Annotated in this window: 46 protein-coding genes (2 of these 46 cut by a window edge); 19 read left to right on the forward strand and 27 right to left on the reverse strand. The window is 34.3% G+C overall.

Annotated features, from left to right (window positions below; all coding sequences use genetic code 11):
- On the forward strand, positions 1-621 hold the end of the coding sequence (locus ROY99_07445) for a M64 family metallopeptidase (protein MDT3696213.1). The gene continues 843 nt to the left of window position 1, outside the view; the window shows 621 of its 1,464 coding nt (coding positions 844-1,464); its start codon lies off the left edge, out of view; its stop codon occupies positions 619-621.
- Positions 622-700: 79 nt separating this feature from the next.
- Here the strand turns inward: ROY99_07445 and ROY99_07450 are convergent, their stop codons facing one another.
- The 3 genes from ROY99_07450 to ROY99_07460 all read right to left on the reverse strand — a co-directional run bounded on the left by ROY99_07450 (position 701) and on the right by ROY99_07460 (position 6,591).
- Positions 701-2,431 carry a T9SS type A sorting domain-containing protein gene (locus ROY99_07450; GenBank protein MDT3696214.1) on the reverse strand — a complete coding sequence of 577 codons (1,731 nt, stop codon included), beginning with the start codon at positions 2,429-2,431 and terminating at the stop codon, positions 701-703.
- Positions 2,432-2,736: 305 nt separating this feature from the next.
- Positions 2,737-5,148 (reverse strand): YCF48-related protein, encoded by a 2,412-nt coding sequence (locus ROY99_07455; protein MDT3696215.1) that lies wholly within the window; start codon positions 5,146-5,148, stop codon positions 2,737-2,739.
- Positions 5,149-5,451: 303 nt separating this feature from the next.
- A complete protein-coding gene (locus tag ROY99_07460) occupies positions 5,452-6,591 on the reverse strand; it encodes a T9SS type A sorting domain-containing protein (protein MDT3696216.1) in 1,140 nt (379 codons plus the stop codon).
- A gap of 124 nt (positions 6,592-6,715) precedes the next feature.
- Here ROY99_07460 and ROY99_07465 point away from each other — a divergent pair, with 124 nt between their 5' ends.
- Positions 6,716-7,489: an AMP nucleosidase gene (locus ROY99_07465; GenBank protein ID MDT3696217.1), complete on the forward strand. Its 774-nt coding sequence runs from the start codon at positions 6,716-6,718 to the stop codon at positions 7,487-7,489.
- Here the strand turns inward: ROY99_07465 and ROY99_07470 are convergent.
- Both ROY99_07470 and ROY99_07475 read right to left on the reverse strand, forming a co-directional pair.
- Positions 7,486-8,181: a phosphatase PAP2 family protein gene (locus ROY99_07470; GenBank protein ID MDT3696218.1), complete on the reverse strand. Its 696-nt coding sequence runs from the start codon at positions 8,179-8,181 to the stop codon at positions 7,486-7,488. The two genes, ROY99_07465 and ROY99_07470, sit on opposite strands and share 4 nt — an antisense overlap.
- A 235-nt stretch (positions 8,182-8,416) precedes the next feature.
- Positions 8,417-9,343: a YitT family protein gene (locus ROY99_07475; GenBank protein MDT3696219.1), complete on the reverse strand. Its 927-nt coding sequence runs from the start codon at positions 9,341-9,343 to the stop codon at positions 8,417-8,419.
- Positions 9,344-9,513: 170 nt separating this feature from the next.
- Between ROY99_07475 and ROY99_07480 the strand changes: the two genes are divergently transcribed.
- The 9 genes from ROY99_07480 to fmt all read left to right on the forward strand — a co-directional run bounded on the left by ROY99_07480 (position 9,514) and on the right by fmt (position 20,786).
- Positions 9,514-10,287: a TIGR02757 family protein gene (locus ROY99_07480; protein MDT3696220.1), complete on the forward strand. Its 774-nt coding sequence runs from the start codon at positions 9,514-9,516 to the stop codon at positions 10,285-10,287.
- A gap of 34 nt (positions 10,288-10,321) precedes the next feature.
- On the forward strand, positions 10,322-12,400 hold the full coding sequence (locus ROY99_07485; protein MDT3696221.1) for a PAS domain-containing sensor histidine kinase: 2,079 nt from the start codon (positions 10,322-10,324) through the stop codon (positions 12,398-12,400).
- Between the two features lie 141 nt (positions 12,401-12,541).
- Positions 12,542-14,494 carry an oligopeptide transporter, OPT family gene (locus tag ROY99_07490; GenBank protein ID MDT3696222.1) on the forward strand — a complete coding sequence of 651 codons (1,953 nt, stop codon included), beginning with the start codon at positions 12,542-12,544 and terminating at the stop codon, positions 14,492-14,494.
- Positions 14,495-14,661: 167 nt separating this feature from the next.
- Complete coding sequence (locus ROY99_07495) at positions 14,662-15,033, forward strand: PqqD family protein (protein MDT3696223.1); 372 nt, start codon at positions 14,662-14,664, stop codon at positions 15,031-15,033.
- A 10-nt stretch (positions 15,034-15,043) separates the two neighbouring features.
- Entirely contained in the window at positions 15,044-16,504 is a 1,461-nt protein-coding gene (locus ROY99_07500; GenBank protein MDT3696224.1) for an aminoacyl-histidine dipeptidase, read from the forward strand.
- A 175-nt stretch (positions 16,505-16,679) separates the two neighbouring features.
- A complete protein-coding gene (locus tag ROY99_07505) occupies positions 16,680-18,041 on the forward strand; it encodes an MFS transporter (GenBank protein MDT3696225.1) in 1,362 nt (453 codons plus the stop codon).
- 158 nt (positions 18,042-18,199) lie between these two features.
- Positions 18,200-19,165, forward strand: coding sequence for an aminopeptidase (locus tag ROY99_07510; protein ID MDT3696226.1), 966 nt, complete (start codon positions 18,200-18,202; stop codon positions 19,163-19,165).
- Positions 19,166-19,309: 144 nt separating this feature from the next.
- A complete protein-coding gene (gene def, locus ROY99_07515) occupies positions 19,310-19,876 on the forward strand; it encodes a peptide deformylase (protein ID MDT3696227.1) in 567 nt (188 codons plus the stop codon).
- 7 nt (positions 19,877-19,883) lie between these two features.
- On the forward strand, positions 19,884-20,786 hold the full coding sequence (gene fmt, locus ROY99_07520) for a methionyl-tRNA formyltransferase (GenBank protein ID MDT3696228.1): 903 nt from the start codon (positions 19,884-19,886) through the stop codon (positions 20,784-20,786).
- Positions 20,787-20,821: 35 nt separating this feature from the next.
- Here the strand turns inward: fmt and ROY99_07525 are convergent, their stop codons facing one another.
- From ROY99_07525 to ROY99_07590, 14 genes are all read right to left on the reverse strand, one after another.
- Positions 20,822-21,601, reverse strand: a complete 780-nt coding sequence (locus tag ROY99_07525) for a class I SAM-dependent methyltransferase (protein ID MDT3696229.1) — start codon at positions 21,599-21,601, stop codon at positions 20,822-20,824.
- A 122-nt stretch (positions 21,602-21,723) separates the two neighbouring features.
- Positions 21,724-22,416, reverse strand: coding sequence for an HAD family hydrolase (locus tag ROY99_07530; GenBank protein MDT3696230.1), 693 nt, complete (start codon positions 22,414-22,416; stop codon positions 21,724-21,726).
- Between the two features lie 196 nt (positions 22,417-22,612).
- Entirely contained in the window at positions 22,613-23,767 is a 1,155-nt protein-coding gene (locus ROY99_07535) for a DNA-processing protein DprA (protein MDT3696231.1), read from the reverse strand.
- Between the two features lies 1 nt (position 23,768).
- On the reverse strand, positions 23,769-25,784 hold the full coding sequence (locus ROY99_07540; GenBank protein MDT3696232.1) for a RecQ family ATP-dependent DNA helicase: 2,016 nt from the start codon (positions 25,782-25,784) through the stop codon (positions 23,769-23,771).
- A 222-nt stretch (positions 25,785-26,006) separates the two neighbouring features.
- Positions 26,007-26,567: a YdeI/OmpD-associated family protein gene (locus tag ROY99_07545; GenBank protein MDT3696233.1), complete on the reverse strand. Its 561-nt coding sequence runs from the start codon at positions 26,565-26,567 to the stop codon at positions 26,007-26,009.
- Positions 26,568-26,594: 27 nt separating this feature from the next.
- Complete coding sequence (locus ROY99_07550) at positions 26,595-26,987, reverse strand: nuclear transport factor 2 family protein (GenBank protein MDT3696234.1); 393 nt, start codon at positions 26,985-26,987, stop codon at positions 26,595-26,597.
- 23 nt (positions 26,988-27,010) lie between these two features.
- Positions 27,011-27,898: a hypothetical protein gene (locus ROY99_07555; GenBank protein MDT3696235.1), complete on the reverse strand. Its 888-nt coding sequence runs from the start codon at positions 27,896-27,898 to the stop codon at positions 27,011-27,013.
- A gap of 7 nt (positions 27,899-27,905) precedes the next feature.
- Positions 27,906-29,039, reverse strand: coding sequence for a hypothetical protein (locus tag ROY99_07560; GenBank protein MDT3696236.1), 1,134 nt, complete (start codon positions 29,037-29,039; stop codon positions 27,906-27,908).
- A 268-nt stretch (positions 29,040-29,307) separates the two neighbouring features.
- A complete protein-coding gene (locus ROY99_07565) occupies positions 29,308-29,733 on the reverse strand; it encodes an ester cyclase (GenBank protein MDT3696237.1) in 426 nt (141 codons plus the stop codon).
- Positions 29,734-29,792: 59 nt separating this feature from the next.
- A complete protein-coding gene (locus ROY99_07570; protein MDT3696238.1) occupies positions 29,793-31,022 on the reverse strand; it encodes a serine hydrolase domain-containing protein in 1,230 nt (409 codons plus the stop codon).
- Between the two features lie 142 nt (positions 31,023-31,164).
- A complete protein-coding gene (locus tag ROY99_07575) occupies positions 31,165-31,641 on the reverse strand; it encodes a GNAT family N-acetyltransferase (protein ID MDT3696239.1) in 477 nt (158 codons plus the stop codon).
- A gap of 154 nt (positions 31,642-31,795) precedes the next feature.
- The gene (locus ROY99_07580) at positions 31,796-32,827 is read right to left on the reverse strand and encodes a hypothetical protein (GenBank protein MDT3696240.1); all 1,032 of its coding nucleotides are present in this window, start codon (positions 32,825-32,827) and stop codon (positions 31,796-31,798) included.
- 194 nt (positions 32,828-33,021) lie between these two features.
- Positions 33,022-34,767, reverse strand: coding sequence for an AIPR family protein (locus ROY99_07585; protein ID MDT3696241.1), 1,746 nt, complete (start codon positions 34,765-34,767; stop codon positions 33,022-33,024).
- Between the two features lie 187 nt (positions 34,768-34,954).
- A complete protein-coding gene (locus ROY99_07590) occupies positions 34,955-35,350 on the reverse strand; it encodes a hypothetical protein (GenBank protein ID MDT3696242.1) in 396 nt (131 codons plus the stop codon).
- Between the two features lie 118 nt (positions 35,351-35,468).
- On the opposite strand from ROY99_07590, the gene ROY99_07595 reads away from it, so the two are divergent.
- From ROY99_07595 to rpmA, 8 genes are all read left to right on the forward strand, one after another.
- Positions 35,469-36,314, forward strand: coding sequence for a hypothetical protein (locus ROY99_07595; GenBank protein ID MDT3696243.1), 846 nt, complete (start codon positions 35,469-35,471; stop codon positions 36,312-36,314).
- A gap of 81 nt (positions 36,315-36,395) precedes the next feature.
- Positions 36,396-37,229, forward strand: a complete 834-nt coding sequence (locus tag ROY99_07600; protein MDT3696244.1) for a hypothetical protein — start codon at positions 36,396-36,398, stop codon at positions 37,227-37,229.
- Positions 37,230-37,232: 3 nt separating this feature from the next.
- Positions 37,233-38,414: an exodeoxyribonuclease VII large subunit gene (xseA, locus tag ROY99_07605; protein MDT3696245.1), complete on the forward strand. Its 1,182-nt coding sequence runs from the start codon at positions 37,233-37,235 to the stop codon at positions 38,412-38,414.
- Positions 38,414-38,641, forward strand: a complete 228-nt coding sequence (gene xseB / locus ROY99_07610; GenBank protein ID MDT3696246.1) for an exodeoxyribonuclease VII small subunit — start codon at positions 38,414-38,416, stop codon at positions 38,639-38,641. Before xseA ends, xseB begins: the two co-directional genes overlap by 1 nt.
- Before the next feature lie 25 nt (positions 38,642-38,666).
- A complete protein-coding gene (dxs, locus tag ROY99_07615; GenBank protein ID MDT3696247.1) occupies positions 38,667-40,586 on the forward strand; it encodes a 1-deoxy-D-xylulose-5-phosphate synthase in 1,920 nt (639 codons plus the stop codon).
- Positions 40,586-41,587 carry a Gfo/Idh/MocA family oxidoreductase gene (locus tag ROY99_07620; GenBank protein MDT3696248.1) on the forward strand — a complete coding sequence of 334 codons (1,002 nt, stop codon included), beginning with the start codon at positions 40,586-40,588 and terminating at the stop codon, positions 41,585-41,587. The genes dxs and ROY99_07620 overlap by 1 nt, the downstream gene beginning before the upstream one ends.
- Before the next feature lie 227 nt (positions 41,588-41,814).
- Complete coding sequence (gene rplU, locus ROY99_07625) at positions 41,815-42,123, forward strand: 50S ribosomal protein L21 (GenBank protein ID MDT3696249.1); 309 nt, start codon at positions 41,815-41,817, stop codon at positions 42,121-42,123.
- A gap of 13 nt (positions 42,124-42,136) precedes the next feature.
- On the forward strand, positions 42,137-42,394 hold the full coding sequence (gene rpmA, locus ROY99_07630; GenBank protein ID MDT3696250.1) for a 50S ribosomal protein L27: 258 nt from the start codon (positions 42,137-42,139) through the stop codon (positions 42,392-42,394).
- Between the two features lie 121 nt (positions 42,395-42,515).
- On the opposite strand, the gene ROY99_07635 is transcribed toward rpmA, so the two are convergent.
- The 8 genes from ROY99_07635 to ROY99_07670 form a co-directional block, all read right to left on the reverse strand.
- On the reverse strand, positions 42,516-45,152 hold the full coding sequence (locus tag ROY99_07635) for a T9SS type A sorting domain-containing protein (GenBank protein MDT3696251.1): 2,637 nt from the start codon (positions 45,150-45,152) through the stop codon (positions 42,516-42,518).
- Between the two features lie 131 nt (positions 45,153-45,283).
- The gene (locus ROY99_07640) at positions 45,284-46,243 is read right to left on the reverse strand and encodes an IS3 family transposase (protein MDT3696252.1); all 960 of its coding nucleotides are present in this window, start codon (positions 46,241-46,243) and stop codon (positions 45,284-45,286) included.
- A complete protein-coding gene (locus ROY99_07645) occupies positions 46,240-46,566 on the reverse strand; it encodes a transposase (GenBank protein ID MDT3696253.1) in 327 nt (108 codons plus the stop codon). Before ROY99_07645 ends, ROY99_07640 begins: the two co-directional genes overlap by 4 nt.
- Positions 46,567-46,628: 62 nt before the next feature.
- The gene (locus ROY99_07650; GenBank protein MDT3696254.1) at positions 46,629-48,350 is read right to left on the reverse strand and encodes a S8 family serine peptidase; all 1,722 of its coding nucleotides are present in this window, start codon (positions 48,348-48,350) and stop codon (positions 46,629-46,631) included.
- A gap of 154 nt (positions 48,351-48,504) precedes the next feature.
- Positions 48,505-49,782, reverse strand: a complete 1,278-nt coding sequence (locus ROY99_07655) for a glucosyl transferase (GenBank protein MDT3696255.1) — start codon at positions 49,780-49,782, stop codon at positions 48,505-48,507.
- Between the two features lie 777 nt (positions 49,783-50,559).
- Positions 50,560-55,026 carry a chitobiase/beta-hexosaminidase C-terminal domain-containing protein gene (locus tag ROY99_07660; GenBank protein MDT3696256.1) on the reverse strand — a complete coding sequence of 1,489 codons (4,467 nt, stop codon included), beginning with the start codon at positions 55,024-55,026 and terminating at the stop codon, positions 50,560-50,562.
- A 176-nt stretch (positions 55,027-55,202) separates the two neighbouring features.
- Positions 55,203-56,477 (reverse strand): glucosyl transferase, encoded by a 1,275-nt coding sequence (locus tag ROY99_07665; GenBank protein ID MDT3696257.1) that lies wholly within the window; start codon positions 56,475-56,477, stop codon positions 55,203-55,205.
- Between the two features lie 617 nt (positions 56,478-57,094).
- Positions 57,095-57,671, reverse strand: partial view of a PQQ-dependent sugar dehydrogenase gene (locus tag ROY99_07670; protein MDT3696258.1) — the final stretch only. It continues 1,115 nt past the right edge of the window; only the last 577 of its 1,692 coding nucleotides appear in the window; the start codon falls outside the window, past its right edge; it ends in the stop codon at positions 57,095-57,097.

Here is a 57,671-nt window from a genome sequence, read left to right on the forward strand (position 1 = left end):
CAGGTTAATCATTCACGTTATGGCGGCGGCGGAATTTATAATCAATTCTGTACTTATACTACTGATAATCAGTTTGCAAAGTATTTATTTACTCACGAGTTCGGGCATTCGTTTAGCGGATTAGCTGATGAGTATTATACTTCCGATGTTGCTTATAATGATTTCTTTAAACCAACAATTGAACCGGTTGAACCAAATATTACTGCTTTGTTAGATCCAAAAAATGTAAAATGGAAAGAATATTTAACTGAAGGAATTGAAATTCCTACTCCCTGGGAGAAAAAAGAATTTGATGCTTTTAGTTATGAATGGCTGAAAGAAAGAAACAGGTTAAACAGTTATGTAGCTGAATTAAAAAAGAATCGTGCACCGGAAAGTCAAATAAATGCTGCCGAAGAAGAATATGCAATGAAAGATAAGAGACAATCGGAAAAAGTTGATAAATATTTGATGAGCAGTAAGTACTGGAACAAAGTAGGAGCGTTTGAAGGTGCAGGATATGTTGCAAACGGGATGTACAGACCAATGCTTGATTGTATAATGTTTTCCAAAGGTGATAAGCCATTCTGTAAAGTTTGTGAAGAAGCGATTAAAAAAGTTATTAAGAGTTATACGGATTAATTCTTTTCCCAAGTGATATTGTTTTACAAATAAACCTTCGGGGTTTTAAAAATCCCCGAAGGTTTAAGATTACCAAGGGTTACTTGATTAAAACCATTTTTCTTGTTTGAATAAAATCTCCAGCTTTTAGTTGATAATAATAAATCCCAGATGAAAGATGAGAAGCATTAAAATCAAATTTATGAATTCCTGCTGACTTCTCTTCATTAACCAAAGTTGCAATCTCATTTCCCAAAACATCATAAATTTTCAACTGAACAAATTGCTTACTGGCTATTGCATATTGAATACTGGTTGATGGATTGAAAGGATTAGGAAAATTCTGTTCTAAAGAAAACTTTGCAGGCGGAAGGATTTCCGCTTCAACAATATTTGAGTATTCATAAGTGCCGTCAAAATCTATTTGCTTTAGTCTGTATAGATATTTACCGACAGAAAGATTTTCATCTTTGTAAGAATAAGATTTAGTTTTTGTTGTTGTTCCATTTCCATTAACGAATCCAATACTTTTCCATTCTTCACTACTTTCGTTTTTCATCTCTCGTCTTTCAATTTGGAAACCAGAGTTATTAGTTTCGGTTGCAGTGCTCCAGTTTAATGTAACATCATCATCAACAACAAAAGAAGAGAAGGCAAGAAGTTCTACCGGAACGACAGATGGAACATAAGCAGTAGCTTCGTTACTCCAATTAGATCGGAAGTTGCCTCCTGGTCCTTCTCGAATTTGTATTCTATAAGTATATATGCTATCTAACTGAACAGTTAAATCTTCAAAAGAAAAAACATTTGGTCCAACCCAAGCAATTTGATAGTAATTTGTTGGGCTATTAGGAAGCCCGTTCTTTCTTTGAATAACATATCCCCAGCTTGGGTTGATAGTAGTTCCAGGATTCCAACTTAAAATTACTTTTTGCGTATTGGTATCAGAATTGGCACAGATTTGTGCTGGAGGTGTAGGAATTGTGAGAGGAGAATTTAATAAAAAATTATCTACATACCAGAATCCTGCAGAATTTGGAATTGTATCTATACAATAAAATGCAAGTTTAACATAGTTTTCATTAGGAACAATAATTAATGCTTGTGTGGCAGGAACATCTTCAGTTATTTCCTGTTGCCATATCGGCAGCCAGGATATTCCTTCATCAAACGAGTATGCTAATCCAACTAAAAATTCTCCAGATTGCCAGTCTAAACTATAGTTTAAATCTATAGCATTAAGAGAAGGACTAAGATCAAAAAAACTGTTAAGAATTAAATATGAAGTATCACTAATAACCGATGGATTATGAAAGCTCAGTTCAGGTGCTTGACCGCCAGCAAAATTTGTATTTGAAATATTCCAAACAGCACCTTGGGTTTGTAAAATAGTATAATTGGACAAATCGCCATAAAAATAATCTCCCCAGTAATTTAAATATGGTCCCTGTGATATAAAGTACCAAACAGGTCCGGCAGTAAAACCAAATGAATTATATTCTACAACACGCCAATAATATTTTGTATGTACATCAATTATTCCGAAAACTTCTAAAGAAAGTGAACTATATACTTTTGATGAATCTATTCCACTAAGTATTTTTACAGAAGGATCAAGATTTATTACTAGATTTGAATCCTGGCTAATATATACATCATTGTATATAAGATTTGTGGGATTTTGCCAGTATAAAATATGTGCCAATTGACCATTGTGATATGAGATATGTCTTGCACCAGGTGCAGTCATAGGATTAAACGGCGGATCGGGAGCCTGAGCATAAACCAAAAGAGGCAAAACACCTAAAATGAGAATCATAAATCTTTTCATTTTTACTCCGTTATATTTAAAGTTTAAGTAACTGACCACATGAGACTAAATTTGTCAGACAAATTCAGAAATCTCCAATGGAAAAAAATAAAAACAATGATGCCAACAGAACTAAACGTCTTGAGTCCAAATAGAGCATGTAAGATAATTTGTTTAAATGAACTTTTAAGTTTAAGAACATTTATTAATTTCTGATTAAGAATATTAAACTTCAGTAAAAGTATTTTATTTAACTCAAAGAATTAAAACCTGCAAATAAACCTTCGGGGTTTTAAAAATCCCCGAAGGTTTAAGATTACCAAAGGTTACTTAATTAAAACCATTTTTCTTGTTTGAATAAAATCTCCAGCTTTTAGTTGATAATAATAAATCCCAGATGAAAGATGAGAAGCATTAAAATCAAATTTATGAATTCCTGCTGACTTCTCTTCATTAACCAAAGTTGCAATCTCATTTCCCAAAACATCATAAATTTTCAACTGAACAAATTGCTTACTGGCTATTGCATATTGAATACTGGTTGATGGATTGAAAGGATTAGGAAAATTCTGTTCTAAAGAAAACTTTGCAGGCGGAAGGATTTCCGCTTCAACAATATTTGAGTATTCATAAGTGCCGTCAAAATCTATTTGCTTTAGTCTGTATAGATATTTACCGACAGAAAGATTTTCATCTTTGTAAGAATAAGATTTAGTTTTTGTTGTTGTTCCATTTCCATTAACGAATCCAATACTTTTCCATTCTTCACTACTTTCGTTTTTCATCTCTCGTCTTTCAATTTGGAAACCAGAGTTATTAGTTTCGGTTGCAGTGCTCCAGTTTAATGTAACATCATCATCAACAACAAAAGAAGAGAAGGAAAGAAGTTCTACCGGAACATTAGCAGGCTGATCATATTTTAAAATAACCCCGCTATTGCCAACAATCCATGCGTGTGCAGCATCTGTCATATAAATATCTGAAAATGTAGATATAGTGTAGCGAGGTTCTAAAGTCCAGTTAGCACCGCCATCTGTGGAAATATACACATAACCACTGGCACAAGCAGTCATTCCGATAGTACCTAATACGGGTGATTCAACAAAATGAATTCCCCAGACTGTGTTTCCGGGAGGAGTTGCTGCCGGCTGCCAATTTATTCCGCCGTTAGTTGTGTAATATGTATTTCCTCCTGTTCCAGCTGCTATACCTCGCTGACGATCAATAAATGAAATTCCATAAGTTCCAAGACCTCCGACTGAAAGTTGCTGCTGCCAGGTTAATCCTCCATCTGTTGTTCTTGAAATTCTTTCGCCTGTTCCGGCAACCCATCCATAAAGCGAATCTACCATATCCATATCCCAGGGATTATAGCTTGAAATAGTTGAAATGATAGACCAGCTAAATCCGCCGTCAGTTGATTTAGCAACAGTGCCATTATATGCTGCTACAATTCCGAAGTTATCATTAATAAAATCAATTGCCAGAATATCTGAGTTGGTACCTGTTATTCCTGTAGCAACAAGATTCCAGTTATTACCGCCGTCAGTTGTTACAATCACATTGCCGCCATCACACCCTGCAATTGCATGATTTGGTGAAGGTGCCACAACTTCGTTTATATCTCCGGTAAATGGAGAAACCTGCTGCATCCATGTTAGTCCTCCATTAGTTGTCTTAGCCACAAAATTTGTTCCGACAACATAACCATTTGAAGTATCGGCAAAACTTACATCTTTTAAACTTGATGTAGTAAATCTATAACCAAGCTCGCTCCAGGTTGCACCACCATCAGTTGATTTAAATAAATAACCACTAGTGCCTGACAGATATACTGCATTGTCAGAACCAAATCGCACTGAATAAAACGTTATTCCAGCAGGGAATCCTCCAACAGGACTCCAGGTATTGCCGCTATTTGTGGTTCGTAAAACAGTGCTCGATGCGCCGCAAGCAAGTCCATTAACAAATGAATCATCAAAATCCACAGACCAAAGTTGATTAGTAGTACCGCCATCATAAACTGATGTCCATGTTAAACCAGCGTTACTTGTTTTTGCAATTCTGTTTCTATTACCGACAATAAAACCAATAAGACCTGAACCGGTTGGAGGGAAATAAATTCCACGATAATCTGTTGAAGTACCATATATCATTGGTATTAAATTCCATGTATTTCCACCATCAGAAGATTTTAAAACAGCATCAGAGCTTCCAACAACATAAACATTATTTACGTCAGTAGAATAAACTCCATACAGAGTTTTGGAAGTTACAGATGTATTTGTTTGTGAGAACCAGTTATCCCCGCCGTTGGTTGTTTTTATAATAAACCCATTAAACCCAACAGACCAACCAATATTCTGATCAATAAAGAAGATATCATACTTAGTTGTGTCAGGTGCGTTGCTGAGCCAAGTCCATGTTAAACCGCCATCAGTAGTTTTATGAAGACGCTCCACAAAGGCACCGGCAGCCCAGCCAAGATTATCATTAAGAAAATAACAACTTCTATAAATTCCCTGACCACCAATTTGAAGAACATGCCATGTTTGTCCGCCATCATGTGTAAAGACTGCTTCACTCTGTGGAGTAACAGTATAAAATCTGTCAGCCGAGGGAGCTGAACCAACATATAATGCATTTGGTGTGGGATAAGGATTCATCACTCTCCATTGAGATAGTGATGGGTAAGTAAAAACCAGGAGTGTAATTGTTATAGTTAAAATTTTTTTCATGGTGTACCTCTTTTTTATTTACAATTACTTAAGTTTTTCTACGGTCATTTGATATTATTTAATAAAATCTGAACTAACATAATTTTTATAACGCCATTGGCTACATTTTCTAAGTTGAAAACATTGAAAGTAAATGATTCTGGAACTAAGTCAGAAAAGAAGATGTTCACTTTTTCATATTGATAGCCTTGCTGAATAGTTAATTTAAATAAAGCAAACTTAGAATCTAATGTCAAGCGATTGCAATATTTTATTATGAAAACAAAACTTGAAATTGCAAAGATCTATTTAGATTACTAAAGGTTACTTAATTAAAACCATTTTTCTTGTTTGGACAAAATCTCCAGCGATAATTTTGTAATAGTAAATCCCAGATGAAAGATGAGAAGCATTAAAATCAAATTTATGAATTCCTGCAGACTTCTCTTCATTAACAAGAGACGCTACTTCTTCTCCAAGAGAGTTGAATATTTTTAAACTGACAAACTGCTTACTGCCTATTGCATACTGTATTCTGGTGTTCGGGTTAAACGGATTTGGATAGTTTTGCTCTAAAATAAACTCAGATGGTGAAAGAACTTCAGCTTCAATAATATTGGAGTATTCAAAAGTTCCGTCCAGATCTATTTGTTTCAGTCTGTAGAGATATTTACTGGCAGCCAGATTTTCATCTTTGTAAGAATAAGATTTAGTTTTTGTTGTTGTTCCATTTCCATTAACGAATCCAATACTTTTCCATTCTTCACTACTTTCGTTTTTCATCTCTCGTCTTTCAATTTGGAAACCAGAGTTATTAGTTTCGGTTGCAGTGCTCCAGTTTAATGTAACATCATCATCAACAACAAAAGAAGAGAAGGAAAGAAGTTCTACCGGAAGCGGATATAAAGTACCATATGTTGTTCCATCTATTAGCGCTCCAATCAGAATTCCATCCCATGCATTAATTCCCCCGAAATATTTTGAGTAAGTGAGACTTGATAAAGTCCAGGAAGTATCTATCATACCCGTACAATAAAATCCTCCAAATACTGTAAACAGATCTGTTGAAACTCCCCAAACTTGTCCTGAATTCCTAAATATAAGTGCGAGATCAATACAATTTGTATCACTTAAAGAGGGTGTTGAGTAAATAAAATTATCCGGCCAATTGAAGTTAAAGATCAACTGATCAGCACCATTATAATAGGTATAGTATAAACTATCACCTTCTAGTCGGTCATATTTTGTATAATAAAGAATTGAGCTATCAGGGTTCCAATACTCAATTTTAAAATACTTGTTATTATTAATGGTAACAGTATCGGTTGCAATTGCCGCATAATAATTACTTGTGACCAAACCAGGTTCATAATGCCATTGATTACCAATTTTAAGTGGAAGATTCTGTGGGAGAACAAAATAAAAGGAATTTAAAACCAAAAACAGATACACTAACTTTTTCATAATACACAACCTCCATAAAAATATCACATTAAAAGAAAGAAAATAAAAACCCAATATCAAGTGTTTGGTTAAATTTATTTAATTTCGTTTTGTAAATATCAAACAATAAGAATTCTTTAGAATTATGAAAACAAAACTTGAAATTGCAAAAAACTGGCTGCCTCGATATACAGGAACAAAAATCAGCGAGTTCGGCGACTATATGTTGTTAACTAATTTCCAGAATTATGTTGAAAAGTTTGCAGAAAAATTTAATTGTGAAATTAAAGGATTAAATAAACCGATGCAGACTGCAACAAACTCAAGTGGTTTATCTATTATTAATTTTGGAATTGGGTCTGCCAATGCAGCAACGATTATGGATCTTCTGGTTGCACGAAAACCAAAAGGTGTTTTGTTTCTTGGTAAATGCGGCGGATTAAAACATTCAACAGAAATCGGGCATTTTATTTTACCAACAGCTGCAATAAGAGGCGAGGGAACTAGTGATGATTACAAACCAAAGGAAGTTCCTGCACTTCCTTCATTTAAACTTCATAAATTTGTATCTGATAAGATAGTTGCAAGAGAAATGGAATACAGAACAGGGGTTGTTTACACTACTAACAGAAGGGTTTGGGAGTGGGATAATGAGTTTAAGCAATATCTTAGAAAGTTATCTACTATCGCAATAGATATGGAAACTGCAACTTTATTTATTGTTGGATTAGTTAATGAAATTCCTAGAGGTGCATTATTACTTGTATCTGATATACCTATGATTCCCGATGGAGTTAAAACAGAAAAATCAGATAAAGAGGTAACAGAAAAATTTGCAGATCTTCATCTGGAAATCGGAATTGAAGCAATGACAGAAATCGAAATAAAAGGAGAACATATAAAGCATTTTACTTACTAAGCTTTTCTCAATTTGTTTTTGGATTTTGAAAAGTATTCTTCAAGCTGCCATATTATTTGAACTAACGCTACCCAGCAAACACCCAAACTCCAGCCGGCAACTACATCTGTTACAGTATGAGCCGCACCGGCAATTCTACTTATTCCAACTATTATTGAAATTGTTACAGCTATTATTAAGAAGTACCTGTTGTTATTGTTAGTTTGAGTTTTTGATTTTAGTGAAACAGCAGTTGCTAAATACAGCACGGTTGCAATAAATGTATGACCGCTTGGAAACTCTGATATGCTTTCTGTAACAATCATTTTCCAGGTAATTAATTCTTCATTTGCAGTCAGGTATTTAGTAGCCAGGATTAAAATGATAGCCCCAATCATAGTAAATAAAAAGTAGAATGTTTTTTGTTTCTCTTTTGTCCTGAATAAATAAACAGAATAAAAGAATAGAAAAACAAAAACTATTTCGCGGCTTCCAAAAGCGCTGAAGTTAGAGTTCATATTTACAAACCAGGGCTCACCGTAAGTATTGCTCCATTTATTTGTATATCCCAAACTTTCAAAAAGAAATTTAGCTGCTTCAGCAGAAAGATGGTTAAATGATCCAATACAACTCAAAATAAAAACCAGTAATGAGATAAAAAAAATTGAGATTAACTTCTTACTTAAATTAAAGTTGTGAGGGTTATTTTTCATAAATAATCAGAAGTATCTTTTCAAGTGTTATTTAAGAGCGCGAATTGATATGATCATTTTTGTTCATTAGTGAACATACATTGTTTATTCTCAATTAAATTAATTATAGTTAGATATGAATAACTCTTCATAACAATTATTTGTATTGCGTTCATAGTATCTCTTTTGCAAATGATAATATTATTCTTCTTTGTTCCATTTAGGATTTTCAACAGAACTGAGATATTAGGAATTGTTAAATTCTTCTTCTAAAGCCTTCACCCATTACCTCGTGAACATTGCTTACAGTAACAAATGCATTTGGGTCAATCTTTTTAACAATATTCAGCAATTTAGAAAGCTCTTTCAGAGTTATTACAGTTGTAAGAATTTCACGATCAACATTACGGTAAAGTCCGCGGGCTTTTATTGCTGTTGCACCTCTGCTCATATCATCCATAATTACTTTAGCAATCTCATCAGTTTTATCAGAAATGATATCAACAGATCTTGCATAATCAAACCCATCAATTATTACATCAATAAGCCGGCTTGAAATGAATAATAAAAAGAGTGCATAAAAAGTTAAGATTACAGCCGATCTATCGCCGGCAAGATCTTTAATGTCGATAATAAATCCTGCGAGCAAAATAACAAAAAAATCTATCATCATTATTGCCATACCGGGTTTAGTTCCGAAACGTTTATGCATTATAGCGGCAACAATATCAGACCCGGCAGTTGTTCCCTTAAACTTAAATATTATTCCAAGTCCCAGACCAAGTAATGCTGCCCCGACAAGAATCAAAAACATAAAATCATTTTGCTGCAAGTCTTTTATAGTTTGTGTTTCCTGTAATTTAATAAATGAAAATCCCGGGATATCACCCCGGAAGAAATCAATAAAAAATGAATTAAGAGTGAATCCCCAAAATGTCCTTATTCCAAACTCTTTCCCTAATTCCTTAATTCCCCATAAATAAAGTGGAATGTTCAATAACCATATCATTAAGCCCACAGGTAAACCAGTTAGATAATGAATGCTCATCGATAGACCGCTTACACCACCGGGGACAACTTTTGCATCAACTAAAAAAATTCCTATTCCAATTGCCATTATAGCGGCGCCGATAGATATAAGAATATATTCGAACACGATTTTTAATTTTGGATTTTTACTCATCTTTTACTCAATTCTAAAATTTTGCGCATCAAAGTTAATGATTACAGGCGTGATGAAAAAAATAAAGTCCGAAGAATTCAAAAAAGTTGTCTTAATTTCCCGGACAATCATATTCATTTATTATCTTTTAAAACAATGATAAAATAATATAGACTGATTAAATTGTATCAATGAATCTCAAGCAAAAATTAGAATATCATTACAAAGCTTTTGATAGAACAAAGCTAGAACCAGATCCGCTGCAATTTTTGCATTTGTTTAATGATGAGAGGGATATTGAGATTGTTGGATTAATTGCTTCGGTATTTGCGTATGGAAACGTAAAACAGATTGAAAATACGCTGAAGAAATTAATAAGTATTTTTAACAACAAACCTTATTTGTTCATTAAAAACTTCAGTTCTGAAAATCTGAAAAAGCTAAATGGAATTAAGCACAGATTTTATGCTGATGATGATGTTAAAAAGTTGTTCATAATCCTTAATAAGGAGTTAAACAACTTCAAATCTGTTAGGCAAATATTTTTACAAGATTACAATATTTCTGATAAAAATGTAAAAACCGGCATCTCAAAGTTTTCAAATTACTTTATAAACTCATTTATTGAGACATTTGGTGAAATAACAAATGGCATAAAATTTATGTTTCCATTACCTGAAAAAGGCAGCGCCTGTAAAAGGATGAATCTTTTTCTAAGGTGGATGGTAAGAAAAGATGAACTTGATTTTGGTTTGTGGAATGAAATTCCTGCCTCAAAACTTGTAATTCCGGTTGATACGCATATTGCAAGAATCTGCCGTTATCTTAAATTAACTAACAGAGGTAATTCTGATTGGAAAATGGCTGAAGAGATAACCAATAATCTGAAAAAGTTTGATCCTGACGACCCGGTAAAATATGATTTTGCTATTTGTCATATTGGAATAAGAAAATTAAAGTTTTAAGTTTCATTTAATAAGAATTGATTATAATATCAAAATGAAAAAAATCAACGAAGATAGTTTTCCTCTTAAGTATTTTCTTTACTTCTTGTTTGTTGCAATTGTAATTGCTGTATCCGGTTATATTTATTATCAAAACAGAAAAGTAACTATAGAAGATGAGCTTTACAGACATGTTGCCACTATAAAAGAAATGAAGCTTACTCAAATTGAGCGCGAACAAAGTCAAAGAAAGCAGACAATACAATCATATCTTTTACTGCCTGTGGTTGAAAATGATCTTGAAAAACTTTTAACCGGCAAAAAGAATAGTCAGATAATCGAGAGTATTTCTAAATGGTCAAATAATTTAAGATCAGATTTTGATTTTGTCAGCGTTAATATATTTGATAAAAATGCTAATCTGCTCTTTTCAACAGACAGCACACAGAGTTTATATAATAATTTTTTAAAACATGAATTAACTGTTCTGCTCCAAAAAGAAAATGCAGAATTATCAAATCTTTACTTTGGTGATAATAAAAGTCTTTTGCAGGCAATAATTACACCGGTTAGAATTTCCGGGAAAATATTGGGATATATCTGGACAGAGATTTCATTTTTTGAGTATCTGCATCCGATTATTTCTTATACAAAGCAGGAAACACAAGATGTGGAATATATCCTTCTGAAAAAACAGAGTGACCTCGGATTTATATTAAAGGATGTTAAAGAGAATAATCAGTTTAGAATTAAAACCATTCCGTTAAACAGAACCGATAAAGCAGAATTGGAGGCTTTGCTACGAGGTAAAGAATTTTTTAAAGGTGCTAAATCAAAAGGAGCTGAGTTTTTCGCTTCAGTAAATAATATTCCTTCTACTGATTGGATTTTAATTGCAAAGATTGATCAGGATAGTGTTACCCAATCTACAAGAAACGCAGCAATGCTCGTTTCATTTATTTCAGTTTTATTAATTGTTCTTTCTGCAAGTATTACTTATGCAATTTGGAAAAGAAGCAGACTTCATTTTCTGACTCAGACAGTAATTCTTAGAAAAGAAAAAGATGCACTAAACGAACGCTATACTTCTTTAACAAAATATGCTAATGATGCTATTTTAAGCATTGATAAAAACGGAAAGATTTTGGAAGCTAATCAGAAGGCATTTGATTTATATGGTTATTCAAAAGATGAATTAATAAAAAAAGAAATACTTGACCTTAGTCAGGATAGAAAAAAAGATATTGAGGTAATTTTTTCATCTATCAATAATCCGGATGGAATTCTTTTTGAGACTAATCATAAAAGAAAGAACGGAACTTTTTTTCCAGTTGAAATAAGTGCCAAACTGATTAAACAAGGTAATGAAGAAACCTTGCTTGCAATTATTCGTGATAATACTGAAAGAAAAAAGCTTGAGCTTGACCTGATACTTGCTAAAGATAAAGCAGAGGAGATGGATAGATTAAAGACAACATTTCTTGCGAATATGAGCCACGAACTAAATACGCCTATGAGCGGAATAATAGGATTTTCCGAACTTTTATTATCTGAAATGGATAATCCGAACCAAAGAGAGATGGCAAAGATAATTTACAAAAGCAGTAAACGTCTGAACGAAACATTGAATTCAATTCTTGATCTTTCTAAACTGGAATCCAATAACCTGCAGCTGAAATGCAACACATTTGATATCGTTTCGTTATTGCAGGAATGTAAATTTGCTTTTATAGAAAATGCAAACAAAAAAGGGATTCAGTTTTCTGTAACTTCAGATAAACCAAAGATTCTGGTTTATTCAGATCAAAGCATTGTTCATAAAGTACTGTGTAATATTATAGATAATTCTATTAAATACACCGAGAAAGGTGAAGTTAAAGTTCATTTATCAGAGTCAGCCGATCACGCACAGATCTCTGTTTCTGATACAGGAATAGGAATTCCTCAGGAAAACCTCGATCAGATATTTGAACCATTCAGACAAGGAAGCGAAGGACTAAACCGGAAATTTGAAGGTATGGGATTAGGTTTAAGTATTACAAAAAAATTCATTGAAGTCTTGCATGGAAAATTAAAAATAAGCAGCACACCTTCTATTGGAACAAAAGTATCAATCGAACTTCCAAAAAAATAAATTATTCAGAGTATTTAATTAGAAAATAATCTGAAAATTAGTTGAGAATAATAACCAATCCTGCTTAAATTTGAGCCACTGTTTTAGAGGAATTGTGGCTCTAACCACATCAATAATTGCTCAGTAATAGGAGAAAAAAAAATGGCAGAGCAAAAAAAATTTGTTCCGTTTGTCTCACCAGAAACCAATATGACAGAATTCACTGTCCGTGCTTTACTAATCGGTTTAGTGCTTGCTGTTGTACTTGGTGCTGCTAATGCGTACTTAGGATTAAAAGCCGGAATGACCATTGCCGCAACTTATCCAGCTGCAGTTATAGGTATGGCTCTAATTAAATTAATGAAAGGAACTATCCTTGAAGAAAACTTTACCAGAACAGTTGGTTCGATTGGCGAATCAATTGCTGCAGGAGCTATCTTCACATTACCGGCATTTTTTATTGCAGGGATATGGGATCCTTTCTTTACTCCCGGTAACTATATGATTTCTGCTGCGATAATGGCGGCTGGAGGTATCCTTGGGATTATGTTTGTTGCATTGCTTAGAAGAGTAATGGTTGAAGATGTTGAATTACCATTTCCTGAATCAGTCGCAGCTGCTGAAATACACAAAGCAGGGAGACATGGGTCTGGTGGTTCAAAATTTTTATTTAGTGCCATGGGCATCGGAGCAGTTATTCAGGCATTAGGTCAATTTAAATTATTTGCTGTTTCGTGGGATAAATTGTTTAATCTTGGTAAAGGACATTTATTATTCAGATCACCAGATGTTAGTCCTGCATATATGGGCGTAGGATATATCATCGGTCCTCGTTTGGCTGCACTTAACTTTTCAGGCGGTGTAATTGCCTGGGGTTTATTAACACCAATGATAGCATATTTTAAGTATTCTGGTCAGGAAATGCCGGCAGATACAAATTGGACTTCAATAATGGTTGCAGTGTGGAAAGATTACGTAAGACCAATTGCTATCGGCGGAATGCTGGTTGGCGCTGGTTTTACACTTTGGAAAATGAGGAAAAGTTTAATTACCGGTATTGCAAGATCAATAAGTGATGTTAAAAAAGCTGCTTCAGGCGAGCATACCGAAATCAGAACCGAAAAAGATATAAGCTTCAAATGGATAACAATTGGAATTTTAGGAACTGGTGTTGCTACATTTTTTATTTATAATTATTTCGCACAGGATATTCTTGCAGCTTTAGTTGCGACAATAGTAATGATAGTAGCCGGATTTTTCTTTGCAGCTGTTTCCGGATATCTTGTTGGAATTATCGGCTCAAGTAATAATCCTATAAGCGGTTTAACTCTTTCCACATTGGTTATAGCTGCGATCCTGATGGTTGCACTCGGTATGAAAGGAATACAGGGTGTTGCTGCTGTTCTTGGTGTTGCCGCTGTTGTTTGCGTTGCTGCTGCTGTTGCAGGCGAAATGCTGCAAGATCTTAAAGCCGGACATATCCTTGGTGGTACTCCATGGAAAATGCAGCTCGGTGATATAGTTGGAATTCTGGTTTCTGCCGCTGTAATGTTTGTTCCTCTTTTAATACTGCACGAAGGTGATGTTAAAATGGGTGGAACCGGATTTGGCGGAGATAAACTTCCTGCCCCTCAGGCTAGTTTGATGGCTATTCTTTCTAAAGGTATTGTTGGCGGTGAGATGGAATGGATATTAATATTTGTTGGAATGTTAATGGGTGTTGGATTTATTTTGATGAATGTAAAAAGTCCGATGCTGGTTAGTGTTGGAATGTATCTGCCTTTAGGAACTACATTTGCAATTTTTGTTGGCGGTTTAATAAAAGGCATTGTTGAAAAAGTAAACTTAAAGAGAAACTTTAATGATGCACAAAAATCCAGAGTTGAAAACAACGGAATTCTAATTGCAGCGGGCTTGATTGCAGGTGAAGCACTTATAGGATTATTGTTTGCAGGGCTAGCATTTGGTGATATTAAATTATTTGAATTAAGTGCTGATCCTTCATTTATTGTCAGTCTGGTTGTGTTTGCATTTATTGCATGGTTATTAGTTCAGATACCGGTTAAGAATGCTGGTAAACCCGAAGATCCGGCTCCGCCGCAGGTATCAATGTAACCAGCTGATAGAATTTATTTATGTTGAATATTTTTTTGAAATATCAGCATAAAAAATATTTTAGATCTCATCTTGAGCAGTGTCGGAAGATGATGATTGCTTAATGTTATTTTAGATGTCACACTTCGACTCCGCGGTGTGACATTGATTTTTTTATCTGTATTATTATGCCGTTATCATTTAAAGAAAGAAAAAAAATATTAACAAATGCAAATACATTGGAGCTTACTCCGATTAAAGTTTATTCAGATGAGAAAAACGATAATGACTTAATTACAGTTAAAGTTCCAAAATTCAGAAATAAGTTTGCTGTCAGATTTATATCGCCAAAATTAAAGAGCGATCATTTTAAAATTAAACTTGATAAGTTCGGCTCTGCTGTCTGGACAAATATAAATGGAAAGACTAAAGTTGAAAAAATCATTAAAGATGTTAAAAATAAATTCGGTGATGAACTTTTACAGGAAGAAGAAAGAATAACAAAATTCATTTTTCAATTGTATTCACAGGGATTTATATCATTTAAAGAATTAAACTAAAGGAGTTATTATGGGATCAGTATTAGGTCACTTAAAACCAGAACTGGTTTGGTATCACTTCGAGGAAATCTGCAAATATCCCCGATGTTCGAAAAAGGAAGAAAAAATTGCAGAATATGTTGTATCAGTTGGTAAGCGCTTAGGGCTTCAAACTGAAAAAGATAAGTTTGGTAATATTCTTATCCGTAAACCGGCTGCAGCAGGTAAAGAGAATCTTAAAACTGTTACTATGCAGGGTCATATTGATATGGTTTGTGAAAAAAATCGCGGCGTTGAACATGATTTTGATAATGATTCTATTCAACCATACATTGATGGAGATTGGGTGAAAGCAAAAGGAACAACACTTGGTGCTGATAACGGCATCGGTGTTGCCGCTGCTCTGGCTGTGCTTGAAGCTAATGATATTGAACACGGTCCTGTTGAAGCTTTGTTTACTCTTGATGAAGAAACAGGACTGACTGGTGCATCAAGTTTGAAGAAAGGCTGGTTAAAAGGAGATATTCTTATCAATATGGATTCTGAAGAACTTGGAACTTTGTTTATTGGCTGCTCTGGTGGAAAAAATACTGCTGCTAAATTCAAAATCAAACCGGAAAAAGCACCAAGAAATTATTCTGCTTTTGAGTTAAAAGTTGAAGGATTAAAAGGCGGTCACTCAGGACTCGAAATTCATGCCGGCAGAGGTAATGCAGTTAAAATATTAAACAGAGCAATCTGGGAGTATTCTAAAGAAAATAAATTAAGATTGGCTGAAATAAACGGCGGCAACAAACACAATGCAATTCCAAGAGAAGCATTTGCTGTGGTACTTGTTCCAAAGGGTAATGAAAATAAATTGAAAAAATTTATTAACAACTATAATCAGACCGTAAAAGCTGAGAATGTTTCAGTTGAACCCGATCTTTCTGTTTCACTTGTAAAACATGCTGTACCTGAAAAAGTTATGGATGAAAAAACCCAAAAGCGTTTAGTTGATGCTTTGTATGCTATTCCGCACGGTGTAATAAAAATGTCAAATGATATTCCCGGTCTTGTTGAAACTTCAACAAATCTTGCAGTTGTAGAAACTGTTGGTAAAAGTGTTAACATTGTTACAAGCCAAAGAAGTTCTGTTGCGTCTGAGATTAAAGATATAACCGCAATGGTTTCATCAGTATTACAGCTTGCAGGAGCAGAGATTTCTTATGGTGATGGTTATCCGGGCTGGAAACCTGATATCAATTCTGATGTATTAAAAGTTTTCAAATCAACTTTTGAAAATATGTACGGAAAAGAACCGGAAGTAACTGCAATTCATGCAGGATTAGAATGTGGAATAATAAAAGAAAAATATCCTGACATGGATATGATCTCATTTGGACCTACAATGTTTGGTGTTCACTCGCCTGATGAGAAATTACAGATATCAACTGTTCCGGAATTTTATAATCAACTTGTAAATGTTTTGAAGAATATTCCTGTTAAATAAGATTATATCTTGTTTATTATTAAAGCAGATACTTTTATTAGGTATCTGCTTTTTTTATTTTATTGTTGGTGATAATAAAATTATCAAATCAGTCACGTTGAGCTTGTCAAAATGTGACTTGCACTAATTATAACTCAGTCTTCGGCAAGCTCGGACTGACAAAATCGAAAACAATATGAACACAAGTGAAATCTCTCTGAAACCTCAACCATCATCATTTTTAAGATGGACAGCTTTACTTTTGATCAGTTTAGCAATGATGGGCAACTATTATATTTATGATAGTATTAGTCCGCTTGCAGATTTATTAAAAACTCAACTTGGTTTTTCTGATTCCAATATCGGATTGTTAAATGCAATTTATTCTTTTCCTAATATACTGATGGTTCTTGTCGGCGGATTGATAATTGACAGAATCGGAACAAGAATTTCAGTTGTGATTTTTACTTTTTTAATAGCACTTGGTGCAGTGATAACTGCTGTAACAGGAAATATTTATGTTATGTCAGCCGGAAGATTGGTTTTCGGTCTCGGTGCTGAATCTATGATTGTGGCAATTACAACTATTATTGCAAGATGGTTTAAAGGAAAGGAACTTTCATTTGCGTTTGGTCTTAATCTTACAGTTGCAAGATTAGGTTCATTCCTTGCACTTAATTCTCCAAGCTGGGGCAAAAATTTGTATGAGCATTGGCAGTCTCCGCTATGGATTACTGTTGCAGGAGGAATTTTTGCTTTAATAACTATAATAATTTATTACGGTTTGGATTTGTATGCAGTTAAAAATTATGAGATGCCTAAAGATGGTGAGCAGGATAAAATTGTTTTTAAAGAGATATTCAGGTTTGGAAAATCATTCTGGTTTATTACTGCCCTTTGCGTTACATTTTATTCTGCAATGTTTCCGTTTCAAACTTTTGCGATTAAATTTTTTCAGGAAGCTCACGGAACCAGCAGGGAAGTCGGCGGTAATCTCTCAAGCATATTAACTCTTGCCGCGATGATTTTTACGCCTTTGTTTGGATTGTTAGCAGATAAAATTGGAAAGAGATCTTTGCTGATGATGTTCGGCTCATTATTAATTATACCTGTTTATTTAATGATGGCTTATAAATTTGGTAAACCCGAAGTAATGAGCGACAGCGATTTTGTTCATCTTACTATTCAATTCTTTGATGTCAACGGATCAATACCAATTTATTTGATTCTTCCTATGGCAATGATGGGAATCGCATTCTCACTTGTACCGGCAGTAATGTGGCCTTCGGTAGCAATCATTGTTGATCCTAAAAAATTAGGAACTGCTTATGGATTGATGACTATGATCCAGAACATAGGTTTGTTTGGATTTAATCTGTTGATAGGTTTTGCAAATGATGTATCTCAGGCAAGTTTTTCAAATCCTGCTGGATATAATACCGGAATGTGGATATTCTCCATTCTCGGGTTCTTAGGTTTACTGTTTGCTTTCTTGCTGCGAAGAGCAGAAACCGGACCTGGCGGACATGGGCTTGAAGCAGGAATGAAAAAAGCTTAATCGGATGTTAAAGCAGATTTTCTGAATTTGTTCAATCATTTTAAGATATACTTCAATAAGAGTTTTATTTATTGTTTTAATATTTTTTTGTTAAAGAACGATTAATAACAATATTATTTTGATAAACATATCCTTTATATTTTTAAACAGAGGAGATTATGGCTAAACCAACAAAACTTGATTCTGCATCTGTAATCGCTATTCGCGATTGTATGGGGACAAAGAAAAATGAAAAAATTCTTGTAATTACCGATGAAATAAAAAGGGAGATTGGACTTTCCCTGCATCAAAATGCAATTCGATTAGGTTATGATTCTCTGCTTGTTGAAATGAAATCCGGTAAGATAAATGGAGAAGAACCTTCTGAACAAGTTGCTGAATTGATGCAGAAGTTTGATGTTGTTTTTTGTCCCACTGCTAAATCTTTAACTCATACCGATGCAAGAAGAAATGCTTCTGCAAAGGGAGTGAGAATAGCAACTTTCCCGGGTATTACAAAAGATGTAATGATTCGCGGATTAAATGCAGATTATAAAAAAATTTCAGCTCTTACAATAAAGCTTCAAAAATTTTTAGAAACCGGAAAAGAAATAAGAGTAACTGCGCCGGCAGGAACAGATATTTCCTTTTCAATTGCAGGCAGAAAAGCTTATGCAAGCAAGGGATTATTTCATGCAAAAGGTGAAAGCGGCAATCTGCCAACAGGTGAAGCATTCCTGGCTCCGGTTGAAGGAACAGCAAATGGAGTTTTTGTAGTTGATGGTTCGATGGCTGGTCTTGGTTTGATGAAAAATGTTAAAATAAAAATTGAAGTTGAAAATGGTTATGCAGCAAAAATAACTGGCGGAGTTACTGCAAGAAAACTAAAAAATATGCTTGATAGCGTTGGTAAAGATGCAAGAAACATTGCTGAGTTTGGAATAGGCACAAATGATTCTGCTAAACTTAGCGGAGTTTTGCTCGAGGATGAAAAAGTTATGGGCACAATTCATATTGCGCTTGGTAATAATGTTTCAATGGGCGGCAGTGTAAATGTTCCGATTCATCTTGATGGGGTTGTAAAGAAACCAACTGTTTGGATGGATGGCAAACTAATGATGAAAGATGGAAAACTACTTGTTTAATGCTAAGTGTTAAATGCTCATTTTTTAATTTTAGAAATTGTGTTAATTAATTCATTGAACATTTTGCATTTTATGTATTAGTTTCTAATTGAGTGCTTATTTTTTATTTTGGCATTAGTAATTTAAAATTGATTTAGGAAATAGATGTCAATATTACCAATCACTCTTTTTGGTGATAAAATACTAAGGAAAAAAGTTGCAAAGGTTACAGAAATAAACGGTAATACTATAAAAATTATTTCTGATATGTTTGAAACTATGAGAAATGCTAATGGAGTGGGACTTGCAGCAAATCAGGTTGGTGTAAATCAACAAATTTTTGTTGTTGATATTTCTGCTGTCGAAGGTTATGAATCTTATAAACCTATTCCATTAATTAATCCAAGAATTGTTGCAAAGTCAGATGAAAAAAGTGTTATTGAAGAAGGATGTTTAAGCATCCCGGAATTACGTTTTGAAGTTACAAGACCTAAAATGATTAACATTTCATATTTTGATGCAAATATGAAAGAACAAACAATAGAAGCAGATGAGCTTTTAGCTAGGGTAATGCTGCACGAGTATGATCATCTGCAGGGCGTGTTGTTTACAGATTATTTAGATGAAGAAATGAAAAAGCGTTCAAAAAAACATCTTAATAAAATCAAAAAACGGAAACTGGAAATTGAATATCCTGTAAGTGATGATGTTGATTATATTTTGATTAAATAGGTGTGATATGAAAATTGTTTTTATGGGCACACCGGATTTTGCAATTCCTTCTTTAAGAATTCTTCTCGAAAAAAAATATAATGTTACTGCCGTAGTTACTCAACCTGATAAAGGAAGGGGAAGAGGACAAAAAGTTGCTTTTACTGCTGTTAAAAAATTTGCAGTTGCAAATAATCTACCTGTTTATCAACCCGATAAATTAAAAAATAATGCTGAATTTATTGAACAAATGAAATCTGTTGAGCCGGATTTATTTGTTGTGGTTGCATTCAGAATTTTACCAAAAGAAGTTTTTGAAATTCCAAAATATGGTTCATTTAATCTTCACGGATCATTTCTCCCTAAATATCGGGGTGCAGCGCCAATTCAGTGGGCATTAATTAATGGCGATACTGAAACTGGTTTAACAACATTTAAACTTGCCGAGCAAGTTGATACTGGAAATATTTATCTGCAGGAAAAAGTAAAAATAAACTCTGATGATAATTTTGAATCTTTACACGATAGAATGAGTCTGATTGGTGCTGAACTCGTCTTAAAAACTGTAAAACTGATTGAAAGCGGAATTGCAGAATTAAAAGAACAGGATGATTCAATTGCGTCACCTGCACCAAAGATTACTAAAGAAATATGTTTGATTAATTGGAATAAACCTGCGACAGAGGTTCATAATCTGGTGAGAGGTTTATCACCTTATCCGGCAGCCTATTTTTTACACAATAATAAAGTAATAAAGATATACAAATCAGAAGTTGTTAATTATCCCGATCTAAAACCCGGAGAAATACAGCATACAAAAACAGAATTGATTATTGGCTGTGGAAGTAATGCTTTGAGAATTCTTGAAATTCAACAGGAAGGAAAGCGGAGAATGACCACTGAAGATTTTTTGAGAGGGTTTAGAATGTGATATTTAAATAGTGTTTATTTCTGATGAATTCTTTTTTATAACTTCTGTTTTTTCTTAATCACCAATGTAACTGCAATTATTTTATTTTCAAGCACAACATTTTCTTTCTCCTGCTTTTTTATATAGTCAATAAATAAGTTTTCTTTATCCGGATTTTTTTCAATTAGTTCATAGCATCTTGCTTTTAGTTTATCAAACATATAATCATTAGTCTGTTTAATATCATCTATTTTAAAAATATCAGTTTCTGAAATAATCATTCCTGCTTTTTCGATTTGTTGTGTTATATCGGATTTTTTAAATATCAAGGGATGTGTAAATTCAGAACTATCTTCAATATAACTATCATCAATTAGAATAATTCCCGTTTCATTCAGGCAGTCAGATAAGGTATTTAAGGTAGTAAAGTAATCACCGAAGACCGGTCCAATAGCTCCCAGAATTATTGTATCGTAACCTGATATGTATTTAACTTTTTCTCTGATATCACCAACCTCAAACCTACAAAGTTGTTCAACACTATACTCCTTTGCTTTTTGCCGGGCGTATGTAATAAAATCCTGAACAGCATCTATTCCATAACAAAAGCAGTTGAGTTGTTGGGATATTTTTACTGAAACAGCACCTTTTCCGCAGCCTAAATCAAGCACTTTAAGATTACTATAATCAGTGAAATGTTTTTTAATTAATTTTATCATTGTATCAGGTATGGCTCCGAGCTCCCATAAGTCTTGCAAAATATAGGGAAGATAAGGAAAAATCTTAATATCCGAGCCATCCATTGCAGTAATTACACTTTCTTCCAGCGATTTCATTTTTTATCTCTCTGCAACAATTAGCATTTCATTGTCTTCACTTGTTGGTTTATCCTTATGTGAAAAAGCACAAAGAATGTTCTCTTCTATTCCAATTATCTATTTCTATTAATGCTTTCATTTTACTTCAGGTAATTCAGTATTTCATTAATTGATTGTAATTGAATAAAATTCTGGTGTTTAATGTTGTGTTCTTGTAGTTCGTGTGTCCAGGTAACATAATAAGGAATATGAGCACCTGTTGCTCCTAATTCCAATACCGGTAAAATGTCTGATTTTATTGAATTGCCTAACATTAAAAAATTTTCTGGTTTGCAGTCTAAGTGGTTGAGTAATTTCTGATAGTCACTTACTTTTTTTTCACTCATAATTTCAATATGATGAAAGTAGTGTTCCAATCCTGAATTTTTTAACTTTCTTTCCTGGTCTAACAAATCGCCTTTTGTTGCAACTAATAATTTATAACTACCATTTAATGCTTCCAAAGTTTCCTGAACACCCTTAAGAAGTTCAATTGGTTTTTGTAATAATTCGTGACCAATTTCAATAATTTTGTCAATTACATTCAACGAAACAGTCCTGTTTGAGATTCTGTTTGCTGTTTCTATCATACACAACAAAAAGCCCTTAATTCCATAACCATAGAGATGTAAATTCTTCATTTCGGTTTTGAAAAGTTCTTGTGAAATAGTGTTTTGTGGATGATAATTTTCAAGCAATGCACAAAATTGTTTTTCAGCTTCCTGAAAATAGGGTTCATTTACCCACAAAGTATCATCTGCGTCGAATGCAATGGTTGTTATTTTGTTATTCATTTTCTATTGTTCATTTTTTTGCTGGGTTGCTGTCGTTTTATCCTGACCAATAAAGTTTTACGGCTTAGCACAATAGCGAATTTTTAGCACAAAAGTTCATTCGAAGAACGAAAGTTGAACCTTGCACAAATGTCAAATCAAAGCCGTTCAGCCCAGCTTTGGCAATACCTTGTTATCGGTTGTTTTACTTTTTTATCTAAACAAAAAGTGTTGTTTGTTTCGTGTCTGCTGTCCCTTTTAGTTTGTATAAATTTTTTTTCTTTTCTTTAACAACTTCGATAAAATCTAATTTCTTTAAATAGTTGTTTAACTTCTGTGTTGTCCAAGGGAGATTTAGTTTTGCAAGAAGTTCTTTTGCACTCAATGGTCTGTCGATAAAAACTGTACGAATTTTAGCTTCGAGTGTTTCATTGTCTGTCGGTTCTGGAACAATAGATATTTGTTTTGTATCTGTTGTGTTGTAGGTTTTTGGCAATTCAACTCCGTTAAAGTCAATAGGAATTGCACCTTTTTGAATTAAGAGGTTATTCGCATTTTTTTCGTTTGGTTCAGGTTTTCTCACAAAGATTTTTCTACCTTTTCTTAAACCATCAACTACACCTGACCAAGTCCCGCCTTTTTCTGCTGATTCAGCAACATAGATTTCGTCAGCGAGTCCATAAATAATTGGATTTCGTGCCATTGCCAATTCTGCTTTCCACTGAGCTTTCGGAAAGAAAGTGCTTAGAACCAAAACATCTCCATCTATGATTTGCTTGTAATAGTTCTTAAAACCTGAACTAAAAGTCATTATACCTTGAGGTAATACTATAACACTTTGTCCCTTGTAGTTTATTGCTGAATCCAATGCTTGTTTGTCAACGCCTTTGGCAAAACCACTTACTACAACTTTAAATTCCTTAATCGCAAGTTTTGCAATGTTGTCTGTAAAGTTTAATGCAATTTCTGAAGCATCCCTTGAACCAACAATTGCAATAGATTTTTCTTCTAGGATTTTCTTGTTCCCTTTTACATACAATACCGCAGGAGAATGGGCTACCTTTAAATTTGTTTTTAATGTTTTGGAGTATTCGGGTGAAATGATTGGAATAATTTCAAAACCTTGACTAAAAAAAGATTCCGCCAAAAAAGCATTACTTGCTAATTCAGATTTTGCCAGTCTTAAATCTGAAACTTGTTTTTCATCTAATTGATATTGGTCTCTCCAAGCATTTTCATTTAACTGAAAAAACTCTTCAATAGATATTTTGTTTTCGTAAAAGAACCTTATGATGAGGTTATTTATTTTCAAATGTCCCCATCTTGGCAGGTGAGCCAATGCTATCCAATATGTTGCTTCTTCTTCTTTCATTTTATACTATGTCACCACCTACTGTTCTTGCAATTATAATAGGTGCAATTTTTATTGCCCCAAAGTTAGTTAATAATTTGCCTATTTCTTTCAAGGTTGCACCACTATCAAAGATATCGTCAACTAGCAAAATGCTCTTTCCTTTTATGTCATTTGGTGTTGTAAACGTGAAAGCACCACTTACATTGTCTGTCTTAAGATAACCATTTTTGAACACTTTTTGTTCTTTAGTCTGTCTTACTTTTACAAGATTATGGGAGATAGGAAGCTTTAAAACTTGTGAAATTTTAACAGCAAAGTTCTTTACCAAATCACCCGATGAAGTTGGAGGAACATAGAGAACCAAGTCAAATTTTTCTTGCCCAAACTTCTTGCGAAATGCCTTTAAAACTAATTTTAGTAAAAAATCAGGAAAGTCACCTCCTTGCTCATATTTAGAACGGTGCAATGCTGCACCAACTTTTGAAACACCATAATAGGATGCAGCTACACCGTTTACTATGTTAGAACCTTTAGATTCAACTTGGAGTTCAGGGAAATAATCTTCTCTGAAATTTTGAAGTTTTTCTGTCCATTCAGTTGTTACTAAAACATTAATTTTCTTTTCTCCTGTATTGTCACAGTTCATGAATGTATGATTTGAGTTGTCACCTAAGTAGTCGCAAAGAAATTTCATTCGAGATTTGTCGGTTTCAACATACGCAATCATATTTTCAAGATCTGTTAACTTTGCATTTCGCAACTCTTCAAATGCTTTTGTGTTTAAAGGTTGTGAGTTTGGAACAAACTCATATTTTTTACTTTTACCAATCATCACTTCGCGAATTATCCCTTGTTCAATCAAATCTGCTTTAATTACCCTAATTTGATTTCGATTAAAGTTGGTTCGCTTCATCAAGTCTCTCTCTCCAAGTAGTTCGGATTTTACAGCGGTAATAACCCTTTCATATTTCTTAATAGCTGGTCTGCCACCTTCAATAAATGCTTCTGGTAATTTTCTGTCTTCTGGATTGTAAAACAGAATGATGTATGAAGGTTGTCCATCTCTTCCTGCTCTACCAATTTCTTGATAATAATGAATCGGTGATTGTGGTATTTGAGTGTGAATAATAAATCGAATGTCGGGTTTGTCTATCCCCATTCCTAATGCGTTGGTTGAAATAATACATTTCCACTTATTATTCATCAAGCCGTTTTCTATTGTAATTCTCGAATCTGCATCCAAACTTGCATTGTAAGCAGTAGATGATATTTTAAGATGCTCAAACCATTTAGAATAAATTTCTGTATCAACTCTTGTTCCGGTATAAAGGATTCCTGAACCTGGCAGATTATTCAAGTTCTTACCCAGCCAAATCAATTTTTCATCTTCCGAGGAAACTTTGACGACAAATAATTTGAAATTGTCGCGCATTAAATTTCCCCTAATAGTCAAAATATTGTTACCGATTTGTTGTGCAACATCAAGTTCAACTCTTTTTGTTGCTGTTGCTGTAGTGGCTAAAACAGGAAGTCCTTTAGGTAATAACTTGACAAGATTAATTATTCTTTTAAACGCAGGTCGGAAGTCGTGTCCCCAAACAGAAATACAGTGTGCCTCATCGACTACCACCATTGACAGTTTCATTTGTCGAGTAGCTTCAATCCATTCGCTGTTTTCTTGTCGTTCAGGTGCTATGTAAAGAATTTTTATCTTGCCCTGTTTGGCTTCATTTATTATTTGTGAGTTTTCTTCTGGTGTTTGTTCACTATTGATACATTTTGCAGAAATCCCAAGAACCGTCAATTTCTTTACTTGGTCACGCATTAGTGCAATAAGAGGCGAGAATATTACTGTTGTCCCTTTAAATACTGTTGCAGGAAATTGAAAACATAGTGACTTACCAAAACCAGTCTTTTCGATAAGTAAAACCTTTTCGCCTTTCAGGATTTTTTCAATAGTAATCCACTGTTCGTCATAAAACTTAGTGAGTTTGAATGTTTGTTGTAAAATTGTTTCTGCTTCTTGTCTTGTCATTTACTTTCGTTCATTTTTTGAAGGTATGTTCGTTTGTGTACTGTTGTACTAAACTTGCCGCTGACGGTTACGTATATGAAACATTTGGCATTTCGAAGCATTTTCCTGTCAAGTTACAAGTACTCTTACCAGTGACTGCCAGATGTTTTATACACGATGTTGTGCGATCTTAGATTTTAAAACTCTTTCCTTTTTTGGATGCTATCTGACAGATAGAGTACATCACATTGGCTTCAAATTTCTATTAAGTCTATCAATAATCTTTTCCAGCCGGTCTTGACGGGTTTTGTCAGATTTGGCATCAAGATAAAATCCGGTATATGTACGCTGTACTGAATGCGACATAGCCACTAAATTGGTATAAGCAAGTTTATATGGATGAATAACTTCCATAAACTTCTTTATTTGTTCATCGGTAATAAGGATACGTTTAGCATTATCCCATGAACCATTTTTCTTCGCACGATCTATGGCTTCTAAGCCCTGTTGGGTCATTATGCCATTTTCAATAAGAGTTTGTGCAAGCTTTTTGTTTTTAATGGACCATTTGCTTTTCGGTAAACGCCTTGCAAAATACTTTTTATAAGTATTATCATCAAGAGATTGCATTTGTCCGTCTATCCATCCGTAACAAAGCGCCTCTTCCAATGCCTCGGCAGCAGAGAGAGTGATAAATTTCCCTTTTTTACTAAAAAGTATCCATATGCCATCGCTTTCTGATCCATACTTGCCAAGCCATTCCCGGAACGCTTGTCTATCAGTAAATGTCAATATTTTATTCATAGCCAATCAAAAAGTTGTAAAGCGAGATTATTCAACTGATGGTTTGGTAAACGACCAATGACTGTGGATTATTTTCCATTCGTTATTTTCTTCAAGCCTATACACCTCGGTGCAATTTTCTTTCCAGATAGTTTCGCCTGTGTTTGAGTGCAGGTTATAAGTCAGGACAGCCATTGTATCACTTTGTTGTACTACTGGATTTATTATTTCAAACTTGTCCATTTTTACTTTTCCGCGCATGCTTTCATACAACTCTTTTATTTTGTCCCAGCCATCGAGCCGCTTTTCCTGAGCGGGGTCAAAATACGTAAAGTCTTTCGAATAAAGATGGAGATAAGGAGAGGGATTGCCTTTGAGCCAGGCATCGAGGGCTTCTGTCTCCAAAGCAATTATTTTTTCAGTTATTGTAAGTTTGTTCATGATATTACATATAATATTGATAATTAAGTTGATTTCTGTATTGCAAGTTCTAAATCCTCAATTCGATGACTATTGATTAATTTTTGATAATCGTCTTCGTTTACCTGAATTTTTCCCTCACGGATTAACTTTAGGTTTTTCAGGTTGCGTTGCCATCTCTCAAGAACTTCATCTGACACTTTGAAGTTATTGCAAGGTTCAAACTGACGGGCTGGTATTCGAACTTTATATCCTAAAACTTCCAATTGACGCCTAATCTGTGGTATGTGATCGCTACCAAAAACAAAAACAATCCTATGTGCATTTCTGGAAGCAGCTAAACCATTTTCTACAATGCGTCTATTTCGTTCATTCCAATTTCCATGTGCTATTTCTGCAATCTGATTTGCACCTATTATTTTTTCAAATAATGAATCAACAATTGCTATATTCATTTCGTTATGAATGTCGTCATATACCGATGGGCTGTCAGATTCTTTAAATCTGGCAAAATAAGTCTTAGCAAAGGAGGAAACTTTTTCCAATACTGACTCAGGATATTCCTTCTCAGCTTTTAATTGGGTCGCATAATTGAGTCTCCAGTCAACAGGCTCAAATCTATAATTTAGTATTGATGCCATTTGTGCTAGAAAAGCGGCTTCCTGAGGAAAATAGCCTTCCATTACATTTTCATATGCTTCAGGTGTAATCTCTCCACAAACCAAATCAGGCTTCAAAGCACAAATCTGTGTCTGAAGATCGAGAAGGGAATAATGATATTCAGGATTAAAATGCCTTGAATGTATGGTCCCTACTATGAAAATTTCCGGCTTGTCATTAAATACGATTTCGCTTGACTCACCGGATAAAAGGGAAATTGCACAAAGACTAAGTAAAGAGTACAAAACTTTAATAAACATGTTGTATCTCATTTAAGTTTTAGTTTACTGTTATTCCGGTATCCTTTTCCCATCTTGTTTCCATCATTGGTGGTTCTGTTTCGTCTAATTTAATCTTTGCATTCCAAACATAGCTCTTTGGCCATTCTTTAAATACTTTTACCACCATGAACAAAATTTTAAGTATCAATCTTCTCTCATTCGGTTGCCATCCTTTATTTGGCTGAAGCCGTAATTCTATCTCATTTTTTATTCTTTGCAGATGATACTCACCAGATAATCTTCCTGTTGACTTGTCTGTTGTGATAATGAAATTTCCATCAACAATCACTTCATCTCTTAAGCATAACAAATCAGGTATAGGTGGTGAAAAGTAAATATAAAGTTGATGTTTTTTATTCTTTACGTTAATGCTACTAATTTCAAAATGCCCATCATTATCAACCAATTCATAATTTATCCCGTTGCTTTGTATAAAGTTATTCTTGTCAGGTTTCATTGGTAATAAAGGACCACAAAAGCTTTTATTCAAATCCACATTAAATGTATCTGCCGAATATCTGGTGAAATAATTTTTACCACAATCAATCGGAAGTGGAAAAGTATCCGGTTTATGCTTTAATCCATCAATTGAGATTTCAATAGTCGAGTATTTTTGTTTTGTAAATGACATTTCATATAACGAATATATTGGGAGAGCCATTGGCTTTCTGGGTAGCACTCCAATAGGTGCGAGCAAGAAAAAGGGTCTTTTTTTAAGCCTGTTTGTTTCTTTGACAGTAACTTTTATTTCACGATGAATTTTGTCTTCAAATGCAAAGAAAACTTCTAAATAGTCAGCACTTACTTCGAATTTTGTTTCCACCATAGGTCTCACAAAAAAGCTAACATCATTTAAGATATCGGATTGTGAGCAAAACGGATACCCCTCCTGATGATAAACATCAGTTGAGCCATCCTTTCGGTAAGCAATTACCAAAAATCGCTTTTCGCCATTTTTATCACATGCCTGCTGTAGTTCGAAGACATTATAGAACTCATCAGGATCCTTTTCAAAATTAACCAGAATCAAGTGTTCCATATCGTCAATATTTAAACTAAAAGGCGAAAAAAAAATACCTTCAGACTTTTTAGAGTAAATATTTGTTTTCTTTAAAAAAGCCTCTGCTTTCATTTTAACATATTTTTGTCTTTAACCCAAGAAATCAATGTGTCAAAGTCGGTTCCAGAAAAATTTTCAAGTCATATTTCGCAGTTGTTCATTTTTATTTCGTCGTTCGTTTTACAACGGCAGCCAATGTTCTCGTTTTGCGTTCGTGCGGGGTATGAACCCACTTTCCCAAACCAAAACCCAATACCTAAAATTAGCAAAAGTTTTTAATTAGAACCACACAACCACCGCCTGATACAAAACCCGTGTTAGTGGTTCGATGTTATTTTTGTTACACATTATCATTATCTAATTTGTAGTGTCCAAGTTGAATAAGTCCGTTTAAGTTATCATATTCAACCCAACTTTCTTTAATTCTACCTTCTGTCACACGAAAGAAACAATTGAAATCTGCTGTTAATTTTTTACCTGTCGGGGCAAAGTTTATAAGCTTCCCTAACTGTGTCCCAGAAAAATTTATTCTCGCGGCAACTAAGTCGCCTTCTTCTATTGCGAAAATTATTGTCTCTTGTAAATCAGGAAAAGTATCTAATTCTGTCTGATGAAATTTAACTAATCCAACATTTGTTTTTATTTCCTTTGGTTCTGATGAGCTATATCTTATGAAGTCATTGTGAACTAAGGTTAAAACTCTGTCCCAATCTTTTTGATTTGTAGCGTTGATAAATTCCGCTACTATTTCTTTATTACTTTTCATTTAGGTTGTAAATATTCAAAATATTGTTGCTTTTTATTATCGGATGTCAATTTGTTTATTTATCTCTTGTAGAAAAATAATATTTCTCCATTATCATTCATAATCAGCTCAGGTATGCCATTATTTGGATGAAATGATATTGATGTCAAACTAGCATTGTCCATTAGAAACTTGTTGGCATCAATTTGAATTAGTCTTGTGTTGTTAATTTTTAATTCATTATTTTCGTGTGAGACCTCTATAGCCATTTCATTTCCATTTTGGGTAGTGAAATAATTACCAACATATAATTTATTTCTTTCTGAATGTTTGTATGTTTTCGTTAAATGTTTTTCTTTTACATATTTAATAACTTCATCTACAATCAAGTCCACATTAAAATCACCGCTATTTGAAAGAACAATTATTGCCAATCCGATTTCTGGTACAACTTTGTAATAGGAACGAAATCCTAAATAGTAGCCTGAATGTTGCACTAATTGGGATGCGAATTCAGATTTCAACAGCTTTTGTGTGTTTTGGTAATATCTAAATAAATCCTGAGTTGTTGAGAAAGCATTTCCTGATCCCCAGAAATTTCTAAAATTGAAATTTGGAATATAATAAACAATGTTATTGCGAGAATAGAATCCAGCAGTATGACCTTTTTCTGTAGAATAATCGTTAAATAGACCTGTGTTTAACATTTGATAAGGTTGGAAAATTGTTTCATTTAAGTAAACATCCAAAGGTTTATTCGTCAATTTCTCAATTATATAAGCAAGAATTAAGTAGTTAGAATTTGAATATGATATTTGACTACCTGGTTCAAACTCTAATTGCTGAAATAAATTAATTTGCTTAAACAAATCGGTTAATGAAATTGAATCCTGTAATTCGCTTGGAATATTAAAACGTGAAATTCGGTTATGTATGTCAGGAATACCTGACTTGTGATACAGTAAATCCGATATTGTTATTCTGCTCGAAAAATTAAAATAGTTATAATATTGAGATATGGTATCATTCAGTGACAATTTTTGATTTTCAGCCAGAAGCAATATGGATTGTTTAATAAAAAGTTTTGTAATGGATGCTATTGGAAATACTGTAATGGGAGTGTTTTTAATTTTCTTTTTTTTATCGGAATATCCATAAGCATTATTCAGAATTATGCTGTCTTTAATAGCTATTAGAACAGTCCCTGAAAAATTATTATCTACGGCAATTTTCTCAATTCTTTTATCCAAATCTGTTATTTGACAAGACGAGAAAATAAATACCATTAAAGTTAAAAGTATTGTTTTCATTTGTTTTAAATAGTTGCTAACAGTTTGGGCTTAGCGAAGTGGCGGATTTTACGCATCCCGATATATCGGGATTCAATCGAAGAACTACCGTTGAATTTTGCACTTCTGCCCGCCTGACACAAAACCCTTATTGTAAGCCGTATTATATTCTTTTTATCATAGTCCAAGATGTATCTGTTTCTTCTACAATCTCACATCCAAGCCGTTTATACAGGTTTGAAGCAATGTTTGCCTTATCCACACTTAGGGACAAATATTTCACTCCAATTTTTTCATACTCGGTTGCGATTGCCTTAATCAATTCGGTTCCGATTCCTTGGTTTCGATATTCTGATTTGACTGCCATACTCAATTCAGGCGTATTATCGTCAATATATCCAAACCCTTTATTCTCATTTGTCAATAAACGCCCCCAAATTGCCCCAACAAGTTTATTGTCAATTTCCACAACCAATGCAATGTCAAACTTGTCCTTTTTCCAATTTTCAATGTATTTGAATAAAGATTTGTCCTTAATGACTTCTTTTGGTAAAGGGGCATGTCCTTCCGGAATGAAAATCGCTTCATACAACATATCGGCTAAGAAGTCCGATTCAGATATTTTAAGTTCCCTTATCATTTTGTTCACTCTAATGGCTTACAACGGTTTGGGTATTGCCGAAGGCGGGGATTTTTAGCACAAAAGTTCAATCGAAGAACTGCTGTTGAACCTTGCACAAATGTTTCATAGAAGCACTTCTGCCGCCATATTGCCAAGCCGATGTTGGCGGTAGTTATTCTTGGTTTCCGTTTATTTCGTTCAACCATTGTCTGTCAATATTTACTGTTTTGAATGGAAGCTCATTTTCATTATTGTTTCTGATAAAAAGGAAAAGTCTTGAAAACAACTCTTGCTTTAAATTTATTGCAGCCTGTGCGTTAAAGTTTTGGTCACGCCAAATCTCAATAATTCTGCTTGGCAAATAGAACCCAAATTCTAAGTTATCATTAATTGTTATTGTCCAATAGTCTAGTGTTCTTCGTCTATAATGAAATTGAGCAGAAAGTCTCTGTCTATTTAATAGTTGTTCTCTCGGGTTTTCTGTATTTGAGAATAAAAAGAGCATATCACCACTTTCAAGTAAGCCAATAAATACCCTATTCTCAAACTCATAAAAGGAATTTAAAATTGTCCGAATATGTGAGTCAGTTTCTCTTGTAAATCTTTCCCCGTTTTGATTGTCATTTCCTTTGAGATACTGTGTTAAATCGTTTAAGTCATTTTCTTGAAATTGTGAAAGGTAAGCGTCTGTAATTTGATGAAACAAGTCACAAATATTGACAGGTAAAAACCATCGCAAACAAATTAATGGTATTTTGTTATTTGCAGCAAATTCAAAAGCATCTTTTGAAAAATCTTCTACTGTCGCTACTCCAACTTGATATTGAAATCTTTGTCTATTGTCAATCGCAAGAATAGTCCGTCTGTTATTTTGCCTTCTTTGGATATGGTCTCTTGTTACAATTTCAAATTCATTTATGTCTGTCCTAAGTCCGAGTGCATTTCGTATTATGGTTAACCCAATTGTCTTGTTATATGCCTTACATTCAAAATTTATCCTTGATGGATATGAAAACGGGATTTGCATAGGCGGATTTAGCAATACGTCTGCATCGTGTGCAGCACCTTTCCCGTTAATAAATGTCAACCCCCGTTGTCTGTAAATGAAAAGTCCGTCAGGAACTACTGATATAAAACCACAATTTAACAACAGTCGTCTGACTATAAATTCAAGTAAACTTCCTTTGATTTTCGCTGCACTCATCTTTGATATATCGTCTTTTTATAATTACCGCCAACGGTTCGGGTATTGCCGAAGGCGGGGATTTTTAGCACAAAAGTTTAATCGAAGAACAAAAGTTGAACCTTGCACAAATGCCCAATCGAAGCCGTTCAGTCCCGCTTTTGGCAATACCTTGTTAGCGGTTCGTGCTTCTTTCGTCATTGGGCTGTGTCGTATCATCTTTCGTCCAACGCTTTTTTGATTGATGCAAAGAGTGTCTTGGTGTGCTTTGCGATGTTAGTCTTGTGTTTACCACTTCGTTGATAAAACTTGTTCATCTGTTTGTGCATGTCTCTATGCTTAAAAAAGTCAATTGGTTCTTGGTTTTTACCGTCAATTTTTTTGTGCTTGCTGTAAAATGTTGATGAGAAACGAAATGCCTCTTTTACGATTTTATCTAAAGGTTCAAGTTCTGCAACATAAGAGTTTCGCCTCTCTGCCATTAGTCGGAATTGGTCGCGGACGGAATTCTTTTTCAACTCTGAGCCAAGTAAATTCCATAGCAGATTGAGAACATGCCATTTTGCATATGCGTATTTATTTGTCCCTTTGCTCCAGTATTCAACGTCTCTGTAAAGCCAATAGACAAGTAGGTAATCAGTCGCTTTCCTGCCGTCAAAGATTTTAGAATAAACATCATCCTCAAACAAACGGTCTTTACCTAAACGAACTTCATAAGGATCTAATGCACACGCTGCACAAGCTCTTGCTAACTGCTCCTTGTTTATTCTGAAACTGTATTTGTCTGCACCATACTTGACAGCTTCTGACTTGCTCATTCTCTTGCGGATGTAGAAGTAATTTAACTTCTTAAATTCTTTTTCAATTCTGACCTGCTCCGCATCATTTGATTTTAAGTCAGACTGTGAGATTGCATTTTGCCAATTAGTTGCTGAAACAATTTCACTTACTAAATGGCGGTATTGATTATTATGATGGTCATTGTCTCTTGGAATTTCAATGAGTTTAATAAGAACTTCGGCATCGTTCTTTGCTGATAATGCTAAAGTCCTTGTCGTTTGTTGCCCATTGATAATTTGTGCGCTGGTAACTTTAATAATATTGCTACTCCCTTTTTTAATTTGCCTTGCTTCATCGCAAACAATTGTAATACCGTTGTTGTAATACCAAAAATATTCTGGCTCATTTTCAATTGTGCTTTTCATAACTTTGTTTATCTCGGTGTTTCCAAGATAGCCACGAATATTTCTTGCAAACAACCTTATTCCTAAATCACGATAAAGTTTACCTACATCGTTACCCTGCATTGTAAATATCCAAGAAGTAATTCCTGTTCCTCTGTCAATGCGATTAAAAACTTCCGTTCCTTGCACTGGCAGCGAAATTGTCGGAACAGGTGGTGCTGCTCCTTCAATGTAATCCTGCATTAGTTTCATCAAGTCTTTGAAGGCAAAAGTTTCAAATCTTGCTGTCTCAAAATCTTCAACTCTACTTTCTCCTTCACGAATGTTTGTGTCGCTGATTTTACCTGTCGTTACATACCTAACTACTAATTGATAGTCTCTTTGTTGAATAAGTTTGCGGCTTTCAGAAAGAAATTGTTTTACAGTTGGGTTTGCTTTGTGGAGTATTGCTTCAAATGCTTCTTTTCTGTCGGTCATTAAAGCTCTCGCAAGGTCAGCCAGTGCGATAATGCTAGAACGAGGTTCAAGTGCTGCACTATTTTGATGATATTTTCCTTGAATAATGAAAATAATTCTGTTGTCATGGTCAATGTAAATTGCGTCCGAACTTTTGTCGCCTGCTTTACCAGTCAAACTGTCAACGGCTTGTTTCTCATCGTCTGTAATAAATGCTCGCATGAACCAAACTACAAATGCGTTGTCTGGTGTCAAATGAGGATACCTGTCCCTAAGCTCTAAAATTTCTTTTTGCAAGTCTTTGAAAAAGTCTGTCGTCATAGTTTGCTTAATTGTTTGTTGTTGTCAAAGCTAATTTTATGTAGTATTGGTCAGAGTTCGCATTGTCGCCAAAGAATGACCGCTAACTACGTGTTTACCGCAATGCGTGAAACCATCGTAGATGGTTAGTAATACGCAACAGCTTTATTTATTATTGCTTAAAAATTATCAAAATTCTTCATTATACTCAATACGGCAAAGTCTGAAGATCAGTAGGTTGTTCTAATTGTAAAATTTCTGTAACAACATAATTACTATTGCCGCGCCAGGGGATTGCATTTAAATATTCTTTATACCTCAATTCCACAAATCTTCCGCTGTATCGCTCAAGTATTTGCGCAACACTATCTTCAGCAATACTGAATTCAAATTCATTACTTTGCATTTGATTAGGTGTGGGAGTTTTAAAACCTTGTTGAATTAATCTTCCTTCCCAGGTTTTAAAAATATATCCTTTCTTTACAATAAAATTAAGATTGCCTGCTTTTACACCTTCACCAAAAACAAAATAATACCTCCACCAAAAAACTATTGCAAGTATTACAATCAATAGTGGAATTCCGATTTTCAATACTTTTTTCATTTTGATATCCTTTTTGATATGCTAAAATTATAAGGACAGCGGATATTACAAAATAAGATTGTAAAAATGAGACTTCATTTTGCTAACTTTGAACAATCGTAAACAATAATTCTGAATAATGAAAAACACAAGTTTATTTTTTTTGATTCTGTTATCCTTTACTCAACTAATTACAGCACAGGAATTTGATGAAGTGAAGGATGATTCCACCGGAATGGAAATTTATTTAATTGATGCTTATGTAAAACCCGAACCGCCTTATACTTTTATTTTATCTTTTTTTACAAGTGAATTTTGTACCAGCAAGGTAGTAATTGATAATCACTATGAATTTGTAGTCTCAGATAGTTTAAGTGAAACTCATTCTTCACAAATTGATATATCAGCATTAAAATTTACCGAAAGAAATGTCCGGTTTGTTATTGAAACAGTTGATTCAAATGGAAAAAAGTCAGAATCTGAAGAGTTTGAATTTGACCTTCCTTATGAACCGGCTATTGCAGAAGGCTCAAGTATCTGGACGTTGTGCTTGTTTGCTGGTTCTGTTTTTCTTTTACCTATGCCGGGTTATGTTATAGCAGATAACCACAGTTCTTTTAGTATTACCAAAGATCTGCCGATAATTTCTTTTAGAGCAAAAAGAGGAAACTATCCGTCTGGTTACATTTCATTAGAATATACTTATGTTTTTGATATACGTTATAATAATTATTTAAGATTTGGTTATAAGAAAATATTTCCGATTGATTATGTAGAATATATTTCACCCGGACTTACTGCCTATACTAATTTTATGGGACAAAATGGTATTGCGCCCGAAATCTCTATCGGCTGGTTTACACTTCTTGATACTTTTACTTTTTATACCAGGTACAGATATAACATAAAACCAAAAGATTCTTCTTCAAACTTCCATGAAATTAATCTTGGTCTTTACACCAGATTTCTTTCAATTTATTTGTAAATATAGGTATTAGATTAGTGTTAAGTTTTAGCAGGAATTTTCTTTAAATTCGCACACAATTTTTCAATAAACTGTTTGCAAATGAAAAGAACTGTCTGGCTTTGGATAATTGCTTTTATCCTTACGCTTCTTACTGCAGCTTATCAGCGAGTTACTGGCCCAACTTATCCAATCAGCGGCAAAGTTAATATTGATGGAAAAGTTATCAGTTATTCTTTTGACCGGAGTCATGGCGGCAATGGAGATCATCTTATTAAAATCAAAACTGATGAAAGTGATATTTCAGGTTTATTGCAGTGGAAACGTTTTAAAACATCTGATGATTGGGAATCAAGTTCATTAGTTTATAAAGAAGGTTTTTTAACAGGTACACTTCCTCATCAGCCGCCTGCTGGAAAGCTGATGTATAAAATTACTCTTGAAAAGAATGAAAAATTATTTCCACTTAATGATGGACATCCTGTCGTTATAAGATTTAAAGGTGATGTACCTGCGTTTATAATTATACCGCATGTTATTTTGATGTTTCTTGCAATGATGTTATCTGCAAGAGCTGGTTTGGAATTTTTCAATTACAAACCTGATTATAAAAAATTAGTTTACTGGACATTTGTAATATTAATTCTTGGTGGAATGATATTAGGTCCAATAATGCAAAAATATGCTTTCGGAGAATTCTGGACCGGTGTGCCATTCGGAATTGATTTGACAGATAATAAAACTCTTTTAGCTGTAGTAGGCTGGATAGTTGCATTAGCTGCATTAAAGAAGTCTGCAAAACCGCAGCGATGGGTTATTTTTGCTTCAATATTTATGTTTATAATTTATCTGATACCACATAGTGTGCTTGGGTCTGAATTAGATTATAATGAACTTGATAAACAACAGAATAAAATTGAACAAAGTATTGAATAGTTAATGAATGAAGTGAAAGAACAGATATTTTCAGTTTCAGAGATAACCAGGTCAATTAAGTTCGTACTCGAATCGAACTTTGAGAAGCTGAGTATTGAGGGTGAATTATCTAATTTTAAAGCTCACAGCTCTGGTCATTGGTACTTTAGCTTAAAAGATGAAGAAGCAGTAATTAATTGTACTATGTGGAAGGGTGTAAACAATTATGTGTTTTTTACTCCCGAAGATGGGATGAAAGTTATTATTACCGGAAGACTTACAGTTTATGCACCAAGAGGAAGTTATCAGATAGATGTTCGTACAATGAAACCCGCTGGTGTTGGAGAATTACAGGCTGCTTTTGAAAGATTAAAAAGAAAACTTTTTGATGAAGGTTTGTTTGATGAGCAGTATAAAAAAACGATACCTTTTTTTTCAAAAAAAATTGCATTGCTCACATCTTCGGAAGGTGCTGCTGTCAGAGATATGATATCTGTTGCAGAAAGAAGATTTCCGTTAGTAGAATTATTAATCGTTCCAACCAAAGTGCAGGGTGCAGATGCAGCTAAGGAAATTGTAGAAAATCTTACTAAAGTAAATTCATTAAAAGATATTGATGTCATTATTCTTGCCCGCGGCGGTGGTTCGATCGAAGACCTGTGGTCATTTAATGAAGAGATTGTTGCGAGGGCTATTTTCAAATCTGATATTCCGATTATTACTGGTATTGGTCACGAAGTTGATTTTACAATAGCGGATTTTGTTTCTGATTTGAGAGCACCAACTCCTTCTGTTGCAATGGAATTAGCTACTCCAGACCAGGAAGAATTTAGGAATTTTGTTATAGATAATTCTGCCGCAATAGTTAGTTCAATTAATAGTATTTTGGATGAGTACAGATCGGAAATAGAATATCAGGCTAATTCTTATACATTCAAATATCCTTTGGAAAGAGTTAGAAATTACTCTCAGCAGATTGATACCTTAAGTGTTAAGATAAATAATCTTACTGAAAAGAAATTATTATCAAATAATTCAAAGATACTGCTGCTTTCAAAAACCCTTGAAGGATATGATATTCAAAAGAGTTTAAAAAAAGGATTTGCACTAATCAGGCAAAATTCAAAATTTGTAACCAGAAAGAATAATTTTAATAAATCTGAAACGCATACAATACAATTTTATGATGGAGAAATTAAAATATAATGAGTAAGAAAAAATCTTTAGATAGTTTTGAAGATAAATTAAAACGTCTCGAAGCAATTACAGAGAAGCTTGAAAGCGGTGAAACAGGTTTGGAGCAATCCATTGTTTTATTTGAAGAAGGTGTTAAATTATCAAAAGAATGTATTTCAATTCTTAATAAAGCTGAACTGAAAATAACTACGTTACAAAAAGAGTTAAACAATATTTCTACAAATGATGAAGATTAAAATCAGATAAAACGGAGATCCATTAATGTCAGATACGCAGAAATACCCGGTCCTTTCAAAAGTAAATTATCCATCGGATATAAAACAAATGAGTATAACAGAATTAAAAGAGCTTTGCAAAGATTTGCGCGAATATCTGGTTGATACTATTTCGGAAATAGGCGGGCACTTTGGCGGTGGATTAGGGGCGGTTGAACTTACTGTTGCTATTCATAAAGTTTTTAATACACCATACGATCTGGTGGTTTGGGATACAGGTCATCAGGCATATCCTCATAAGATTTTAACCGGCAGAAAAGAAGCATTAAAGAAAATAAGAAAATTAAAAGGTATAAGCGGATTTCTTAAAAGAAATGAAAGTGAATATGATGCTTTCGGTGCCGGACACGCAACTACTTCAATTTCAGCAGCGCTTGGAATGGCAGTTGCGAGAGACTTAAACAATGAACCTAACCGGAAAGTAATTGCTGTTATTGGTGATGGAGCTATGACTGGCGGGATGGCTTATGAAGCAATGAATAACTCGGGCATTCTAAAATCTGATCTTATAGTTGTTCTCAACGATAATAAAATGTCTATTGCTCCAAATGTATGGCAGATATCTAATTACTTTACTGAAATGATTGCACATCCTGAATACAATAAATTTAAAGGACAGGTCTGGGATCTTACCGGAAAACTTGATCACTTTGGTGACCGGCTTAGAAAAATTGCATCACGGCTCGAAAGCGGTATTAAAGCTGTCGTTACACCGGGGATGCTTTTTGAAGCACTTGGGTTCAGATACTTTGGACCAGTAAACGGACACAACTTATATCAGCTTATCAAGTTATTTGAAAAGACAAAAGAACTTAAAGGACCGATTTTAATCCACACTGTTACAGAAAAAGGTAAAGGATATAAACCTGCTGAAGATCATAGCCAACAATGGCATGCTTCAACTCCGTTCGATAAATTAACCGGTCAGGTGATTAAAAAAGGATCGTCAACTCCTTCTTACACAAAAATATTTGGACAGGCATTAGTAGAAGTTGTAAAATCAAATCCTAAGGTTGTTGGTATTACAGGTGCAATGCCCGATGGAACAGGTTTGGATTATCTACAGGAACATTGCCCGAAAAATTATTTTGATGTTGGAATTGCTGAGGAACACGGAGTTACATTTGCTGCCGGATTAGCAACTCAGGGAATCATACCTGTGGTCGCCATTTACTCGACTTTTCTTCAAAGGGCTTTTGATCAGATAATTCATGATATTGCTCTTCAAAAACTGCATGTTGTGTTTGTTATGGATAGAGCCGGTTTGGTTGGTGCTGATGGACCTACGCATCACGGAGTTTTTGATCTTAGCTATTTGAGAATGATTCCAGGTATGGTAATAATGGCTCCAAAAGATGAAGCGGAACTTCGTAATATGCTTTATACTGCCGTTGAATATAAACAAGGACCAATTGCTTTAAGATATCCGCGTGGTTCAGCACTTGGTGTAGAAATTAAAGATGGATTTACAGCTTTAGAAATTGGTAAAGCTGAAAAACTAATTGAAGGTGATGATGTTGCACTTCTTGCATTAGGTGCAATGGTTAATTATTCATTGAAAGCTGCATCAATACTTAAAGAACAGGGAATAAATTGTGAAGTAATAAATATGAGATTTGCAAAACCCCTTGATTCAGATATGCTTGATTATGTTGCTTCTAAGTTTACTAAGATAGTTACACTCGAAGAAAACAATCTGCCCGGGGGTTTTGGAAGCGGAGTTGCAGAATACTTTATATCAAAAAATTATAAGAACGATATAAACTTTATCGGCATTCCTGATAAATTTGTTGAACACGGTACTCAGGAAGAGCTTCATCATTTGCTTGGAATAGATCCTGTTGGTATTGTTGAAAGAGTTACAGCTTTTACACGTTTAAATAAAAACCATGAGGTTCGGTTATAATGGATAAGGTTAAAATTGGAGTTATCGGATTAGGAGGAGTTGCCCAATTAGTTCATCTTCCGAATTTGGCAAAGATGAGGAATATTGAGTTAACCGCAGTTGCTGAGACAAATAAAAGTCGTTTAAATACCATCGCTGATAAATTTAATGTAAAAAATAAATATTCAAATTACCTTGACCTGCTTGAGAAAAATAATGTTGATGCTGTAATTATAACAACTCCCACAAGTACACACACCGAAATTGCAATAGACTGTTTGAATGCTGGTAAAGATGTATTGGTTGAAAAACCGTTGGCAAGAACTTATAATGAAGCAAAAAAAATTACGGAAGCTGCAAAAAAGAATAAGAGAAAATTAATGGTAGGGATGAATCTAAGATATCGACCGGATACGATGCTGATCAGAAGTTTTTTGAATTCTGGTGAGATAGGAGACCCTTTCTACTTAAAATGCGGATGGATCAGAAAGCAAAGCAGCAGTCAAAAATGGTTTACAAAAAAAGAGGAATCCGGCGGAGGTGTAATAATTGATCTTGGAATTCATTTATTTGATTTAGCTCTTTGGCTTTTGAATTATCCGGATATATTATCAGTATCAACCCAGAATTTTCATCATTACACAAAGAGCGTTGAAGATACATCAATAAATTGTATTAAATGTAAAGATTCTGCAGTAATCAATCTTGAAGTTAGCTGGTCATTACCAATAGAAAGAGATTTTTTCTTTTTAGATGTTTATGGTACTAAAGGTACAGTTTCAGCAAATCCTTTCAGATTGATTAAACGGGTAGAGAATGAATATATTAATTTGACCCCAAACCTTCCTGATAATCCAGCAAGTTTATTTAAAAAATCATATATCAATGAGTTAAAAAGTTTTGTTGGTGCAATTATCGGATTAAATCCGATTCTCTCTTCCGGTGAAGAGGCTGTGCACAGAATGAAAGTTATTGAAGCAATGTATGAGTCAGATAACAAAAAACTTGAGATAAAACTCTGAATTAAGCCGTAGAAGACTTTATTTGAAAACTTTACTGGAAAACTTATTTTTTAGTAGTTTTATGCAAAAATCTTGAAATTTTCTCAAATTAGACTGATTAAGAAATTTAAGTCACTTACCCAAAATTGGAGTGTTGCTTTTAAAAAAATTTAAATCGGCGGAAAGTTTGACATAAAACCATTGTTTTATTAGATTAGCACGCTCAAAATAGAAATTATGAGGAAAAAATGTTCGCAGTAGTAGATATTTTAGGACAACAGTTTAAAGTATCAGAAAATAATAAATATTATGTACCGCGCTTAACTCAGGAACCTGAAAGTGAAATAACATTTGATAAGGTTTTATTGTTAAGTGATGGTAAGGAAACTAAGGTTGGTAATCCGGTTGTTGAAGGTGCTAAAGTTACAGCAAAGGTTCTTGAGCATTTAAAAGATGATAAAGTTCTTGTTTTCAAAAAGAAAAGAAGAAAAGCATATCAAAAGTTGAATGGTCACAGACAACAATTAACCAGAATAGAAGTTACCCAGATAGGATAAAGGAGATTTAATTATGGCACATAAAAAAGGTCAAGGTTCATCACGAAACGGAAGAGACAGTAATGCACAGCGTCTTGGTGTTAAAAGATTTGGCGGTGAGAATGTGCTTGCTGGTAATATTTTAGTCAGACAAAAAGGAACAAAATTTCATCCCGGCGTTAATGTTAAAAGAGGCGGAGACGATACTTTGTTTGCAGTTGCCGATGGAATTGTAAAGTTTGAAGTTAAACGCGGTGACAGAAAATATGTAAGTGTTTATCCCGTTAATTAAATAAACTTTTTTTAGAAATTTAAAAACCCGATTCAATTGAATCGGGTTTTTTTATTAATCAAAATCATTTTTTAAAACAAACCCAACCTCTTTAAGAAATTGGGTTTGTGAAAGTAACATTTTACTTAAGCAGCATCATCTTTCTGGAAGAAATGTATTCGCCGGATTGTAATCTATAGATGTAAACACCGCTTGCCAGTTGTGATGCATTAAAGCTTACTTCATATCTGCCAGCAGTTTTTTGTTCATTAACCAATGTTGCCACTTCACTACCAAGTATATCATAAACCTTAAGTGTAACAATTCCATCTTTTGGCAGTTGGTATTTAATAGTTGTGCTTGGATTAAATGGATTCGGATAATTTTGTGCCAACTCATAAGTTGTTGGTAATCCTTCACCTTTGAAGTTCCTTTTTATTAAATTTGATTTTTCAAGGTTAATATCATCCCGCTGGAAATCAGATATAAACAAGTTAACATCTTTACTAACAGTAGTAAATAATCTCAGAAAGTAATCTCCGCTTTCTATGCCCGAGCAATCCACAAGGTAACCGGTATTATTATATTCATCTACGTTTGATTTGTTATAAGTAATATTATCAAAGGTACCAATAACCTGATTTGTTGCCGAATTAACAAGCTCACATTTAAAGTTTACATAAAAAATGTCTGTTAATACTGAATCAGCCAGAGAAGGGTTTACAACATAATAATAATTTGAAAAAATCAGTTCACTTTGAGAGTTTAGATTAAATGATTCAGTTCTTGCAAACTCGTTTAATTCTTCCAAACTATTAACAGGCAGCGTATCTATTCTTTCAATAAATTGGATAGTTTGACCATTTAATGACACATCTCCGATATTAAATAAAAACTCCATACCATTTTTTTCAACAACACCTGCTCTGCCGTAGCTTATATCTGCAATTTCAGTTTCGCCGATTTTTGATAAACCTCCCTGAACAAAATTATTTGTACATTTATTCAACAGGTATGGAGCGGGTGTTGAAGTATTAAAAACCATTACCTTAATGTTATCGAAACTGCTTCCGTTACTAACCATTGTTTGTATTCCGCTTGTTGATAAATTAGCAATTGTACTGTAGTTGCCATTAGAGTTTCGTTTAACAAATTTGGAATACAAACCATTACTTTCGCTCCAGGTTATTATTGAACCAGCTGAAGAATTGATTGAATTGTTATTTGTAAAATTAACATTGTTACTAAAATTTGTAGAACCACCCCAACTGTTGTTATAACCAGCCTTAACAACGACAGCTTCTCTTTTTAACCCGTAGTCATTTTCTTTTGCTATGATTTTTGATTGAGTGTTATTATATGCTCCCAGCCAGCTAACAAGAAGATAGGTTGGTGAGCCACTTGAAACACTTATATTAGGATAATTGTTTTTTGTAAAACCACTGCCGTCGGATAAAATATTGATAGGATTGTACCACCAAGTAGCTGTGTTCTTAATATAAGCCTGTTTATAATTTATTTTATTTAAGGATTCAAACACAAGATGAAAATTTTGTGGAAATACTGCAATAGACGGATTTATTGAATTGGCATCTGTCTCGGGAATTGAGTTTTCTGAGCCCCAATTCCAGTTACCCCCAATTTTCCATTTTGTTTTTTCTTTTAATCCTTCAGTGCTGTTTTTCCGATATACAACAGTTATAAAATACGCACCAGCACCTACAATGGGTTTTGCATTACCGAAATATGAAACTGGATATTGAGCCAAGAACTGTTCCGATATATAGTGATAAATACCGGAACTTGTAGGTTGATAATCTATTAACTTAATATATGTATTAGAAGGATTGCCGGGGGAGTATTTTTCAAAAACTATATAAACAATATTACCGTAATAAGCTATGGCAGGATTTTTAGCATCAACATCAACCCATTGTTCTTCAGCCCACTGACCATCAAAGTTTGAAGTTAAGCTGTGTGTATAGTAAACATTTCCCATAGATTCATATACCAAATGATATATCCCGTTATCTGTTCTTACCATTTTACGCTGACTGTTGCTGCTTATACCTGTTGTTGAATTAGACATAAGTTGTCCTTTTAATGTAGCGATTGCAACAGCGTTTGGAGAGTTAAATACAATCCCGGTTTCTGCACCCGGAGATTGAATTGTAACACCTGAACCACCCCATCCAATAGGATAGAACTTTCTGTTTTGACCATTAACTGAAATTATCTGCTCATCAGGCATACCGACTTTGTAGTAGGGTTTATTAGGATTTTGTGGATCAGGTGTTTGTCCCAGGAAGACGCCTTTGTAAACATCCCCGTCGTAACTGGTTGAATAATCAGGCATAAATGGAGATGGTTGCTCTCTAAAAGGGGCACTCATACCTTGATTGCGTAAACCATATGGTGGTTCCGTTGTATCAGCTAACCACGGGTCTTTGAATTTAATATTACCACCACTTAAAGTTGTACCCTCAAGACTGTTTTTGATTGTGATACCAGTAATTTTGGGTATGAATCTTGAAAAAACTTGAGTTGTTGTAGCTTTGAGTGAAAGTGTATCCCAATTTCTATAACATTTATTAGAAAGATTATCTTCCCACCTGTTAAATTTTTCGTAACTCAATGGTTTAAAATCCTGAATAGAAAGGAAATGATGTTTATCCAATGACAAAGTAATTGGTTGCGCCGGAGGAACTGAATTCCATATTGAGTTATCCCAGTAGGAAGCTTGACCAAATGGTTGATTGTCATTGCCTAATTGCTTCAAATAAAATGTAACAAAAGGTTCAATAAACCCTGTTGTTATCAGGGAAAATTTCTGAGTGCTTATAGTACCTTTATGCGAGACTGTATTGGTTCAGCGGAAAATGGAATTTGGTGTTAATTAAATAAGGTAGATTAGCTTGCATATCTAACCTCAATTCTTTTCAGTTTAGCTTCTTTAAGTTTTCGTTCTCTTACTTTCAGCTTTTCTTCAACTCTGTCAATAAGAAAATCTTCAGGTGTTAAATAAAACAACGAACTGTGAAGTCTTTTAGTATTGTAGTAATCAATATAAGATGAAATCTGTTTGCGTGCATCATCAAGATTGATTAAAGAGGTTTTCATTAAGCAGTCCTGATGAATAGTTCTATGGTATCGTTCGATCTTGCCATTACTCTGAGGATAAGCAACAGAGGTTCTTATATGCTGAAGTCCTAGAAGCTTCAGATATTCAGCAAAGTCTTTGGAAATAAACTGAGGACCATTATCTGAAATGATTCTTGGCTTTGTGCCGGGGTACTTCTCTAAAGCTCTCTGCAAGGTTAACTGAACATCAAACTGTTGCATACTTCGTCTTAGTTCGTGATGAACTATATATCGTGAGTAACCATCAATAACAGAAATAAGAAACAGAAAAGTTCCGTGATAGTTAACATACTTAATATCGGTATGCCAGTGCTGGTGAGGAGCTGTTGGCTGATCAAAGCCACCTCCTTTAGAAGATCTTTTAACTTTATTCCACCTGTTAAGTAAGCCGGCAGCTTTAAGTATTCTGTAAGTAGTAGCAGGCGAAACAGCAACAACATTATCATCAATCATCTTGTAAGTAAGGCGTCTGTAACCTTCTACGGGATGAACTTTAGCATAGACAATAATGGCTTTCTTCTCCCAGTCCAGGCACCAATGTTCCTTGGAAGTCTTTCCGTTATGGTTATTTTTTACTCCTTTCCTCTCAATCCAGGAATAATATTTACTGGAACTAATGCCTAAAAGAGGAGTGATGCCTTTAAGCGGAATATCAGTCTTGAGTCTTATGAAGTTTACAAACTCCACAACATTATCTCTTACGTCAGGTTCAACCCACTTTCTGTTCATATCTCCCCATCTATACTTTTTTTTATTTCGATGTTTTCTTTAAGCAGAAAGGCTATCGCCTCCTCACGATCTCTTAATTTAGACTGAAGCTTTTCAATCTTTTTCTGTTCCAGGGAGGTTTGTTTCTGATTAACTGATTTACTCTGAAAAATATCTTTAGCATATTCAAAGAGTTTTTTCTTCCAGTTATAGATGTCGTTAGGGTGAACCTGGTACTTTTCAGCAAGCTGGCTGATGGGAAGATTGTTTTCAAGAAGTTCTCTAAGGATAAGAACTTTCTGATCCGGGGAGTAATGTTTTCTTTCTCTTTTTGTTTCGGACATTAGAATTTCCTTTCTATTTTTACATTACACAAAATTACGAAATTCCATTTCCTTCTGAAGCATTACAAGACTACAATTGTATAGTATCCAGCGCCAGGGGATTGTAAAAATATTTGTTCAACATTGTCCCTATTATTATCACCAGTTATTGCTGCAGAAGATGGACTTGCTGAATTTAATTTATATGGATAATAAGTTACTCCGCCTTTTATTAATCGTACATCAAGATCTCTCATAAGTATTGGTCCACCAACCATATTAACCGGTGGTATGTCGTTCCACGTTAAAGTTATTTTTATTGGCTGAGTTCCGTCATTATAAAGATTACTTATTGTACGCGGTTGACCATTTAACAAATCCATTTCCTGAATTGTTGTCGGGTTAGTCTGATCTAGCGAAATAAGCTGTGCAGCTTTGTAAGTATTTAACAGACCCCAGCCATATTTATAGTCTGGTCCAGGATGATCACCGGATTCATCGGCAGAATGAATTAGTATAGCCTTAACAGTAGAGGAAAGCGGAACATATCCACTATGAGTATTTTTGTAATGTTGTAAAAGCAAAGCTATTGAACCAGTAACATTAGGTGCCGCCATAGAGGTACCAGACATATTACCAAAAGTTAAATTTGGTAAAGTTGAGTAGAGTTCATCCCCATTTGCAACAATATCAGGTTTAATTCTTCCGTCTTTAGTTGGTCCCCAGGAACTGAAATCTGTGTTTACTTGCTTTACGTCAGATGAATTTTGATATCCATTAAAGATATCATCAATTGCACCAACTGTAATTATATTTTTCGCCACACCATCAGGTGGCAGACAATTAAATCCATTGGTTACTTCTCCATCCTTTGGATGATAACTTGTACTAGTAACCCAATTTTGACCATTCCAAACCCAATGTTGAGTATTCGGTTCAGGGCCTTGTCCACGATCATTGCCTGCTGCCCATACGATTGTATAATATGGAGCATTAAAAGCAATTTCATCGTAGTCAAAACTTGCTTCATTGTAATTTCCAAAATCCGGATCTTCAATATCCATATTTCCCGCCATCCAATACCAGGCATCTGAGCCCACTTTTCTTAGATCTCCCCATTCCCACCCGGTTATTGTAGCATAAGAGTGATTTGAAAGAAGTATTCCGTTTGGAAAATTAGGATCAAGAAGTGCCGCAGCGTTTGTCATTTCAATTACATCTTCATTCCAATCTCTTGAAATAATTATCGATTTACTTGCCATTCCTTTAGAATTAAAATTATCATCGTCAGCTACAATAGTTCCAGCAACGTGAGTAGCATGATCATCAATTGGTATGGTATCCGGGTCAACATAGAAAACATGTTTCTGACCATAGGTCCCCTCTCTAAAAGATGTATGAAATTCATCAACAGCTCCCCCATCCCATAAACCAATATTAATTCCACTTCCATCAAGATTAAATGGCGAAGACCAAACATCGTCCGTTGAAGTGGTTTGAGCAGCCACTCTATTAAAAGTTGTTCTATAAACAGGGCGTCCATTTTTTATTTCTTTTAGTTCTATTGTCTTGCCATTTTTTGAACTTCTAATTAATAAATTAGGATTTTTTTTAATTAGATTATTTATTTTTTCTTTGTTTATTTCACTTTTTTGTTTCTGTTTCTCCTTAAAAGATTTTAGAGCTAATGTGTCTGTATTACTGATTATTTGTGTTCTAACTTTTTCATCTAAATCATTTTGGGCATTAATCCTAAGTTGAACCAGACAAAACATTAATAAGAATAATAAAACTAGCTTATTCATTTTTAAACCTCATTTTTGTATTATATTATTGGACAAAAAAAAGCATAGCACTACAACTGTAGTGTTTTTCAGAGTGCTGTTTGTCTATTATACCGTCATAGCAGCGTAATTGCTATGGCGGTTTATTTTATTGGCGGCGTATAAAACCTCGCTATTAGTTTCTATATAATATTGTTATCAGTGCTTTATCATCCTGCCACCCAATGGTGGCTATTGTATTATTTTTAATTTGAATCTTTACATAAATATTATTTGACCCCGTATGGATCGAGTTCGAACTGTATCCGTTAAAATGAAAAATTGAGAGGTTTGAACTTAAACCAACAATATCATTATATGATTGACCGTTTACACTGAAAATAGTGTTTAGATCAGGCCTATCAGTTTTTTGCCATTTATCATTTTTATAAAAAACTATTCCATTCCCTGCAGTATATACTAAATTATTTGATGCTGCCCAGACAGAATTTAGGAACATTCCCTGAATAACGTTAATTCTTGAAACATTATTATCACCATCTATCCTTAACAAAACATTATCTGCAGCACAATACTTAACATATTCACCATTTTTGCTTTGAATTCCAGAAATATCACCTATTACTGATATTGTTCCGCTTTCAATCTTACTCCAGCTTTGTCCGTTGTAGTGAGCGATCTGCCCATTTACACCCACAGCATATATATTCTGACTATCTGTTCCCCAGAGTTTCCTTATAGATATCGGAACGCAATAAGTTCCTATTTGTGCTGTATCTGTTAATCGTGCTATCTGACTTCCTTGCATCCCAACCCAAATATCTTTTTCTGAAAATGCAAAAATCGATGAGGCTGCATACGCATTTTGGTGCTGCTGTCCACATATCGTATAAAACATAATTCTGTGTAATTTCCATTCACTTCCATCCCAGTGCACTGCGTTATACATTGTGTAACCATTAATGCTTGTATCTGCTATCATTATTTCTCCAACTGCCCAGATATTGTTTTCAGCTATTATTGCTACATCGTAAAGTGTGCTGCTGCCAATAGTGCCAAATGTCCAACTCTGGAAAGTAAAGTTGTGGCTGGTTGTGTCAAGCGTAGTAACAGAAAGTTCATTGCTTTTATTGTTAGATTGCTCAATTGTTGTAATGAACTTGTATGTTTGGTTTGGCAGCAGGGAATCAATGTAAAGTAGTGAGTCTGCGTTGCTCAGAATAATATTCTGAGTTACGGTATCACCAGTCGGGTTAAATTGTTTTAGTGTTATGGTTGCTGGGTGTTGGAGATTGGTAGCAGTTAATTCAATCCACGCTTCAATGCAGGAAACATCTTCAAGCTTTAATTCAAGCGTTGGCTTTTCGCCATCCGGCGGTGGCGGCTCAGTTGTGTTGCAGGATGCTGAGATTAAGAGTAAGAGTATGAGTGAGAGTAAGGTGATGTTTTTCATATTGTTACCTTTGCCTTAAATAGGATTGTTTTGCGTAAATGTTTTTTTCTGTTGAAATGAAATTAAAAGAATAAAAAGATAAAAGAAACGTATCTCTTTTGTATCTAAAAATTTTAGATAGATAGATAGATAGATAGATAGATAGATAGATAACAATCGTGCCAGAAAGTTTAGTAATTTTTTTCAAAATAACCCTCAAGAAAAAATTTTTATAAAACAGTAAACTCAGGCAGAGAAACAGTCTTGAAATCAAGGCAGCAAAATTCATTCCTTCGCTAAAGGTTTATTTTCAGAGAGATTTTTTTTAACCAGGTAAAAAGAGGAAAAAGATAGTGTAAAATTTCCTAAGTTGTAAAAATTATAGTGATAAAATTGTCGTTAAATATTTTTTAGAATGGAACGCTGATCAGACTGATTTAATTAAGATAATTTAAGATCATAAGCGATCATAAAAATCAGCAGGCTGTTGTAGTAAGATATTATAGTGAACGAACTCCTGTTCGGTCAGAACGAGTAAATTTGTTTTTTAATTAAAGTTTAATAACCACAAAATTATTTTTCTAAAAGCGGACAGGGCAAGCCCAGTCCCTACAAAAAAATATATTAGCAACTTATAAACGCAGTATATAGAACACAGTTTCTAATTGTATTAAGAGTCAATTAAAATATTGTGGCGAAAGAACTCCTGTTCGTTCAGGATTTAAGAAATAATTTTTATTTAAGTTTAATAAAACAAATCCAATTTCTCAAAGAAATTGGGTTTGTGAAAGTAACATTTTACTTAAGCAGCATCATCTTTCTGGAAGAAATGTATTCGCCGGATTGTAATCTATAGATGTAAACACCGCTTGCCAGTTGTGATGCATTAAAGCTTACTTCATATCTGCCAGCAGTTTTTTGTTCATTAACCAATGTTGCCACTTCACTACCAAGTATATCATAAACCTTAAGTGTAACAATTCCATCTTTTGGCAGTTGGTATTTAATAGTTGTGCTTGGATTAAATGGATTCGGATAATTTTGTGCCAACTCATAAGTTGTTGGTAATCCTTCACCTTTGAAGTTCCTTTTTATTAAATTTGATTTTTCAAGGTTAATATCATCCCGCTGGAAATCAGATATAAACAAGTTAACATCTTTACTAACAGTAGTAAATAATCTCAGAAAGTAATCTCCGCTTTCTATGCCCGAGCAATCCACAAGGTAACCGGTATTATTATATTCATCTACGTTTGATTTGTTATAAGTAATATTATCAAAGGTACCAATAACCTGATTTGTTGCCGAATTAACAAGCTCACATTTAAAGTTTACATAAAAAATGTCTGTTAATACTGAATCAGCCAGAGAAGGGTTTACAACATAATAATAATTTGAAAAAATCAGTTCACTTTGAGAGTTTAGATTAAATGATTCAGTTCTTGCAAACTCGTTTAATTCTTCCAAACTATTAACAGGCAGCGTATCTATTCTTTCAATAAATTGGATAGTTTGACCATTTAATGACACATCTCCGATATTAAATAAAAACTCCATACCATTTTTTTCAACAACACCTGCTCTGCCGTAGCTTATATCTGCAATTTCAGTTTCGCCGATTTTTGATAAACCTCCCTGAACAAAATTATTTGTACATTTATTCAACAGGTATGGAGCGGGTGTTGAAGTATTAAAAACCATTACCTTAATGTTATCGAAACTGCTTCCGTTACTAACCATTGTTTGTATTCCGCTTGTTGATAAATTAGCAATTGTACTGTAGTTGCCATTAGAGTTTCGTTTAACAAATTTGGAATACAAACCATTACTTTCGCTCCAGGTTATTATTGAACCAGCTGAAGAATTGATTGAATTGTTATTTGTAAAATTAACATTGTTACTAAAATTTGTAGAACCACCCCAACTGTTGTTATAACCAGCCTTAACAACGACAGCTTCTCTTTTTAACCCGTAGTCATTTTCTTTTGCTATGATTTTTGATTGAGTGTTATTATATGCTCCCAGCCAGCTAACAAGAAGATAGGTTTGTAAGCCATTTGAAATACTTATATTAGGATAATTGTTTTTTGTAAAACCACTTCCAGTAGAAACATTAATTGCTGCTTCATACTGCCAGGGACCCGCGTAACTTTCTGTAACTGCATATTTATACATTATCGAATTCTGACTTTCGTAAACCAAATGAATATGAGCATAACTTTCAACCACAGAAGGATTTATAGAATATAAATTTGTTCCCGGGATTGCTGCTTCACTGCTCCAGTTCCACAAGCCGGTATTTATATTAAACCACTTCGTTCTTTCTTTTAATCCTTCAGTTGAGTTTTTTCTGTATGCAATAAATAATTGAACCTGGTTATATGAGATAACAGGTTTTGCATTACCAAAGTATGATACAGGAAAGTTAGCTACTTCCTCACATTCATTTGCAACCTGTGTGTAAACACCGCTTGCATTCGGAGCATAGGTTGCTAAATAAATTATTGCATCAGGGCCGTACACGGGATCATAAAACTCAAGAACAATTTTAACATTATTAACGTGATATTCTATTGCCGGGTTTTTAGCGTTTGTCATTAAAAGTTCTTCCTGCGACCAACTGCCATCAAGGTTTGAGGTTAAGCTGTGAGTGTAGTAAACATTTCCCATAGATTCATATACCAAATGATATATTCCGTTATCTGTTCTTACCATTTTACGCTGACTGTTGCTGCTTATTCCTGTTGTTGAATTAGACATAAGTTGTCCTTTTAATGTAGCGATTGCAACAGCGTTTGGAGAGTTAAATACAATCCCGGTTACTGCACCCGGAGATTGAATTGTAACACCTGAACCACCCCATCCAACAGGATAGAACTTCCTGTTTTGACCATTAACTGAAATTATCTGCTCATCAGGCATACCGACTTTGTAATAGGGTGGTTTCCAAGTATGGTAAACTGGATCGTACCCTTGATTTAAGAAGACGCCTTTGTAACTGCTTGAATAATTGGGATTAAAGGGCGATGGTCTCGGTAAAAACGGTGCATTCATTCCTTGACTTCTAATTCCATATGGAGGTTCATTAAAATCAACAAGCCAAGGATCCATAAATTCAACCTGCCCTACGTTAATTCCAGTTGATTCGAGAGAATTTTTGATTGTAACTCCATTTACCGCTTCAGAAAAATGAGATATAACCTCTCTCGTTCCAGATTTAATACTTAGTGTATCCCAGTTACGATAACGTTTATTATTGAGGTTATCATCCCAATAATTAAATTTCTGATTTGTGCCTGGTTTCCAATTATGACTTGATAAGAAATATTTTTTAGTGTTTTCCATAGCCACAGGTTGATCAGGTTCAATATAATTCCAAAAAGAATAATCCCAATATGCAGCCTGCCCGAATGGAGTGCCTGAAGCATCGAGTTGTTTTATGGCCACACCAGGAATAATGATATATTCCCTTTCAACCAGTGAACTCCAGGTACCATTCAAATAAGTTCTTGCTTTCATTTTTATTGTACCTATATTTTCCCATGTATATGTTTTAGGATTAGGAGATATTTCGACTTGATAACCCGGAATACTCGGATCATAAGGTTCTGAGCCATCATTAGTGTAATTCATAAAACATCTTAAACCTGATTCCCAGCTTAATGTAGTTTTTAATCCTTGCGGGTAGGTTCCACTAATTGGAAAAAGTTCAGGTACAGTAATTTCAATTCCGATGTTATAGACTGCTGTTGTAGTTAAACTCGGTATCATTCCAGTCTTAAACGCCTTTGCTTTGATAGTAGTAAGGGTAGTAATCTCTAGTGACGGCGGGAATACAGGTGAATTGATAGTAGGCTCTGTGCCGTTTATTGTGTACCTTATAGTTGCGCCGGATGTTGGACAGTATGATGTAACAGTTACGGGATTTTCATAAGTGTCAGGTGGCGGTGTGAAGATTGGTTTCGCAACCTGCTGTTGCTCTGAAATTGAAAAAAGATTTGTTCCGCCAAAAGCACCGCCAAATTGAATCTTAATTCGGTACATTCCATCTGGTACATTTGCAGGAACTGTCCAGACATATTGATTCAATCCATCATTTGCCATTCCAAGTGTACAGACAGTCATTATAAAATTATCATACGAATCGAGTAAATCAAGGTTATATGAGCCTCCTTCGTTGTCGATCCATTTTATTGTATCAACTGCACCTTTTTGAAGTGAGACTCCAGGTTCAGGATGTATAAAAGTAGCAAGTCGGTTTATATTCCATCCTAAATCTTTTAGAATGGCTAGTCCAACCTCGCCGGGTGAATGAATTACTTCTGCCTGATCGAATTGAGGAGTCATTAAGGAATTGCTATTTCCTTGCGGAAATGTAGCTTCATCAAGATGGGAAATACTGGAGCCTGCTTTCCATCCTGCAGGTGCATATAGTTTCGGAAGCCTATATCTTCCGTTTTGAATCCAGGCATTATCACCGCTAAAATAAACATTGTCGCTCGTTAGCTTAGTTTTTAGTTCCGTAGAATGATTGGGATAACTGACCAAGAAATCTAAAGCTGGATAATAGCTGTTTAACGATGTATATATATCATAAATAGATGAATGAGAATTAGTGTCAACGGGAAAACCACTTTTACCTTTATATCCATAACTTCCGCTTACATTAAAAAAATCAATGTATCCTAATCCGTGTGCTGTTTCGTGCAAAATAACACTTACCATATCGACTTTATCTTTCTGTGGTACACCATCTGTACCAAAATACCAACTTACACTATCATTGGAATTAATATTTATTATCATCTCGTAATCATCATCTTCGTTTAAATTCTGATTCATAAGATGTTCGGCAAGCGCAATGGGGTATTGTACATTTTCTTTCGGTAAAGAAGGTGAATTATAATAAGTTGTCGGACCACAATTAGCTAACGTATATACCCCAGTGCTACTGTAACCCAGATCCTTCCAATTTATAAGTATGTTAATCGTCTGATCAGAATTTATTAAGAATTCCCAGATTTTTATCGCATATTCTATTGCTGTCCTCGCCTGCCCTGGAGGCATAGGATCAGTGTAGGAAATTTCAAAGTTAGAAGTTGCGATTTTGCCTAGCACTGTTCTGTATTTATAAATTGAAGGCGGTTCAACTACTGTATAAGCATTATTATGTGTGCCTTCTAAAACAGAGGCGTTATATTGGGGCAGTATGCTAGTGTTACACAGAGCCCAAAACAACAGGATAATGAAAAAACAGTTTTTCATTGTAATCTCCTTTCAGTTTAAGATTAATTGTTTTATTATTATCTTAAACCGCATACAAAAAAAAGCATTAGCTTGCAAAGCTTTTGCGCGTTAAAAATTTTTGTATGCAGCTTAACTCATCCCTGCGTGGCAGCGCGGGGATGAGATTTTTTTATTTCATTAGCATTTACCTCGCTTTAATTATTTCTCCTAATAATTGTTATTACTGCTTTTTCTCCTTGCCACCCCACAGTAGAAATCACATTTCCTTTTACATCTAATTTCAAAAAAATATTTTCTACCGGCACATTGATCGAACCCCAGTTATAACCATTGAAGTGCAAGATTATCCCTAAAGAGCTTATTCCAAACACATCATTATAATTTTGGCCTTTGATTCTATAGAGAGTATTTACCAAAGGATCATTAATTATTTCCCATTTATAATTTTTATATAAGGCATCATTTTCTCCTCCAACAACGTATATTAATTGGTTTGTATAACCCCAAATTGAAAAAATATGCATACCGGATTCAGCTTCAATTCTTGATAAATTTTTGTTTGCATCTAACTTCAACATCGCATTATAAGCGGCTAAATATTTATTGAAACCCCCATTGCCATCTGATATTCCCCATATATCATTTATGTTCAAATCCGTTCCGCTTTCTATCTTACTCCAGCTTTGTCCGTTGTAGTGGGCTATGTTGCCATTGTTGCCTACGGCATATAAATCACTACTGCTGCTACCCCACATTTTATTTATTTGCCAACCATCACCGTTTGGCATTAATGGCCACCCACTCATATGAACTGTGTAACTTACACCATCCCATTTTATGCCACCATCAAACCATACATCATTTTCTGAAAAAGCAAAAACTGTTCTTCGAGGATATTCACCGTGCCCAGCAATTTTCTTCAATTCCCAGATTTGTCCGTCCCAATGCACTGCATTATATTTTGTGTAACCGTTAATGCTTGTATCTGCAACATAAATTTCTCCCACAGCCCAGATATTATTTTCATTTATTATAGCAACATCGTAAAGTGAGCTGCTGCCTGCTGTACCTCCAAACGTAAATGTTTCAAATGTAAAGTCGTGGCTGGTGGTGTCCATTGTTGTAACGCTTAACTCGCTGCTTGCATTGTTGTATGGCTGCATTGCTGCAAGAATTTTATATGTTTGGTTTGGTAGGAGTGAGTCTATGAAAAGTAATGAGTCTGCGTTGCTCAGAATAATATTCTGAGTTACGGTATCACCAGTCGGGTTAAATTGTTTTAGTGTTATGGTTGCTGGGTGTTGGAGATTGGTAGCAGTTAATTCAATCCACGCTTCAATGCAGGAAACATCTTCAAGCTTTAATTCAAGCGTTGGCTTTTCGCCATCCGGCGGTGGCGGCTCAGTTGTGTTGCAGGATGCTGAGATTAAGAGTAAGAGTATGAGTGAGAGTAAGGTGATGTTTTTCATATTGTTACCTTTGCCTTAAATAGGATTGTTTTGCGTAAATGTTTTTTTCTGTTGAAATGAAATTAAAAGAATAAAAAGATAAAAGAAACGTATCTCTTTTGTATCTAAAAATTTTTGATAGATAGATAGATAGATAGATAGATAGATAGATAGATAGATAACAATCGTGCCAGAAAGTTTAGTAATTTTTTTCAAAATAACCCTCAAGAAAAAATTTTTATAAAACAGTAAACCCAGGCAAAGAAACAGTCTTGTAATTAAAACAGCAAAATTCATTCCTTCGCTAAAGGTTTATTTTCAGAGAGATTTTTTTAAAACCAAGTAAAAAGAGGAAAAAAATAATGTAAAATTTCCTAAGTTGTAAAAATTATAGCGATAAAATTGTCGTTAAATATTTTTATAATAGGACGCTGATCAAACTGATTTAATTAAGATAATTTAAGATCATAAACAATCATAAAAATCAGCAGGCTGTTGTAGTAAGATATTGTAGTGAACGAACTCCTGTTCGGTCAGGATTAAAGAAATTATTTCTATTTAAGTTTAATAAAACAAACCCAATTCCTTTTTAACAACAAACCCAATTTCTTTGAGAAATTGGGTTTGTCAGAGAAAAGTTATTTAAGAACTGTCATTTTTCTTGTAGCACTGAATTTTTCAAAAGAGAGTTTATAAAAATAAATTCCGCTTATTAAATCAGATGCATCAAATTTTATTGAATAAAATCCTGCTTTCTTTTGTTCATTTAACAATGCTTTTACTTCATTTCCCAGCACATCATAAATTTTTAATGATACGAATCCAGAAACCGGTATTTGAAATTCAATAGTAGTAGTCGGGTTAAACGGATTAGGATAATTCTGTCCAAGCATAAAACCATCGGGCATACCCAGATCAACCGAAACTGTTTTCAAATATTCATAAGACCCATCGTAGTTTATTTGTTTTAACCGATAATGATAAATACCTGACTTAACTGATTCATCAAGATAGGTGTATTCATTTTTCTCAGTTGTAGTTCCATTACCACTGATAAAAACAAGTTCTTTAAATTCTGTAACATCTGAAGCTCTTTCAATAACAAATCCCGCATTATTTGTCTCGGTAGATGTAAACCAATTAAGTCTGACTTTTCCTTGAACAACAGTTGCAGTAAATGAGGTTAATTCAACCGGTACAAGAGTCGGAATAAAA

It is taken from the genome of Ignavibacterium sp. (assembly GCA_032027145.1).
Taxonomy (GTDB): Bacteria; Bacteroidota; Ignavibacteria; order Ignavibacteriales; family Ignavibacteriaceae; genus IGN3.

Excerpts from the sequence above, each read along its gene's own strand:
- ROY99_07460 (MDT3696216.1), bottom strand. The coding sequence starts at position 6,591 with ATGAAAAAGTTAGTGTATCTGTTTTTGGTTTTAAATTCCTTTTATTTT.
- ROY99_07510 (MDT3696226.1), top strand. The coding sequence starts at position 18,200 with ATGGCTAAACCAACAAAACTTGATTCTGCATCTGTAATCGCTATTCGC.
- ROY99_07495 (MDT3696223.1), top strand. The coding sequence starts at position 14,662 with ATGCCGTTATCATTTAAAGAAAGAAAAAAAATATTAACAAATGCAAAT.
- ROY99_07530 (MDT3696230.1), bottom strand. The coding sequence starts at position 22,416 with ATGAATAACAAAATAACAACCATTGCATTCGACGCAGATGATACTTTG.
- ROY99_07620 (MDT3696248.1), top strand. The coding sequence starts at position 40,586 with ATGGATAAGGTTAAAATTGGAGTTATCGGATTAGGAGGAGTTGCCCAA.
- ROY99_07475 (MDT3696219.1), bottom strand. The coding sequence starts at position 9,343 with ATGAGTAAAAATCCAAAATTAAAAATCGTGTTCGAATATATTCTTATA.
- ROY99_07450 (MDT3696214.1), bottom strand. The coding sequence starts at position 2,431 with ATGAAAAGATTTATGATTCTCATTTTAGGTGTTTTGCCTCTTTTGGTT.
- ROY99_07555 (MDT3696235.1), bottom strand. The coding sequence starts at position 27,898 with ATGAGATACAACATGTTTATTAAAGTTTTGTACTCTTTACTTAGTCTT.
- ROY99_07665 (MDT3696257.1), bottom strand. The coding sequence starts at position 56,477 with ATGAAAAACATCACCTTACTCTCACTCATACTCTTACTCTTAATCTCA.
- ROY99_07535 (MDT3696231.1), bottom strand. The coding sequence starts at position 23,767 with ATGAAAGAAGAAGAAGCAACATATTGGATAGCATTGGCTCACCTGCCA.
- ROY99_07560 (MDT3696236.1), bottom strand. The coding sequence starts at position 29,039 with ATGAAAGCAGAGGCTTTTTTAAAGAAAACAAATATTTACTCTAAAAAG.
- ROY99_07655 (MDT3696255.1), bottom strand. The coding sequence starts at position 49,782 with ATGAAAAACATCACCTTACTCTCACTCATACTCTTACTCTTAATCTCA.
- def (MDT3696227.1), top strand. The coding sequence starts at position 19,310 with ATGTCAATATTACCAATCACTCTTTTTGGTGATAAAATACTAAGGAAA.
- ROY99_07505 (MDT3696225.1), top strand. The coding sequence starts at position 16,680 with ATGAACACAAGTGAAATCTCTCTGAAACCTCAACCATCATCATTTTTA.
- ROY99_07470 (MDT3696218.1), bottom strand. The coding sequence starts at position 8,181 with ATGAAAAATAACCCTCACAACTTTAATTTAAGTAAGAAGTTAATCTCA.
- rpmA (MDT3696250.1), top strand. The coding sequence starts at position 42,137 with ATGGCACATAAAAAAGGTCAAGGTTCATCACGAAACGGAAGAGACAGT.
- ROY99_07660 (MDT3696256.1), bottom strand. The coding sequence starts at position 55,026 with ATGAAAAACTGTTTTTTCATTATCCTGTTGTTTTGGGCTCTGTGTAAC.
- xseB (MDT3696246.1), top strand. The coding sequence starts at position 38,414 with ATGAGTAAGAAAAAATCTTTAGATAGTTTTGAAGATAAATTAAAACGT.
- fmt (MDT3696228.1), top strand. The coding sequence starts at position 19,884 with ATGAAAATTGTTTTTATGGGCACACCGGATTTTGCAATTCCTTCTTTA.
- rplU (MDT3696249.1), top strand. The coding sequence starts at position 41,815 with ATGTTCGCAGTAGTAGATATTTTAGGACAACAGTTTAAAGTATCAGAA.
- dxs (MDT3696247.1), top strand. The coding sequence starts at position 38,667 with ATGTCAGATACGCAGAAATACCCGGTCCTTTCAAAAGTAAATTATCCA.
- ROY99_07465 (MDT3696217.1), top strand. The coding sequence starts at position 6,716 with ATGAAAACAAAACTTGAAATTGCAAAAAACTGGCTGCCTCGATATACA.
- ROY99_07595 (MDT3696243.1), top strand. The coding sequence starts at position 35,469 with ATGAAAAACACAAGTTTATTTTTTTTGATTCTGTTATCCTTTACTCAA.
- ROY99_07585 (MDT3696241.1), bottom strand. The coding sequence starts at position 34,767 with ATGACGACAGACTTTTTCAAAGACTTGCAAAAAGAAATTTTAGAGCTT.
- ROY99_07540 (MDT3696232.1), bottom strand. The coding sequence starts at position 25,784 with ATGACAAGACAAGAAGCAGAAACAATTTTACAACAAACATTCAAACTC.
- ROY99_07550 (MDT3696234.1), bottom strand. The coding sequence starts at position 26,987 with ATGAACAAACTTACAATAACTGAAAAAATAATTGCTTTGGAGACAGAA.
- ROY99_07455 (MDT3696215.1), bottom strand. The coding sequence starts at position 5,148 with ATGAAAAAAATTTTAACTATAACAATTACACTCCTGGTTTTTACTTAC.
- ROY99_07640 (MDT3696252.1), bottom strand. The coding sequence starts at position 46,243 with ATGAACAGAAAGTGGGTTGAACCTGACGTAAGAGATAATGTTGTGGAG.
- ROY99_07575 (MDT3696239.1), bottom strand. The coding sequence starts at position 31,641 with ATGATAAGGGAACTTAAAATATCTGAATCGGACTTCTTAGCCGATATG.
- ROY99_07570 (MDT3696238.1), bottom strand. The coding sequence starts at position 31,022 with ATGAAAACAATACTTTTAACTTTAATGGTATTTATTTTCTCGTCTTGT.
- ROY99_07650 (MDT3696254.1), bottom strand. The coding sequence starts at position 48,350 with ATGAATAAGCTAGTTTTATTATTCTTATTAATGTTTTGTCTGGTTCAA.
- ROY99_07500 (MDT3696224.1), top strand. The coding sequence starts at position 15,044 with ATGGGATCAGTATTAGGTCACTTAAAACCAGAACTGGTTTGGTATCAC.
- ROY99_07525 (MDT3696229.1), bottom strand. The coding sequence starts at position 21,601 with ATGAAATCGCTGGAAGAAAGTGTAATTACTGCAATGGATGGCTCGGAT.
- ROY99_07565 (MDT3696237.1), bottom strand. The coding sequence starts at position 29,733 with ATGAAAAGTAATAAAGAAATAGTAGCGGAATTTATCAACGCTACAAAT.
- ROY99_07580 (MDT3696240.1), bottom strand. The coding sequence starts at position 32,827 with ATGAGTGCAGCGAAAATCAAAGGAAGTTTACTTGAATTTATAGTCAGA.
- ROY99_07590 (MDT3696242.1), bottom strand. The coding sequence starts at position 35,350 with ATGAAAAAAGTATTGAAAATCGGAATTCCACTATTGATTGTAATACTT.
- ROY99_07490 (MDT3696222.1), top strand. The coding sequence starts at position 12,542 with ATGGCAGAGCAAAAAAAATTTGTTCCGTTTGTCTCACCAGAAACCAAT.
- ROY99_07485 (MDT3696221.1), top strand. The coding sequence starts at position 10,322 with ATGAAAAAAATCAACGAAGATAGTTTTCCTCTTAAGTATTTTCTTTAC.
- ROY99_07600 (MDT3696244.1), top strand. The coding sequence starts at position 36,396 with ATGAAAAGAACTGTCTGGCTTTGGATAATTGCTTTTATCCTTACGCTT.
- ROY99_07645 (MDT3696253.1), bottom strand. The coding sequence starts at position 46,566 with ATGTCCGAAACAAAAAGAGAAAGAAAACATTACTCCCCGGATCAGAAA.
- xseA (MDT3696245.1), top strand. The coding sequence starts at position 37,233 with ATGAATGAAGTGAAAGAACAGATATTTTCAGTTTCAGAGATAACCAGG.
- ROY99_07480 (MDT3696220.1), top strand. The coding sequence starts at position 9,514 with ATGAATCTCAAGCAAAAATTAGAATATCATTACAAAGCTTTTGATAGA.
- ROY99_07545 (MDT3696233.1), bottom strand. The coding sequence starts at position 26,567 with ATGAATAAAATATTGACATTTACTGATAGACAAGCGTTCCGGGAATGG.